The organism is Rhodospirillaceae bacterium, assembly GCA_040219235.1.
Classification (GTDB): domain Bacteria; phylum Pseudomonadota; class Alphaproteobacteria; order Rhodospirillales; family Rhodospirillaceae; genus WLXB01.
Genome location: JAVJSV010000004.1, coordinates 1 through 57,671 on the forward strand (window position 1 = coordinate 1; position 57,671 = coordinate 57,671).

A 57,671-nucleotide genomic window follows, 5' to 3' on the forward strand; every position below is an offset into this window, starting at 1 on the left:
GCTGCTTTTTTCTTAGGAGCTGCTTTTTTCTTAGCGGCTGCTTTACGCTTAGGAGCTGCTTTTTTCTTAGCGGCTGCTTTTTTCTTAGGAGCTGCTTTTTTCTTAGCGGCTGCTTTACGCTTAGGAGCTGCTTTTTTCTTAGCGGCTACTTTACGCTTAGGAGCTGCTTTCTTCTTAGCAGCTGCTTTCTTCTTAGGAGCTGCTTTCTTCTTAGCCGTAGTTTTCTTTGTCGTGGCTGCCATAGTGATTAGATCCCCTGCAGTGGTTTAACAACAATAAGACGCCTCAAGGACAAGTAACATAACATGTTAACGCGTTTTTCGCACGCAACAATAGCTTACTGCTCTCACAACTTACCTACTTGTCTCAAGACACAATGAAAACAAACCGTTTCTTTTTCTTTAACGGTGTCTTTTGAGTCACACTTTATCTAACGACGATTAAGCGCTTTTGGTTCTCATAAACATAAAAGAATGCGTCGGATATCGACCGACGCATTCTTTAATCTCACTCATTCTGTTTGCTATTACGCGAATATTAAAACTACTTTTCGGCAACGCATGCCGGAAACTGAAACCCTTTCGTACCGTAATTCATGACCTTGCCCGGACTGTATGTATCGACCATTTCCAAGCGTGCTTTTTCCGCAGAAAACCCAGCTTTAACGGCTTCACCGGCGATGTCCATCTCACGATACGTTCCACCAAATCGCTCGTTGTTATTGTAGACCTCCCACTCTGCTAAGAAGCTTTCAAGAGGGGGTAATTCTTTAAGTCTCGGGTTGTCCATATGCATCATGACACCACCGTCTTTTAGAAGTCTTCGGCTCTCTGCAAAAATCTTAACAACTGCCGGGGTACTCGTCTCATGCATCATGATGTGAGACAAAACAACGTCAAAACTTCCGTCTTCAAAGTTGGTTTTTTCGGCATTTTGCTGACTGAAATGAATCTTGTATCCGAGGTCTTCAGCACGGGCATGGGCGTACCGAAGTAGCGACTCGCCGACATCGATGGCGTGAATTTCGGCATCCGGGTAGGCTTCAGCCCATGCAATTGTGCTCTGTCCGACCGAGCACCCCATGTCCAAAATGCGTTTTGGTTTCGCGTTGGGATACTTCTTTTTGTAATGCTCTAACAGAGTCCGCCCGAGGAAATCCATGCGCGGTCCGATGTTGCCGAGTGTGTACAAGAAAGTTCCACGGTCATAGAGTGCCCCAGCCGAAACATCATCGTCACTGTGCGAGGTGTGATAGGCACCAGGCTGAAGGTGAATATCGTAATAAGTTAAGTAGTAGGGGACTTCAAAATCAGGATCTAAAGTTAACGTTCCACCGGTTTTACCACTGGCACTCTTTGCGTTTTCGACGAGGCGGGGCAGGTCACGTTCAACTGAGTCGATCACGCTGTCCCAGGTCATTTCCTGTGTATGCCGCTGCATGGCCGAATACATTTGGTAGTAGCCATTTTTTGTCATTACGCCACGGACTTCATGGCGGTCTTTCGGGTCGCGGCCATTCTCTTTAACGAAATTTGGGTGAACGACGTTGTGGTAGACCGTTTTGTTGCCGGGAGAGACCTGACTGGCCAGATATCTGCGCACATCCATATAATAGTCCTGCCGGGACTGTTCATCGTGGATTGGGTCAACGAGGACTGCGTGAGCCATCTGTTTGGGCATTTCTATCTCCTGATAAAGCCTGTTTCTTAAACGGTACAACGTTTTTAACCATTGTGAGCCCTGCCGGGGCTGTTCGCTAAGCTCGGACGCTTTTGAGGCCCACTAAGTGGACGTTAGCTTGTCAGCTATTTAATTTCACCACTTTGAGACATCAATACAGCCAAAGCTTTAGTGCGCGGGAACTGTGCGAGAACGATCATCGCCATCACCATAATTGGCACACTCAAGATCATACCTATTACACCCCATATGGAGCCCCATACTGATAGAGCAAGCACAATAATCACAGGGCTAAGGTTCAGTGATTTCCCTGTTACGCGAGGCTCAATGACGTTTCCGACAACGACCTGTGCGCCCATCAAACCAGTAAGGACCAAGATCGTAAGGCCAGGGGAGGCAAATTGAAGGATGCTGAGCACGACCGGGAATGCAACCGCGACGACAGATCCGATGTACGGAATGTAGTTCAAGATAAAGATTAACAGCGCCCAAAAAGCGGCAAAATCAACATCAGCGACTATTAGAATTCCATAACTCAAGGCGCCAACAAGCAGGCTCATGAGTGTCTTAATGAGAATATATTTCTCAATGTTACGGCCAATGGCTGTGAGCGTTGATTTAATGGCCTGCTCGCGTTCAGTAGTAGAGGCGAACGCCTTGATTTTGAGGTCAAGTGTCCGGCTTTCTAGAAGCAAAAAGGCCACATAAAGAAAAATTTGAAACGTATTGCTGGCAATACTTTGCAAGGCTCCAACCAGTCTGACGACGGCTGATTGAAAGTCTATCCGTTCGTTAAGCTCCGCTATCGTTAATGGAGTGCCGATTAAACGTTCCGCAAGTGCTTGCAAATCCGCAAAGAAGGTTTGCAGTTTTGCTTGATAAGATGGTGCCGCATCGACGATGGCGCTTATGTTTCCGGCAACCAATTGAACAAGCACGACAATAAACAACAAAAAGATCAGTATTGAACCTGTTAACGATAGGCTGCCAGGAAGGCGTTTGCCCTGTATTTTAATGCGTTCAAGGCCGTGGGCCAGGGCTCTCAGTAGGTATGTAATCAATATCGCCAGGATCAGTGGCAGTAAAATACTCTCGCCGACAACCAGCAGATAAAGCGTTAAAGCAGCAACGCCGATAGAGGCAGCAAAAGTAACAGTATCAATGGGCCGCAAGTTCAACGGCGTGCTTACAGGGCTTTGGTCTGACATTGCGCCGATCCTTTTACGTCATCGCTAGAGAAAAAAGCGATAACTTGCTTGCAGAACAGTCTCTTTCGCACGAACCGGAAGGTTTAGAAACGCTCGCTCAGGTCTTTTAGAATCGACGTGAAGCGCTTCCAACGTCAATCTTTGTTTGTTGAACGGGCGTAATACATATGCTGCGGTCCAGGCGTTGCCATTTTCCTGGTTCAGGTCGTCGGCTGTGAAATCGTCATCGGCAACCTGAAAATGGTCGTATCGAAACGAAATCCGGTGATCACCAAACCGTTTGCTGAACAGCGTGAATACAGACCAATAATCATTGTCGACTTTAGATCCCAATACCGGCCGCGTATCCATCGATGTGTTCCCAACCATCGCCTGACTGATGAATTCAATGCCGCCAGGAAGTTCGTTCTCGTAACCTGCACTTAAGAAGTGTGTATCCCAGGCATACTGAAATCCATCGAAAGCGCGATCATAGGATTGATTGTCGTAGTAGAGCACGCTTAAGCGACCGAGCGCGTAATGGTCGATGGTTAAACCGGCATACCCGCCGACTCTGCTATCGATTTGATGAAATGGTTCCACCCATGGAGCCTGCCGTTCAACAGTGCCGCCGGGCTCGATCGTGCGGATCGGGGCGAGGGGAAGCTGATCAAAAAGACCAGCTTCCCGGTCATGCAGGGCCCAGCCGCGCCATGCCAATAATGTTCCTGCTGGGTCATTCGCCATGAAGGCTGCACCAGTAAAAGACAGGTCGAAATCATCAAATTCCCGGCCAACCGTAAACTCAGCCCCGAGTGTCTTTAACTCTTCGCCAACCCACGTATTGATCGCAGACGACGAAATTGTATAAGGGCTCGTCCACGCTATGGCTTTGTTCTCTAAGGAAATAGGAGGGAAAAACGCACCAAGTTTAACTTCATAGCTATATTCAGACTTGGGAACAGGCTTATAGCGCAGAAATGCTTCGATGATGTCGACCGGTTGATGCTGCTGGCTGTCAGTTTTGATATGGACGACGCCAGACCAGTCCCAGTTAAATTTAGGTAAAAAGATGAGGGAGGCTTCCGCAATGCGGCCAACCACCCGACTTTCTCCAGCTGCGTCTCCGCCCCAGCGTGTTTTTCCCAGGCCGCGCTCTTCCCAACTGACTGTGCCGTCGGTCAATACTAGCCGGGCATCCACGAGGCCGATTACATCCATACTCGGCAGGACGCTCTCTTGCGCAAAACTATGAGAGCAAAAGCCTAAAGTTGCTAAGCCAATAAGAAGGATTCGTTTCATGTGGTGGCTCAATGCGTCATTCAGAACAGTTATACGTTGTTTTTGGGTGCCCAGCGTGAGTCTTTGTAGAACGCTACAATTTCGTCGGCAGGGACAGGTTTGCTGATAAAGTAACCCTGCCCGGTATCGCAGCCATATTTATGCAGAATATTTAACGACTCTTCATTTTCGATACCCTCAGCTGTCACTTTGAGGCCGAGGTTATGTCCGAGATCAATGGTTGATCGGACGAGAATCTCATCTTCCTTGTTTGATGCTAGATTAAGCACGAATGATTTATCAATTTTGATTTCCTGAACCGGCAGCGCTTTAAGATAAGCCATCGAAGAATAGCCCGTGCCATAATCATCAATGGAAAGTGTATGGCCCGCGTTGTGCAGCGCTGTAAGCACGGCCATGGCATTGCTGCGATCTTCCATGATGGCGCTTTCCGTAATTTCCAAAACCAGTTTGTTGGCAGCGACGCCATGGTGAAGCAGAAGGTCGTCAATCTGTTGTGGCAGCTTTCGGTTGGTCAGATCACGCGCCGAGAGATTGACAGCAATAATGATATCTAGGCCTTCATCTTGCCATGCTTTAGCTTGGGAGATCGCAGTTTTCAAAGCCCATTCGCTGAGCTTCTGGATGTTCCCTGTTTGCTCGGCCAAAGGAATAAAGTCATCAGGCGACATAAAGCCGCGTTCTGGATGAATCCAACGGACCAATGCTTCGACATGAGTGATCTGTTGCGCCGCGATGTCTACCTTTGGCTGGTAGTAGAATTTGAATTCGCCACGATCTAAGCCCTTTCTCAGCTCACCCATCATCGTTAAGCGCTCAGGCTTGTGTGGGTCTGCTTCTGCGTCATAGGTTGCGAATAGCCTTGACGATGCTTTAGCCTCGTAGATGGCCGTATCAGCACGCTGGAGAAGGGTGCGCGCATCCTGACCATGATCAGGGTAGCACGCTTCACCAATAGCCGCCGTTACGTCTAAATGAATGCCAGCAATAGGGACTGGGTCTTCAAACGAGCGCAGAATACGATCTACAATGGGTTTAACAGCATTTGCAGCTGCGCCAGGCATCAGAATGCTGAACATCGTGCTGGAATGTCTGGCGACCATATCTCCCTGCTTGATCATGGCAGACAGCCTTTCTCCGATGACGCGGATTAAGTCTTCGCCAGTTTCATGACCAAGGGTGTAGTTGATCTCGGAGACACGCCCGATTTCAATCAGCAGAACGGTGAGCGGTGTTGTGCCGCCGTTGGCGATAAGTTCTCCCAATCGCCTTTCGAAATACGCTCTGTTCGGCAAACCTGTTGCTGCATCGTGCAAAGCCTGATGCTCAATACGGGCCTCGCGCTCAGCGATACCATCCATCATTTGGTTGAAGGTTTCGCCCAGCCGACCAATCTCATCGCTATGGTTGACTTCAATCTTATCTGTATAGGTGCCGGCTTGTATTCGCCGCGCGGCATGATCAAGGATGCGAATAGGTTTGGTGACGCCCCGTGCTATGGCAATTGATCCGACCAAAGAAACCAGCAGGGCAGTTGCCGCTAAGCCGGTAAGCACGACAAACAAGGGCTGATAAGGCACCAAGGCCGAGTCTAGAGAATACTGTAAAATAGCATTGACCACAGGACTTTCTTCAGGTGTTTGCAGACGCTCCACCAGGGTGACGTAATCACTATTATCCAAGGTGATTGTTGCAGGCGCTTCGCCCAAATATTCATCTTCTGCCGCGAGTGCGCCCGGAAGTTCTAGCTTCGCCGCTTCGGGAAGTGTGGACGCTGTCACAGCCCAGTCGCCGGCGGCATGCCCGACGGCAAATGTAACGTCAAGAGGAAGCGTGGATTCTCGCCTAAAATCTCTGGCAAACTGCCCATCGATTTCGACACCAATTGCGATCCAGGCAATGGGAACGGGCGCTAGAACGGGTGTCACGACAAACTCGTAAATCACGCCATCAAGAACCGTAAAAGATTCCGCCCGGCCAGCTTCTTCTGCTCTATCTATAAGATCGTAAAAGGGAAAGTCTGAAACTCCCCCATCGGGGTTTCCAGTGTCAGCTATTGTTTCGTAATCCAGGTTAATCAGCATGACCCGATCTGCCTCGATCCGCGCGCCTAGGTTATTGAGTGCGGAGAGGATGGTTGGATTGTCATTCGTTGCGACCGCTGTACGGAAGCCAAAGTCAGAGGCCAGTATTTGAGCGCCTTCCGCAAGAGACTGAACGGTTGCTTGGATGCGGTTTCCAAAGATCAAGTTTGCCGCCACCAACTGATCGCGGCTTTGGTCGAAGATGTTTCGGACAATCGCTTCCTGAACGGTGAAGTAGGCGGCACCCTGCAACAGCAAAAAAAGTGCCGTAAAAAACAGTGTCAACTTTGTTTGGAAACTCTTGAGCACGCTAATAGGCCCCGTCTTCGAAGTCAGAGCCTGATTGACTGCGGCGATCACGCTTTAGGCTAATTTCAAAGCTGGCCGGTTTTCCTACCGTGAGCTTCTGCATCGTTCGCTGTGTTGGCCCTCTTAACCGAGGGTGCCAGACTTGAGCTTCATAGCTCGCACCATCCGCGCCGCCCTCAATTGTTACTTTTCCAGCCCCATCCGTTTTGCCAAACATGTTCGTATCAACAACGTAAATGTAACCAAGCATGTCATCGTGAATGTTGCAGCCCAGAGCAACCTCACCAGGTTTGTCGAATACGGTTTGTTGTATCTCGTCTCCGCCATACAGCTTTAGCTCGAACTGTTTGGCTGGTGAAAAGGAATAGACGTGATGGCGAAACGGGTCTTCATTTGGAAATTCAACCAGCGTTCCGACGGAAACAACCAAGACATCAGGGTTAAAGCTTTGGCTGCTCTGCACCATCTGTTGCGTTGGGCCAGGTTCCGTGGGCATTCCTGAGTCTAAAAATACCACTGCATCTGCAACAGGCTGTCCCGCTGTATCAACGACTGTGATGTCCAAGGTTGCTGCCCTTGCTGATACTGCAAGGCACGCCCCCACCAAGAGAACCATAAACCAAGAACTATATCTCAACATGTGCCGCCGCATTGGTAGCTGTCCCCCACCGGATAGAACCTTCATTTTAAGCATTATTACCCGTGAACCATATCACTGCCAGGACAATTCCAATATGGTGCGAGCCCGAGAAGGCCAGACCTCTTAACATAAAGAAACAGCCTTAAAGCGAAATTGGCCATTGTTATTACAAGGCAGATTGTCTACGCACCACGCCATGTCTTACATAACACGATCTTTTCTGGCTCTTTTTCTGATCTGCTATAGCTCTCACGTTCTGGCTGACAGCCCTGGAGCCTCTGGTTCAGGCGTTAATGTTGCCATGGATGAAATCGTGGTTTCTGCCCAAAGGCTGGTCGATTCAATATCTTCCGGGGTCTACAGCAGGCAGACGATCGATCGAGATGAGCTAAATGGCCCTTCTCTGGGCCTGGATGATGTTCTGCGCCGCGTACCCGGCTTTGGCCTCTTTCGCCGACAAGCGTCTCGCGCTGCTCATCCCACCACCCAGGGCGTGAGTCTCCGGGGGTTGGGCCCCAATGGCGCTGGACGCACTTTGGTGCTCTTAGATGGTGTGCCTCTAAATGATCCGTTTGGAGGGTGGGTTGAGTGGGTCAATCTTCCGCCGTCATACATTGAACAAGCATCAGTTGTCCGTGGGGGTGGCGCTGGGACCTGGGGGAACAGTGCCTTGGCCGGCGTTGTCAGGCTAGATAGCCGGCAACTTATCGGGAACAGCTTGTCTGGTGACATGAGAGTTGGCAGCAAAAGCAGTTTATCAGGAAGCGTACAAGCACAAGGCTTAGTTGCTGATGGTTTAATGATGGCCTCAGCCCACCATGCGCAGACAGATGGCTACTTTCTCCTGTCATCTGAACAACGAGGGGAAGCAGATCGCCGTGCCGCCCGCAATTCAGAAGGGGCGCGTTTGACGTGGCGCACTGAAACTAAAAATGGGACTGTATGGTCAATAGGGGGCAGTGCGTCGTCGGATACCTTCATCAATGGTTCAGATGATGCTGGGTCTAAAACGGATACCTATGGCGTTTTCCTCAGTGCACTTAATGACTCGATAGATGGCGGTCTGTCCTTAGCGACGAACTTTTATGCGACATGGAAAGATTTCGAAAGCGTCTTTGCGTCATTCGACGCAGCACGCGAGACATCTCGCCCGGTACTTGATCAGTTTGATGTGCCCGCGGCAGGAATTGGCGGCAATCTCTTGCTGCGGTGGTCGGAGTCCCCAGATTGGTCGATAGAAGGCGGTGCAGACGTTAGATTTTCTGATGGGGAGACGAATGAACTGTTTCGCAATCTCGGAGCGGGCTTTACCCGAGAACGCCAAGCAGGGGGTCAGCAGGTTATTGCGGGGGCTTTTGTTGAGGCCAACCGTATTTTGTCTCAGGGAACGATCCTCACGGTTGGCGCGCGCAGCGACTACTGGCGGCAAAACAATGGCTCTCGCATCGAGACAGACACGACAAACGGCGACGTACTAATCAATCGCCGTTTTGCTGCACGAGAGGGTGTTTCTGTGAATGGCAGAGCTGGTTTCAAAGTGCCGGTTACCACATCTACATCCATAGGTGGGGCCGTGTACTCTGGTTTTAGAGTCCCAACACTGAACGAACTGTATCGCCCGTTTCGCGTTGGTAATGATATTACCGAAGCCAACGAAAACCTTGTGAATGAAAAGCTGTTGGGGGCTGAAACATCACTCGAATGGTCTTCTCGTACGGCATCACTTTCAGCGACGCTTTTCAGAAATGATTTGCATGACCCCATTTTGAATACGACGATCACGACCACACCTGGGTTTAACAGCGAATTTGGTGTGTTTATTCCCAACGGCGGAAGTTTACGGCAGCGCCAAAATATTGACCGTGTTGAGACCTGGGGCTTGGAGTTTGATGGGACACTGCAGGTGAGTGAGGTTCTCTCTTTCAAAGCGGGCTATCTGTATTCTGATCCGAAGGTCAAAAGCAGTGCAACGTCTCCTGAGCTTGAAGGAAATAGGTTGGCGCAAGTGGCCAAACATCAGGCGACTTTGGGTGTCCAGGTGGCACCAACAGATCGTCTGCGTTTGAGCGCGGATATGATTTATGCCGGGAAGCAATTTGAGGATGATCTAAATTCACGGGAGTTGGATGATGCTCTGACGGTTGATGTGTTTGCTGGCTATCAGGTCACAGATGAAGTTGAATTTTATCTTGCCGCTGAAAACCTATTTGATCATCGTGTTGAAGCGGGTCGCACAGCCGATGGTCTTGTCACCCTCGGCTCACCAGTGTTCTTATGGATGGGTGTCCGACTGACGTATTAGATAGGCAGAGAGTTTTAGGAGCGCTCAGTGATAAGTCCAAAGCTTAAACGCAACACTCAGAAGCCGGCGCGTAAAAAGTCTCTGATCAAGAAAATCGCGGCTAAACCTAAGACCACATCCCCAAGCTCAGATCCTGTTTTCTCAGCAGCAGCGCTTCAACTGGCCACATACAGTCTTGCGCGTTACCCGGACCGGGAAAGCGCACGGGCGAGCATGGCGTCTATGCTTGACTACGTTTCGGAGAAGGTGAGGGGGGTAAAGCGTTGGCTTGGCCCTTCTATGAAGCTGATTGTTTTGCCGGAGTACCTGCTGACCTCCTTCCCGGAGGGCGAACCCGTTCAACAGTGGGCTGATAAAGCAGCGCTGGATGTTGATGGGCCAGAGTACGAGCATTTTGGTAGGATTGCCCAGGATAATAAACTTTTTCTCGCGGGTAATGCTTACGAAACCGACAAGCACTTTCCGGGATACTACTTTCAGACGTCTTTTATCGTTGATCCCAGCGGCGATATTATTTTGCGCTATCGCCGCCTCAATTCTATGTTCTCTCCAACGCCTCATGATGTTTGGGATAAATATCTTGATCTTTATGGCTTAGAAGCGGTCTTCCCTGTTGCCGAGACAGAGATCGGCAGACTGGCACCCATCGCCTCGGAAGAAATTTTGTACCCGGAAGTCGCACGGTGTTTTGCCATGCGTGGCGCAGAAGTTTTTACACATTCTTCAAGCGAGTTTTCCAGCCCGGAACAGACCCAAAAAGATGCCGCAAAAATTTGCCGGGCCGTTGAAAATGTTGCCTACGTGGTTTCTGCGAATACAGGTGGCATACGCGATACAGACATGCCGCCAGATTCCTCTAACGGTGGCTCTCGAATCATAGACTATCGGGGGCGTGTTTTGCGCGTGTCTGGTCCTGGAGAGAGCAGCGGGGCCAGTGCGGAAATTGACTTAGGCGCCTTGCGTCGAGAGCGCCGTAAAACGGGACTTAACAACCCATTGGTCAGGCAACGCTTTGAGGCTTATGCAGAAAGTTATGCCAAGCATGTGTTCCAGCCCGCGAACAGTCTTCTCAAGCAAGATGGCTCGCTGCGGACGCCCAAGCGTGCGCATTTTGAAGCGGCGCAACAGAAAGTCATTGCCAAGCTGAGCAAGAAAGGGCTGATTTAGGCCCATACAGTTATTATTCGAACGCGAAATTTAAGTTGATTGAGGCGTCTCAAGCTAGATTTGAGTCTCTTTGGAGTTGCCGTCGTTCGTGCTAAAAACTTACTTAGGACGCAACCAGCCAAGAAGTGGCTGGCTTTAAATCCGGGGAGGAACTCGGAAAATGATCGACATGGACCGCCAAAGGGCGTTTGCCGTGCTTGGTCTGCCTGATGATGCCAGCAGCGATGAGATCGATGCCCTGGTGAGAGAAAGGCGGCGAAAGCTTCGTCAGCGCATCATTTTTGCTTCGTCTGCAGAGCAGCGGCGTTCCAGTGAACGTGCCCTAGCAGAGCTTGAGAGCGCTCATATTGTCGCGTCAATCGCGCTGGAGGATAGCCAAAGCCTTCCGCCGTCTGGATCAAAGCTAAACTTTGCCGCTGGCGTAACGCTTGGTGATCGATATGTCATAAGAGACCGCGTTGGGTATGGCGAGAGCGGTGCGGTATTCGCCGCGCTTGATCTTTCGTCTGGCAAAGATGTCGCGCTTAAATTTATCCGCTCTGAGCTGTTGCTTGTGCCCGGTACCCGTAAGCGCCTGAACGCTGCAATTGAAACGATATCGGGGCTAATTCACGAGGGTATCGCGCGTGTTTACGGCGTTTCAGACCTTATAGGTCATGCGGTTGTGCAAACGGAGTTGCTTCCTCAGCGCAATTTGCGATCCTTGGTCGAAAGTCATAGGCCCCAGCCTCTCGGTGCCCGCTGCGGTGGTTTGCCAATCAAGCAGGTTGCCGAGATCATTCAGCAGGTCTCTGCTGCCCTCGACGGTGCACGGCAGAAGACGCTTCACTTAAACCTTAAGCCCGAGAATATTATTTTGACGGATGATGGCGGCATAAAGCTGACGGATTTTGGCTTTGAGTCGATCCTTGGGCCGGCGCTGCAAATCACCAATCCGACGGCGCGTGAGCAGCGCAGATATCGCGCCCCTGAAGTGGCGAGGCAATCTGAATCTGGCACAAGCGGCGATGCCCCGGTGGGAGAACAGGCCGATCAGTATTCCTTGGCGGCGATCGCGCATTACTTGCTCTTATCGACCGCACCCTACCCTGATCCATCCGCGTATTCGCTGCAGCACATGGGGTTGAGTGAGCCTATGGCACAGGTTCTTTCACGGGCGCTCAGTGCGTCTCCAGCCAGCAGGTTTCCATCTGTGTCTGATTTTTCGACCGCGTTAGTTCGTGCATCCAAGAGCCGTATTTCTCAGCGTGTTGTTTTAAATTCTGTACTATCCATGACGCTGGCGACCATTATCCTGTTTGGCGGCATTTCTCTTGTCACGGGTGAAGATAATCCACTTTCTAAGCTTGCAAGGCCCTTGATGTCTATGATTCCGGGGCTTGGCACTCTGCCTGCACAACAGACTGAAGTGCTTCTGACCCAGGATAAAGTGCTGACACTCTCAAGAGAATTGACGTCAGCGCAGAATGCGCTGCGCAGAGCTGTATTTGAGGCACGCATTGATCTGCGTGCTAAAGCTCAAGTGATTGATTTAGCGGAGACCGGCGATCAGTTGCAGCAAGCTGAAGCCGAGTACAGTCAGGCTGATGCACATCTGCAACGGCTGACAGCGCTTTGGGATGTCGCAAATCCTGAGATATTTAATAGCCCAGATGCCCTAAATGCCGTCAATCTTATTGGGCTCGCAAATGAGCATATTACCCAAGGCCGGCCAGAAAACGCCGGGATGGTGCTGCGACGCGCAGAGATTGTGTTGCGGGAAAAGTTAAGAGACTACGCGCAGGCTGAAACGCTCATCACGCAACAGTTCTCAAATGTCGAAGGTAACGAGCCTCAAACCGAGAACTTGCGCCGTGCCTGGCAGTCTGCGTCGCAGGACCGACGGCGTGTGGCCATGGAGATGCAGTCAAGAATGGTTACGATTCCGCGCGGATCATTTGACATGGGTGACGTCGCTGGCGTTGGCAATGCAACTGAGCAGCCAATTCGGTCCGTGCTTGTGCCCGCATTCCAATTATCTGCTTATGAAGTCACAGTCCAAGAGTACGGTCTCTGTGTTTTAGATGGTGTCTGCGCAAACATCATAGATGACTCATCCGGTCTCTCTGTAAACACTCCACTCACGGGCGCGAGTTGGTTTGATGCACAAGCGTACCTGACTTGGATCTCCCAAAAAACGGGCGAAGACTATCGTTTACCAACCGAATCTGAATGGGAATATGCCGCACAGGCGAACCTGGGACTGGCTTATCCGTGGGGTGTGCAAGCCGGGCGGGGGATGGCCAACTGCATCAATTGTGGAAGCGCGTGGGAAGGTGTGGGCGTGGCTCCGGTGGCATCGTTCGCGCCAAACGCCTTTGGACTTTACGATATGGCGGGCAATGTCTGGGAATGGACGGCAGACTGCTGGTATCCCAACTATGAAGCGGCGCCTGCGATTGCGATTGCACGCGAAGACAATGCCTTATGCTCGGAACGTGTCATGCGGGGCGGGTCATGGGACAATGAAGCATGGCTTGCGCGAACCACTTACCGCGGGCGTGGCCGCGCAGATATGCGCCAGGACCTTACCGGATTTCGCATTGCTAAATCTTTAAACTAAGGTTGGTTGAATGCAGCCTTATGCGGCGTTTTTTGCGATGTAAATTGTTTGTGTGAAGGTGTTGCCCTGAAGTGGATTCGGGAATGTGACTTCTTCGGCTCGTGCTGAACCGAAGACACCCTCCAGATGCGTCACAAATGTTGCGCTGGGTAAATCGTTAGACCACAACCCAAAGACACCCTCTGGGCGGAGATGGCTTGAGAGCTTGGTTAGCCCCTCGGCGGTGTAAAAAGATGCATTTTGCTGCGCCAGTAGAAACTCGGGTGAGTGATCAATGTCGACCAGGATTGCATCGAATTTCCGCTGTGCAATTTCCGTATCAAATCCGTCAGCGCTGGCAGCCAGTTCAAAAAAGTCAGCCTGTCTGAAACGGCATCGCTTATCCGTTGTTAGTTGTGCGCCGAGAGGCAACAGCCCTGACCTATGCCAGTCAATCACAGCTTCTAGCGCATCAATAACAATCACAGACTTAACGGTTGGATGGTCCAGAGCTGCCGCAGCGGTATATCCGAGGCCAAGGCCACCAATCACAACGTCACCGCCACCACTTGGTAAGTCTGCTAAACCCAAATTCGCAAGGGCGATTTCCGATGCCGTAAAGAGGCTCGACATCAAAAAAGCGTCATCCAATTTGATTTCCAGCACATCAACATCAAGCGCAGGCTCGCGGCGTTGGCGCAGGCTAATCACACCGATAGGTGTGTCACGGCAATCAATTTCTTTAAAGGAGACACTCATGATCTAGGTTCTCAAAGCATTAAGCTTTCAGAGATGTTGGTCAATCAGATGAAATGTCTGGTGTTGCAGGTGTCACGGTATCTGCTGGGGTATCGGCCTGTTCGGGCGACTCTGTGTCACCGCGTTTCTCGGCGGATTTGGCTTGTTTTGCGGCCAGACGTTCTGCCTTCTTGGCAGCCTTTTGCCGATCTCGTTCAAATCGGTCGAACTGATAATTAGGTTTTCTCGCCATCGGCAGTTCTTCCTTTAGATAAAGTTTGTGAACCAAGCCAAGTATTGGCGAAGCCAGAATGCGATGATGCCGTCTCTAAGGTTTTAGAGACGGCATCGCATTTTCGTTAGTCGGCGAGAGATAAATTCTCAGCAGACTGCTTGCCGTTTTGGCCAGCTTGAAGTTCGTAATTAACTTTTTGGCCTTCGTTCAGGCCAGACAATCCAGCGCGTTCAACGGCAGAGATATGCACAAAAGCATCCTTCGAACCGTCTTCAGGCTCAATGAATCCAAAACCTTTAGCGGCATTAAAAAATTTCACGGTACCGATAGTCATTATATTTTTCCTCAAACACAGAGTGTTTTCTTCCTCATGTCACACCACGCGACACGACGGTTGGTGCAACGCTCACACTGTCAGGGGATAAATTAAGTAATCGGCGTACCGGCTATTCAAAGAATACTAAACAAATGTAATACGTATAAGAGACTATTTAGGGGATATCCTCGGGAAGTCAATAACGGTCGAATAATGACGTTATATTCTCAGCGCAGATTCTCAGGTCAACTGCAGTTGTAAGCCTCTACAATCACTACAAAAAAAGCCCCCAGCGTCTGAGCCGGGGGCTGATTTGTCGACAAGTTTTCTGTGTAAAATTTAGAACGGAAACTCGCGTTTCAACGGTTCCGGTCCGCCACGCTCTTCCATGACTTTCTTGAAGTACGTCCAGCTTGTTTCGTTTTCACGCTCATCATCAAGCGGTGGAGGCGAAGTATATTTTGGATAATTCGCTGCGATCTCATCCTTGATCGTCTCTGACATGTCATCCCAGCTTTCTAGCTTTTTGCCAGCTGTGTGCATGTAAATGATGCCGTCGCGTCCGGCCATTTGCATCCACGGAAGCCAGTCGGAGTGACGCACCCAACCGATTTGCACATTGGCTGTTGCTGTGTCCTCATCAAGTAAGGATTCAACATCGCCGAAGAAGTTGAACATCTCGGTCGCGCGATACGTGCCACCGATATACTTCTGGTAATCGCCAGCAAGAACATTGGTGTAGTAAAGCGGAATTGTGGATGTGAACCACCAGCGGTCGTTCAGCATATCGCCGGGGAATTTTGAAACTTTCCCATCCCGCCCTTTGCCAAAAGAGGGTCCAGAATTCACGGGGTCGTTGTCGACATGCAGCACTTCGACTTCCTCGCCGGTATATGGGTTTTCCCACGTGCGAAGAACTTCACCGGTTTTGGCGTCTTTATAGAGCAAGATTTCGCGGGTAATGAGCTTATAGCCATAGTTGCCGTCTGCATCTCGCACAGTGTCGCAATGGCGAATGTTCATGCCTTCCACGTCAAACAACAGTTTGTCAGACATGCCCATGCGTCGGCCAAAAGCGCTGCCATGCCACCAGTAGGTCACAGCCTCGCCATCATTAAGTGAGCATTGGATTTTGCGCATGATTTTGGCCATGCCTTCAGCGGTCTCCAGATCGTGTTGGCCAGCCGTCGCGATGCTCGGTAGAGCCAGCGCAAAGGCGGCAGCTAAGAGTGTTTTCTTAATCATGTATTTCTCCCTGATGAAGGGCAGCGGCGTTGTGATTTGCTGCCCCAGTAGAAGAGGAATCTAATTTTTTGAGGTCAAAGGGGTTAGTCTTCCAACTTCACCACTACTTTCCCAAGATTCTTCCCGCTGAGCAAGTGTTGCACAGCGCCAGGTACATCTTCCAGCCCCACAAAGGAGATGGGGTCTACAAATACTGTTAATTCCTCCCGCTGATACATCCCAATAAGCCGCTCTGCCGCATCGGGATGAAACGCCTCAAAGTGAGGGTTTATAAAGGCTCTGACCGACGCGGAGCGGAAATAAAGCTTCTGATATAGCCTTGGGCCGGTGATTTGTTCCCAAGGTTTTCCAACCTCAGACGTATATCCTGAAATGACCAGGCGTCCTTTGATAGCCAGGTTATCCACAAAAGCGTCGTATATTGCGCCGCCAACCGAGTCATAGGCAATGTCGAGTCCCTTCGGATACTCCCGCTTGAGCACGTCGCTAACATCTTCGCGGCGATAGTTAATGGTTCTGTCACAGCCAATCTGTTTCAGCCGGTCAGCTTTCTCGTCCGAGCCACAGAGGCCAATCACGTGATTGTCAGCTTTTTTGGCCAATTGAACTATGATGTGCCCTAAACCACCTGCGGCGGCGGAAACGGCAACGGTTTCGCCAGATTTCATTTCACCAACTTGTTCAATGCCAACCATGCCAGAAATCCCTGTTGGCATGAGGCATAGAATTTCAGGGGAAGCCGCTGGCACTTTGTATAAGCGTGATGTTTCGGCAATTTGATAATCTCGATAACCGGTGCCCACCTTCCAGGTTGCGACGCAATCGCCAACCTCAAAGTTGCTCACGCCAGGGCCGAGTTTCTCAATCCGCCCAACAACTTCTATGCCCATGTCAGTGGGCGGCGTGTAGCTGATATAACTGACGGCATCGCGAACCATATTGAGGTCGTATACCCCATTAACGCCGGCATAGACATTACGGACCAGGACTTCTCCTGGCCCGGGTTCGCCAATTTCAGCATCGACAATCTGTGTGCAGGCGGCGAAGTCATCACCATACTTCGTCATGATGAGTTTGCGAGATATGCGTTTACCAGACATGCGTTTACCCAACTTAGCTGTGCTTATGCGTCTTCCGTTTCATTACCTGAAATGTGAAACCGCGCCGTTGCAAGAGTGCCAACTGCCATAGCCACGGCGGCAATATCAAAGGTGATCTCCATGCTGGTGGCGTTGGCGATGGCCCCCCAGATGATGCCGCCCCCCGCCATACCCGCTGTGAAGCTCATCATGGTCATCGATAAACCGCGCCCCCGCACCCAAGACGGCAGCACCATTTGCGCCGCCACTTGAAACGACAGCATGCAAATCATCCATGCCCCACCGAAGAAGAACAAGACCACTGCAAAAAGTCTAATGTCTCTCACCACGCCAACACCGTAAAGGGCGATGGCGATGATCAGGCTGGCCCAAAAGACAGTCGCATCCCTTGAAAACCGGGTATTGAGCGCTGGGGCTATAAACAGCGCCGTGACGATGGCCCCGACACCGATTGCTCCCATCAGTGTGCCAAACGCTTCCGGACCGACGCCCAGCTCTGAACGGGCGAGGAGCGGGAGCAATGCCATCAGTGCACTGGCGCAGAAGAAGTGGACAGAGCCGCGAATGAGCACAGATTGAAAGCGTTTTGCCCGGCGCGCATACCTGACACCGGCGGACATGTTGGACCACAAGCTTTGCTTTTGGGCTGGTCGCATTGGCGGGCCTTCCCAGCGATAGACCACCCACATGAAGATCAAGTAACTCAGCGCATTAACCAAAAATGCGGGGGCGACACCAGCCCACCCGATTAACAGTCCAGCAAGCGCCGGGCCGATCAGTCGTGATATGTTCATGGACAGAGAATTGAGCGTTACCGCGTTCACGACTTCTGAACGCGGCACGATGTCTTGCAACGTCGCCGACATGGCTGGCATTTGGCAAGCGCCGCCAACGCCCAGGAGAAGCGTGAAGAAAATTAATAATCCGGGGGTTGTCAGTCCCAGGTGCGTCATTCCGGCCAGAGTTACGGTCACCAGAATCATCCACCACATCACAGCGATCATATAGCGCCGACGGTCGATCATATCCGCCAGGGATCCAGCGATAAAGGCCAGGAAGAGCATCGGTAACATTTGCGAGGCTTGGACCATGGCGACCAGCAGTGGAGAATCGGAAAGATCTGTCATCAGCCAGGCCGAGCCGATGTTTTGCATCCAGGTGCCAATCAGTGAGAACAGCCCGGCAATCCAGAAGGAACGAAATGTCGCGAGACGCAGTGTGCCCCATACCGAGAATATAGAGCTGGGTTTTTCAATGGGGGGCGCTGCGTTACCAGTCGCCTTAGCCTCATCAGCCGACACTGTGCCAGTTTTGTTATTTTCGCCATCTGATTGGTTATGAAGAGACATGACCGCTCTTAATCGGCAGCGGCTTAAGCTGTCAATGTGCCGACTCCAGTTATTCGTCAGATGACAGTGCGAAGCAGAATCGTTTATGGTTTGACCCACTAAAAATTCCACCGCTATACGCCAGTTCACATAGGAACATCTCGCATGAAACTCGTCTTTACGCCGAACCCTGAATATATCCACAAAGTCCTGGTGGTTGCCCATGAAGGTGGCATCGTTGACCGCCTGGAGTTTCAGCGCACCCGGCCTTTTGATGGCGAAACGATCTGGGATTTCCACCCGATGGGTAAGGTGCCAGCCTTGGTGCTCGATAATGGTGATCCGTTATATGGCGGTCTGGTCATTTGTGAATATTTGGATTCCCTCTCGACCACTGGGAAGCACGTCTTTCCAACGGGTGCCGCGCGCTGGCCAGCGCTCCGTCAAATGATGTTGGGGGATGGCATGTTTGATGCCACCACCCTGTTAAGGGTCGAGGGGTGGCGAGATAAGAAAGACTGGAATCTAGATTATATGCTCCGGGAGCGCCGCAAAATGATCGGCTGCCTGGATCGTATGGAGGTGGAAGTCCCGCAGTTTAAAAACGCTGATTTCCACATTGGCCATATCTGTATGGCCGGGGGGCTCAGCTATCTTGATCTTCGCAATCCGATTCAGGAGTATGTCATTGTAGATGGTGATGACGCCTTTAACTGGCGAGAGGGTCGCCCCCAACTCTCAGCTTGGTACGATAAAATTGTAAAACGACCCTCACTTGAGTGGCGCTTTACAATGGATGAATAAGGTAGACCTGTAACGCCTAACAGTTAGAAAGGCGGCGAGATATCCCGCCGCCCTCTCGTATTTTCTAAGTGGTCAAAGAGGCCGGGTTTTTTTGCTGCGCTTCCGGCAGGCGTCCCATAATCTGTTCCCAGTTATTCAGCGACGCCACGTGGAAGTACATGGCGGCGAGCCAGCCTTTTTTGCGCCATTCCAAGAAAGTTTCATCCGGGACTTCGCGCAGTTTTTGCTCGTTGATCGACGCAAAGGCACCGATATCAATTTTCTCGCCATCGGCGATGTCGACTTCGAGTGTGCGTTCTTCCATCAAGCCGGACTCTTTCAGCATGTTGGAGAACTCGGCTGTCGCTTGATAGGCACCATGAAACTGCTGGCACATATCCAATGCTTCAGTGACGGTCTCTGTCTCTTTTTCTCCGTTGAACAGCGCCCGCGCATCAGAGGCCGATGATTTGGCTTCGTGGTCAATGCCCAACTGAAGTCTCTCATCGCCAGGGCGGCCCAATAGGATGAAGGGATAGCGGCGGACATAAGCTGGCACGTAGCAGAATTTCTCCCAGGTCCCATTGTCATCGACGAAGACGTTTTGGTCAGGTCTGAAACCAAGGGCTGCCGTTGGCACAAGGTCCTTGCCGACAAAGACGATGGGGTAGTGGCGGGCTGACAGAACAAATTCAGGCAGGGTAAGGGGGACGGCATTTGTTTGATTGGCGTGGGCAAAATCAAATGTCGGTCTGATTTTAAAATCACCATGTGCGTCAGCGGTGACTGGCCGTGGCTCTTTGTAGAACAAAGGTGGCGGCATCCGATTTTGCTCGGCGTCGTTCGCGGGCGGTGTATTCTCTGCGGGCGGTGTGGTGTTCTGATCTGACAACGAATTCGTCCTTTCTCGCCTGGTCTTTGCTGGCCTGGTCTTGTGGGACTGGGCTTCAGCCTTCCAGATGTTGGAGGGGTATCCCCAGCGGTCTGAGGCGCAAAATAACGCCTTCCACGGCTGGGTCAACGTCAACACAGGCTTCCAGCGCACAATTTGAAGAAATCTTCCAGGGTGTATCGCCCGCTGTGGCGCATGTATGCTGCCCTCAAGGCTCGTAAATCAGGAGGCACAAGGTCATGGCATCAGGCATGTTGTCAGGAAAGACAGCCATTGTAACCAATACGCATCAGTTCGTCGGCCTTGCAGCTGCTAAAGTCCTGCAGGCCCACGGTGCCGCCGTGTACTGTCATGACGAACGCTTTTTTGATGCGTCACATAAAGCGGCTTTTGCTGAAAACCACCCTGATCTGTATGCGCTTTCAGCGTCACGAGGGGCAGAGGCCGTTGATGAGGTCTTTAATCTTTGCGGAAAAATCGATATTGCGGTCGTAAATGACTTCTTTCCGGCTTTACGTGCGCCGATGGGTGAGGCAACGGCTGATGACTTCCGGCGCGGCTTAGAAGCGCTGATGGTTGCGCCCTTTGAAACGGCGTCTGCGGCAGCGCTTCACATGAAGCCACGTCGTCAGGGTAAGATTGTATTTGTAACCTCAGCGGCCCCTTTTCATGGCTTACCCAATTACTGCATGTATGCCGCTGGGCGAGGGGGCGCAAACGCTTTAGCCCTCTCGGTTGCCAAGGAGCTTGCGCGGGACAATATCCAGGTCAATGCCGTCGCGCCAAATTATGTCGAAAGCGAGAGTTACTTTCCCAAGACGTTGCTTGAGGACAAAAACGCGCTTGCCAAAATGACAAGCAAGGTGCCCCTTGGTCGTTTGGGTAAACCTGAAGAGGTGGGCGAATTGATTGCGTTTTTGGCGTCTGAACGCGCTGACTTTATCACTGGTCATATCATGCCGATTGCTGGGGGGTGGGCGTAGTCGTCGCTTTAATTACTTACGGCCAATGTCCTGATAATCGATCTTGGTATTGGTTTTGTCAGGAATCGGTTGCCATTCAACGATAAACAGCCGTTCAGGTTTTTTTGCACCCTGTAGTGTGTAGTCGCCGCAATAAGTGAAAAGATCCGTATCTTCGTTGCAGGCTTCATAGATGTCGTTGCTGACCCAGATTTCTTCAGGGTCTGCTTCGGCACAGATGGCAGCGGTTTTTTGGACGGCCGCACCAAAGTACTGCTTCCCGTCGAGTATGGCTTCGCCAACATGAAGGCCAATGCGGACGACGAAGGCGAGGTCAGGTTCTTGGCGGTTGAAAAGATCGACTTCCTGCTGGATTTGGATGGCAGCGTTCACGGCAGACCGGCCCGTATTGAATTTGGCCATGAGGCCGTCGCCCGTGTGTTGAAGTTCTCGCCCATCAAAACGTTCCAGCGCTAAGCGGGCTGTTTTATTATGGGTCCTGACAACATTCTGCATGGTCATGTTTCCCAGTTGTGTCGTGAGCTCTGCTGAGTCAACTATGTCTGTGAACATAAAAGTATGCGTCGTCGGTATTTCAGTCTCTTCTTCAGCAGCACTCCAGTCATCCAGAAGCGTTCTCAGGTCTGGTCCTGTTTCATCGCTCTCGTCTAACTTGATGGATATGGTTTTGTTGCCGGCATCAATCATGGTCCGGTACGTTGGGTGCTCACCATACGCATTGACACTTTTTGCAAACGCATGAGCAGCGGATTTATTTGCGCCGGTCATCTCCATAAGCCGTGCGAGCAGCGCTCTTCCTTCGTCTGCAGTCAATGCAAAATGACGGCTCAACTTCGAACACGCACCAGCGAAGTAGAGGTTCAGTCCAAATTTACCGTGTCTGTCTATTTTACCGCCGCGCGATTGCAGCACGTGCGATACAGCGACAATGATATCTTTAAGTTGCTCTAAGACCTTGGTCATTTTCTCAGGGTCACTGTCGGCTTTCGAGGGTGCGCTTTCTGTTCCCGTTTCTTCGTTGGTTATTTGATCTGTAAGAGGCTCAGCATCCTCCAATCCAGAATCATCGGCAGGGGATGTTGCGTTAATGTCTTGTTCAAGACCGGCTGGTCCAGCATTCGGCATAGTCATGTCACTGCTAAACCCATCGCCATCCTCCAGAGACGCGGGGGCTGCCGCACGCGATACCCGCTGATCATCAAACACTTTTTCAAAACGTTGTGGACGATCAGCCAAAGCGCCACCCCATTTTTGTTTCGGCGGTTTGAAGCCTTTCGTCTGTCTTGTGAGCCTTTGTTCTTGTGATTCTAACCAGCCACGCGGCATGTATTTGTTCATCAATATGACCAAAGACCCAAGGAACAGAACAAGGAACCCAATCATAACCACCAAGCTTTGCAGTTCTTGGTTAACCGCAACGCCCATAGCGATCGCGGAGCGGAAGAGCAACACACAGAGCATGGTTCCGACGAGTGCGATGCCAGAGGCGTTTATGATAATAAACGTTAAGCTGCGGCTTTGTTTGAGCGGCTTCGTCCGGCGTGCCTCGCGTTGTGCGCGCCGGGCTTTGTTTTTTGCCGCCCGTCGTTGTTCCTGTACGGATTTGCCGCGGCTCGTCTCGCCCGTGTTCGCCATGTCATATGCTCTACCGCTCAACGCTGAAGTCTGCGGCTGTAATGTTAAGTTCTATGACGCGCAGTGCCGATGTTGTCCCGGTTCACTGCAGTCACCCCCATCGGTTTTTAGAGTTCAAAAACGGTGGATCTATTGCAAGGGCAATTTTAGGCCGTGTCCAATTTAGAGGCCGCAGCTAATTTATATAGGCCGCCTATGACCAATGATGAGTTCAAATGCTGGCTTTCTTATCGCGACTCGCGCCAACGGCATGCCAGAGCAAAACCGCTGCGGCTGCTCGATGTGGGCGCCAATGCTCCGCAAGATTTGCGAGGTCTTCAGCACTGATTCGGTCTGGGCTGTCTGATATCACCTGCCACCCTGTGCGCAGCGCGAGATCACCAGCCGGCCAAATGTCAGGTCGTCCCATCCCGAACATCAAATAAATCTCTGCGGTCCAGGGGCCAATGCCCCAGATGGTGGTTAGCCGATCCAGAACCTGGTGATCCGGTTTCCGGCTGAGGCTTCTGAAGTTCAACCTGTTGCTTAAGATGTCAGCGGAGAGGGCGCGCAGGGTTTTAATTTTACTGCCACTTAACCCCGCCTCTTTCAGTGTTAGGTCGCGCGCATCCCAAATATTTTGAGCCGTGACGCCTCCAAGCGAATTGTGAAGTCGAAGCCAAATGGCGGCGGCAGCCTTGGTTGAGATTTGTTGATCAACGATAATGCGGGCGAGCGTTGCAAAGCCTGGCTTTAAGCGTCGCGTTTGAGGCATGCCATACGTCTTGATGGCGCGCCGAAGCGTCTTGTCTGTCTTGGACAGCAGGTTCAAGGCGATGACCAGATCGTCTTGTGCCGACATTATGATTTACATCTGTGTTGCATATAAGCAGTGCTGCATTTTCCAGGCTTTCAGTCCGGGGGGGCCAGGGTTACAGTATATCCCAGTTCACTCAAGACTGGTTAGGTTCATAGCATCATGACACTCGTCAATTGGCAAAAGCAGATGCAGTCTATCGCGCTCGTGATGGTTGCGTTGATCATCGCGCTGCCCGCTGCTGCGAACGGGGTATTTCATCGCGGCAATATTGGGGAGCCGGACTCTCTTGATCCGCATCTGACCACCAGCGGATATGCGATGAACATCATCTTCGAGATGTTTGTCGGCCTAACAACGGTCGATGCGGATACCAACGTTGTGCCGGGGGCGGCGGAAAGCTGGACGATCTCTGAGGATGGCAAAACATATGTCTTCACCTTGCGTGAAGACATGGTGTGGTCGGATGGCACGCCGGTCACGGCGTCTGATTTTGAGTATGCTTTTAAACGCATGTTGAACCCGGCAACCGCATCGCGTGGTGCGCCGATGCTTTATATGATCGAGAACGCCAGGCCCGTGAATGGTGGCCAGCTGCCCGTTGAGGATCTGGCGGTGATCGCCGTTGATGACCGCACACTCGAGATTAGACTTGAAGCGCCAACACCGTTCTTTTTGGAACTCATTGTCCATAGATGTTTCCCTGTGCCGCGCTGGGCTGTGGAAGCGCATGGCCGCGAATGGACCCGGCCTGAAAACATTGTGGTCAACGGCGCCTTCAAGCTGAAAGAGTGGGTGCCCCAAACCTCGGTCACAGTTGTGCGCAATCCCAGTTTCTTTGCCGCAGACACAGTGGCCCTTGAGTCTGTTGTTTATTACACGACAGAAGATCTCTCAGCGGCCTTCAATCGCTACCGGGCCGGCGAGCTGGATATGATCATTTCTTTTCCCCCGTCTCAATTCGACTGGATCAAAGAAAATCTGCAAGACGATCTGCGCACCTCTCAGAATCTTGGGCTGGAATACATCACCTTCAACACCACCAAGCCGCCGTTTGATGACTATCGTGTCAGGCTCGCTCTCAGTATGGCGCTGGATCGTGAAACGCTGACCGAGCGCGTGATGCGTGGCGGCGAGACCGCAGCTTACAGTTTAATTCCCGAAGGTTCCCGTAAAGGTTATGAGCCCGCCTTTGCAGAGTACCGCGACTGGTCACAAGATCAGCGAAACGCGCGTGCCAAAGCACTCTTGGCCGAGGCCGGTTATGGGCCGGACAATCCGTTGGCGTTCAGTTTTCGCTACAACACGCAGGAAGTTCTGCGCCGGGTGGCCGCTGCGGCTGCCGCCATGTGGGAGCGGGCTTTGGATGTCGAAGTCAGCCTGCTGAACAGCGATCTGAATGTTCTGAACGCTGATCTTCGCAACGGTGATTATGAAGTCGCCCGTTACCAATGGTTTGGTGAACATCGCGATCCCTCGACATTTCTCTATCTGCTTGAGTCAGAGGCCATTGGGGACAACCACTCCAAGTACAGTAACCCGGAATACGATGCGTTGATGCAACGTGCTTACGCATCCCCCGATATCGACGAGCGCATGCGGTTAATGAGCGCCGCTGAGCGTATTGCCATGGATACCGCGCCCATCGCACCGCTCAATTTTTATGTCAGTAAGCGATTGGTCAAACCCTATGTGAAGGGGATCAATGATAACGTCCGGGGCATAAACCTTGGACGTTACGTCTCGATTGACCGGCCTTAGCGCTGCTGTGATACCGGAATAAATTTCCGGGTAAACACCCATTGCTTGTCCGTTGAGGCTTTTGCATCAAATTTGTAGCGGTCGACGGCGAACGCCTTTAAGGCGTCTGGTTCATTGATGCGGTTCTCAATGATATGCCGGGCCATCAGGCCGCGCGCTTTTTTTGCCAGGAAGCTGATGACCTTTGCCTTACCGTCTTTGATTTCCTTGAACACGGGTTGCACAACTGGGAAGTCGAGGTTTTTCGCCTGAACTGCCGAGAAGTATTCATTCGAGGCCAGATTGACCAAAGTTTTGGTCTTGGATTTGGCCACCATTTTGGCCACCATATCCGTCACAATGCCATCCCAGAACTGATACAGGGTCTCTCCGCGTTCCGTGTCCACCCGTGTTCCCATTTCCAATCGGTAAGGTTGCATGCCGTCTAAGGGTCGCAACAGGCCGTAAAGTCCTGACAGGATACCGACGTGTGATTGCGCGAACGCGAGGTCTTCTTTATCCAGGGTGCTTGCCTCCAAGCCCACATACACATCTCCGGCGAAGGTCAGAGCTGCCTGTTTTGTTTCACCCTTGCCGCTGACATCGAAGGCATGAAACCGTTCAACGTTGAGGGTCGCGAGGTCTTCGCTGATTCCCATCAGACGTCTGAGGTCTTGGGGTTTGTACTTTTGAGCCCGGCCAATCAGTTCCGCCGTATCATCGGGAAAAAGAGGTTTGGTCTTAGACAGGCCCTTAACAGGCGTGAAGTCTAATTTCTTTGCAGGAGAGAGGACGGTATACATAGTTCAACTCGCGAGGTTCAGAGCGTTTGTACAATTTCATAAAGGTATATCATGATCACCGTTGTTGGCATCAAGTCCTGTGACACCTGCCGTAAAGCCTTGGCATGGCTCAAGGCAGAAGAACTGAAGCATCATTTTCACGATCTGAGAACGGATGGGTTAGAACCGACCCGGGTCGCAGGCTGGATTGATGCCTGCGGGTGGGAGGCTGTCTTGAACCGGCGCAGCACCACATGGCGCGGTCTTTCCGACGCCGAAAAATCAGATTTGGATGCCAACAAAACAATGGCCCTGATTATGGAGCATCCGACACTCGCTAAAAGGCCGGTTTTTGAGCATAAAGGCCGCACACATGTTGGCTTCACAGAGGCCGTTAAAACGTTATTAAAGTCCTGATTTCGGGTGATTACGGGCTGAAACAAGCCCTTTCCATCCGTTGACAAGACTTGGTCTTTGCCGCAAACCGGTAACACCGCTAATCTATTGCCGGTGCAAAGGAAAACATTATGGCTGCGCCCGGATACCTCCTTGTTCTCGGTCATTCTCTCGTGCCGGAGAAAATGGCCAAATACTCAGCTGCCCTGCCGCCCATTTACGATAAATTTGGCGGCTTTTACCTTGGTATAGGTGGGCCCGGGCGGGGGGTAGAGCATCTTGAAGGGCCATGGTTCGATCACTCCATTGTGCTCGGCCGATTTGAGGCTCCGGAGGACGTTCGTAAGTTTTGGTATTCGCAGGAATATGAGCAAGCCAAGAAACTCCGCAAAGATGGTGGAGAGTTCAACGTTTTCAAGATTGAAGGGAACGAGCATGAAGCGCCCCATGGGGAGCCTGCGTTCCTGATATCCATTTACCGTGTTTTAGATCAAGAGGCTTTTGAACCTTTTGCCAAGGCCGAGGAAGAAAAGCTCTTACATCGCAGTGTGCCTTACATTCTGCAGGCGAAGGATCAAGAGACGGAGCGCCTCGAAGGTGATCTGATCGGGCATGATTTTTCAGTCGCCGCTTTTCCAACCCAGGCGTCGGCAACCAGTTTCTGGAACGATCCTGGTCATAAAGAAATACGTGAGGGCAGGGCGAAGTCAGCGGCGTTTAATACGTTCCTGGTTCGCGGTTTGCGCCGCTAAGTCTTGTCGGCGTAGATTTTTTAACGCAGCGATAAGCGATACCTGATGATACTTCCGCCTGTGATAGTTGGCCCATGATAGTAGGCATGACCCCAGACCAAATCTCCGCGTTTGCCATTTTGGCTGGTGTTTTGGTGTTTTTCATCGGTGGATGGCTGCGCTACGATTTCGTCGCCTTCGGCGCGCTATTCGCGGCGGTTGCGACAGGGATTGTGCAGGCTGAGACCGCGTTCTCTGGTTTTGGCAATCCCGCAGTCATCACGGTGGCCTTGGTCCTTATGCTGAGTGAGGGATTACGGCAATCCGGTGTGGTTGATCTGATCGCAGAATATGCGGTGCCAAAGACTCAAAGCCCGACGCTTCTGATTTTTGTACTTGCGGGTCTCGCTGCTGCGTTATCTGGTGTCATGAACAACGTGGGTGCTTTAGCGCTTCTCATGCCGGTGGCGTTGCAGGCCGCGCGTACGAGCAACATGTCTCCGGCCCTGTTGCTGATGCCGTTGTCATTCGGATCAATTTTAGGCGGCATGACAACGCTGATCGGCACACCGCCTAATATTCTGGTGTCCAATTTCAGAGCGGCTGGGACAGGTGAAACATTTGGGATGTTTGACTATTCCTGGGTCGGTGTTCCGGTGACGGCTATTGGTGTTGTTTTTATTGCCTTGATTGGCTGGCGCCTCATCCCAACAGACCGTAAATCGTCGTCTTCCGGTGATGCTGAATTCGACATCCAACCCTACATGACGGAAGTCCGGCTCAATGAAGATACGTCGCTCGTTGGGCGATTTGTTTTGGAAGCGATGAATGAGCTTTCGGAGCGAGATGTCACAGTTGCAAGTCTGATCCGTGGCGATCAACTGATGCCATATCCGGGGATGACAGAACGGTTACGCGAGGAAGATATCCTGGCCGTGAGCGGTGATGCTGAAGCCCTCGAAAAAGCGATTGCAGATTTCAAACTCGAACTGGTGGGTGATAAAGACCTTCACAAGGACGCCATCAAGTCTGATCGCATCGGGTTGATTGAAGCCGTGGTCACGCCCGGCGCGCGCATAGCCGGGATGAGCTTGAAAGAGATCAGGCTGCGCCAGCGCTATCAGATGAATCTCTTGGCAGTGTCACGCCAGGGCAAGCGTGCCATGACTCGCATGAATGAGCTTCGCTTCCGGGCTGGCGATGTTCTTCTATTGCAAGGGGATGTAGATGAGATTTCTGATTCGCTAAGGCGTTTGGGGTGCTTGCCCTTGGCGAAGCGGTCTTTGGGTGTTGGGCGGCACCGCCGGGCGCTTTTCGCAAGTTCTGTTTTTGCGCTGGCAATCGCGGCTGCCGTGTTCAATCTGGTGCCGATCACGATTGCTTTTGGCGTGGCAATTTCTGTCATGATTCTCGGTCGTATTGTGTCGCCCAGCAGAGCCTATGGCAGTATTGAATGGCCGGTCCTGATCTTGCTGGCCTGCATGATTCCTGTTGGCGATGCGTTAGATCGCACCGGGGCCGCCGACTTAATTGCCCAGGGCATTGTTGCCTTGACCGATCAATTCCCGGCTGTTGTTGCCCTTGTTCTGGTCTTGGTCGTCACCATGACCTTATCTGACATTATGAACAATGCGGCGACAGCGGTGGTCATGGCCCCAATCTCGATCCAGATTGCGGAGCGGTTAAATGCGAACCCAGATTCCTTTTTGATGGCCGTGGCCATTGGCGCGTCTTGCGCTTTTCTGACTCCCATCGGCCACCAGAACAATACGCTAATCATGGGCCCAGGTGGCTATAAATTCGGCGATTATTGGCGCATGGGATTGCCGCTGGAAATCCTGGTGGTTGTCACGTCGGTACCCTTTCTGCTTTATGCTTGGCCGCTATGACCATCAGATTGGACGCGGTCACCGTCCGGTTTCAAGAACGGATGATCCTCGAAAATTTAAGCCTGTCGCTCTCAGAAAAACGCGTCGGCCTGATTGGCGACAACGGGTCTGGCAAAAGTACATTTGCGCGCCTCCTCAATGGTTTGATTCTCCCGGATCACGGGACGGTTACGGTTGCAGGCTTAGACACAAAAAAAGACGGAGCAAAGGTTCGCTCACGTGTTGGATTCTTATTTCAAAATCCCGACAATCAGATCGTCATGCCAACTGTTGCCGAGGATCTGGCGCTTGGTTTAAAACCACTCAAACTTCAAGCTGCAGCACAGCAGGAGAAGGTTAAAGACGCCCTTGCGCGCTTTGGAATTTCACACCTCGCAGATAGATCGGCCCATCTTTTGTCGGGCGGCGAAAAGCAATTGGTGGCTCTGGCAGGCGTTATGATCTGCAATCCAGACGTGCTGATTTGTGATGAGCCGACCACGCTGCTTGATCGGCGTAATGCAGCATCTGTTCTTGAAAAAATTAATGCCTTGGAATGCCAAGTGATTTTTGTGACTCACCACCTGGAGCATCTAAAAAACTTCGACCGGGTTCTCTGGATCGGGGGAGGTCACATCCAAGAAGATGGAGTGCCGCAAGACGTTATCAAAGCGTATGGTGCGAGTTTTCAATGATTGTCGGTCTTTTCGTTCCTGGTGAAAGTCTAATTCACCGCCTGTCTGCCAGACGTAAACTATTAGCCCTGGCCTTACTCGGCGCGAGCCTTGTGATGCTCGGGGGCGTTGGTAGTTTAAGTGCTGCTGCGTTCCTCGTCGGGGCACTCTTTATTTGGGGCGCGGGTTTAGGGGTGACACGACTGTGGAGCACGACCAGGCCGTTGTTGATCTGGCTATTGCTGATTGTCGCGGCCCAGCTTTGGTTGGGGAGTGTTGAAACGGCAATGAAGGTGAGTTTAAGACTGATTGCACTCGTCTGGGCCGCCTCCCTTGTGACTTTAACAACAAAACTGTCAGATATGAGTGACGCCATTGTTGGTCTGGTCCAACCGCTGGAACGGTTTGGCGTGTCTCCAGAGCGCGTTGCGTTTCTCATCGCGCTCACCATTCGCCTGATCCCGGCCATGCTGGAGATCGTAAAAGAGGTCCGGGACGCGCAACGCGCACGTGGCATTGAGCGTTCAATCATCGCGGCTATTGTGCCTGTCATAACCCGCGTTCTCAAGCAGGCGGATGAGTTGTCTGCGGCCCTCACGGCACGCGGTTTTGAACGCTGGGATGTGCCGGGATGACAGCCAAAGACACGGTGCTGATTGCGGTCTTTGCGGCTTTGACGGCGGCGTTAGGATTGCTTCCTCCTTTACCGGTGCCGCTTATTCCTGTTCCCGTCACGGCCCAAACCTTCGGGCTTATGTTGGCTGGCTGTTTGATTGGTGCGCGGCGGGCGGCCCTGTCAATGCTTCTGCTGTTGGTGCTGGTGGCCATCGGGTTACCGCTGCTCTCTGGCGGTCGTGGCGGGCTTGGGGTCTTCGTTGGTCCCAGCGCAGGATTCCTGTTTGGCTGGCCACTTGCAGCGCTTGCCATCGGCTTTTTGACATCACACTTTCGAAAATCCTGGGTTGGTTTGTTCGCGGCGAATTTACTGGGGGGAATTGTTGTTTTGTATTGTTGTGGCATTCCCGTTATCGCTGTCGTGTCAGAGGTTCCCATCAGTACGGCAGCACTGGGGGCGCTTGCGTTTATCCCGGGGGATATCGTTAAAGCGGCCCTGGCAGCGTTCGCCGCATCTGCTGTGCGCCGGGCGTATCCTGAGTCAAAACAAACGCTCTGATATGACAGACTCTCATTCAGGTTCCGCTTCAGATCTCATTCAAGATGGATTTCTCAGAGCCGCTGACCAGACGCCGGACAAAACGGCATTGGTGTGCGCCGATGAACGATACACATTCGCGCAACTTGCAGAGCGCGCGCAAAACTTAGCTGGTACAATCAAAACCCAACTAGGCTCCGACCAAGCCCAGCCCCGCATTGCGATGGCTCTGCAAAACAGCCCTGTGGTTATTGATGTGTTTTTCGCAACGCTGTTGGCCGGGGGGCATGTCTGTCTCTGTGATCCCGCATGGCCTGAGTCTCTACTGAAGCGCATCCTCGATGATCATGACCCAGACCTCTTGATTTGCAATGAAGAAATTGCTGCAAAACATCAAGATAAAGCAAAGCGCTTAGAAATTCTTACGCCTCGCATTCTGATCGATCTCGTGTCTTCTCCGGCGTCTACGGAAAGTCCTTTCGACTCGCGTGTGCCTATCATAAGTCCCGATACTCCGTTTCTGTTGGGGTTCACCTCTGGGTCAAGCGGACACCCGAAAGGGTTTATCCGTAATCATCGCACCTGGACTGAGAGTTTTCATCACAGTGCGATTGAATTTAATACAGCGCAGACGGATTGCGTTCTGGCCCCAGGTCCTTTGAGTCATGGATTGTCACTCTACGCTATCATTGAAGCGTTGTGTGCCGGGGCGACGGCTATTCTTCAGCCGCGTTTTGATCCGGCAGCATTGATATCCATTATCAATACAGAGTCGGTGTCTACAATTGTGATGGTTCCGACCATGCTAGACGTCCTGCTGGAGCATGCCAAAGAGCGCACATTTTCAAACATAAACAACATCGTTACAGCGGGTGCCAAGCTGTCGCCAAATTTGCGAACCAGGGCAAAGGCTGTGTGTCCCATGTCGGATATTATCGAGTATTACGGCGCGTCTGAACTCAGTTTTGTCACGTTGGCGAAAGGGTCAGAGTCCGTTCCCGCTGCGTCAGTCGGTCGTCCGTTTCATGGCGTGAATATCGAAATTCGCGACGCTTCCGGCGTTAGGGTGCAAGTGGGGCAGGTTGGGACTGTTTGGGTGCGCAGCCATATGCTCTGTTCTGGCTATGTCGGGCCGACGGACGGCAGCGGTTTTAGAACAGACGGTGACTGGGCCACGGTTGGCGATCTCGGTCATTGTGATGCTGACGGCTATTTGTTTCTCGACGGACGGGAAGGGGCGGCAATAACGTCCGGTGGTTATACGGTCTATCCTTCTGCCATCGAAGCGACGTTGCTCTCTCATGCATTTGTTATGGATGCCGCGGTGATTGGCGTGCCCCATCCCAGATGGGGCGAGGTGATTGCGGCAGCGGTTGTTCCGGCCTCAAATGCTGCATTAACCGAGGGCGATTTGCTGAGTCATTGTCAAAAGGTTCTAGAGCCCTATGCCTGTCCCCGGCAGTGGCTCATTACCGAAACCTTGGCGCGCACACCAAGCGGTAAAATCAAACGGGATGTGCTCGTTAGGTTGTTTGATACCAAGTGAGCAGTCCGAATGCTCAGTAGTTCGCGCGGGCCCATTGTCCATTGCCGCGCGCACAGGCGTTGCCTGTGGCAGTCTCGGTGACATCGTTAAGCGTCATCGTCTGCTTAAATTCGCGGCACAGCATCGTGCCAAGCGTGTGTTCTGATATCACCTGAACAGCGCCATAGACGCCTTCGTAAGTCCATTCAATGATCTCACCGATCTCTGCCTCAAGCGCGACATTTTGGGCCGCGTTTTGCAGTCCTATTTGGTCGGCGTTCAATTGTGCGAGCAAAGCCGGGGGCAAAATACCAAACGCCGCCTGGCTGTTCGCTGTTGCTTCTTGTGAGTCTCTGAGAGCCTCAAGTTGCGCCTCATTGATTTCGACAGATCCCATTTGGGGTGTCGCAGGCGGCAGCGTCGGTTGTATCGATTGCGGTGCATAGTAGGACGAACGCGGCATGGTTGAGCGGTTTGCAAGGCTGCTTGGCGGATAGGTTGAGCCGCTAGGATACCGAACGCGAGGACCAGAAGTGTAGCGGTTCATCGTGTTCAGGCTGCGATTAACCGACCGGTTGATTTGACCCACACTGCGGGTCGCCTGGTTGCTAAATTGCGTCACACTTCGAGAGACTTGCCGGTTCAGAGTATTGAGGCTGCGATTGAGCGGTGCTGTGATCGGGGCCGGATTAACACGCAGGCCGACCTGTGCCTGGGCAGGCTGAGCGGTCATAACCTCGACGCCGATGAGGGTCACAACAGCCAGACCAAAAACTGACCCGGCTGACGTGATCACTTGTGTCCAATGTAATCTCATAAAGCCACTATATCGCATTCCTGAGCATCGCTCGACTCTGGCTTGGCGTCGTGCCGCATTTCGCAAACGCCGATCATAATCGCAATGAAAACAACACATTGCGTGATTCAACGATCCATAAACCCCGGCGTGACATTGGCCACATAGGTGGCTTTCAGGTAAGGAAAAGCACCTAGTGGAGATTCCACATAGTGGCAAAACCGCCAGCCCTGGTCGGTTTTGCGCACAATGGCGGAGACCCGGACGTCGAGACCCAAGGGCGCATCCTCCATCCCCTTGATCAACCCATCCCAATGCATCACAAAATTTAACGCTGCATGGGTCTCTCCCAGCGGTTTACACTTCATATCGAAGGTGCGAATGGCGAACTTCAGCAGAATTTTCTCTGCTTTCTGCCAGTACGGTTCAATCATACCCCAGCCATACATTGTGCCGGGCACTTCCTCGGCAATGTAAAACGGGTTGTCTTCTTCCGGGTCCCAGAGTTCGCGCAGTTCTGTTGGCTTGAGACGGCACCAGCGGTCTCTAAAACCAACCAGAAGGTCTTCCAATTCGGCGTGTAAATCGCTCATATGTTGTCCAATCTATTGCGTGTGGAGGGGGCTATTGCGCGTGAAGGGGGGGGCGTTTTGCGTTTGTGTCCACCCCCATCAAAACCCTAAAATCGCAACATGAAAACTATATAATGTCCTGATTGCTTACACTGTGGTCTTATATGGTCGCAATTGGGCGGTTTGACCCGTCCAGAGACGACACTTCGAGAGGTTTGGCAGCAATGCGTGTTCTGGTCATTGAAGACGATGTTAAGGCGGCAGGCTTCATCACCAAGGGGCTGCGCGAATCCGGCTATGTTGTTGACCATGCGGAAGACGGCCACCAAGCGCTGGAGCGTGCGCTGTCTGAAACTTACGATGTCATGATCGTTGATCGCATGTTGCCCGGCCCGAACGGAATCAAAGTCGTTGAGACAGTCAGGTCAGAAGGCATCGCCACACCTGTTCTTTTCCTGAGCGCTCTGGGCGATGTTGAAGATCGCGTCGAGGGTTTAAAGGCCGGCGGAGATGACTACCTCGTTAAACCCTTCGCACTTTCTGAGTTGCTGGCCCGCATCGAGGCGTTAACGCGACGGGGTAAAGCCCAGGGCGAGATCACCCATCTTTCAGTTGGCGATTTGGAACTGGATATCCTCTCGCGCAAAGTGACGCGGCAAGGTCAGCGTGTTTACCTCCACCCACGAGAATTTAAACTGCTCGAATATTTTATGCGGCATGCCGGGCATGTGGTGACGCGGACCATGTTGCTGGAAAATGTATGGGAATATCATTTTGACCCCCAGACCAACGTCATCGACGTTCATATCAGCCGTCTGCGCCAAAAAATAGATAAGCCCTTCGACTCCCCCATTCTGCAAACCGTGCGCGGCGCGGGATATAAGCTAGAGGCCGCGACCTAACCCGTGGCGCGCGTTGCACGTTTGCTGAGCACAACAACCTTTCGGTTGTCTTTGCTTTATACGGCTGTGTTTGCCAGCTCCGTGGGGGCACTATTTGTTTTCGTGTTCATCAATACCAGCGTCTTCGCCGAGCGCCAGACAGAAGCTGCCATTGAAGCTGAGGTGCAGGGCTTTCGGGAGACCTACCAACGCGAAGGCGTGTCTGGTCTCATCAGTGCCATCAATCGCCGCATTGACCCTAATTTCCGCACCGATGGCATTTACCTGCTCACCGGCCCAAATCTGCAGCCGATGGCGGGCAATCTGACCTCCTGGCCGCGCAACACCACGGCCGATGACCTGTGGGTCAGTTTTTCCATTGTTGATATGCAAACCGCAGACTCAGCGGCAGCGGATGTGCGGGCGCTACAATTTCTGATTCCGGGCGGCTTTCGGCTTATGGTCGGGCGCGATATTCGAGAAGCCAGAGACTTCCGCACCCAATTGCTCCGTTCTCTCAACATTGGTCTTGCCATCACCGTGGCCTTGGGGGTGTTGGGCGGGTTCTTGTTCAGCCGCTCGATCATGGGGCGGGTCGAGCGTATTACCCAGACCTGTCAACGGATTGTGCGCGGCGACCTGAGCCAGCGCATCAGTCGAACGGGGCAAACGGACGAGTTGTCGCGCTTGTCTGAATCCATCAATGAAATGCTGGATCAGATCGAAAGTCTGATGGTCGGACTGAGAGAAGTCTCGGACAACGTCGCCCACGACCTCAGAACACCGCTCAACCGGCTTCGTGTCCGTTTGGAAGTCGCGGCCGGCAAGACGACCAGTCCGGAGGAGCGCAACGAGCTGGAAGAGGCGATCGCAGAAGCAGATAGTCTGCTGTCTACTTTTTCGTCATTACTTCGGATTTCCCGTGCTGAAGCGTCTTTGCGTAAGACCTTCGGCGTTCTAGACCTTGGGGCCATCGCTGAAGACGTGGTTGATCTTTATGCGCCGCTGGCGGAAGACAAGGGGGTCCGGTTCGAGAGCAACATTGATCTATCCGCCGCCGGGTGGGGGGATCCCAGTCTGGTTGCGCAAGTGTTGGCAAACGTGCTTGATAATGCGGTGAAATATACGCCGGAGGGCGGTACTGTGGCTCTTGCGCTCACGCGCCAAGGGGATCAGGCGACGTTAGAAGTGTCTGATACTGGACCTGGAATTCCACCGGAATATCGCGACAAGGTGTTTGAAAGGCTGTTTCGGCTTGATCATAGCCGCTCTACACCTGGGTCTGGCTTAGGGCTCAGTTTGGTCAATGCCGTGGTCAAGTCGCACGGCCTGAAATTGGAACTCGCAGACAATGCTCCGGGATTGCGCGTTATCATTGAATTTCCGCCCCCACCGTCACATCCGCCACCGTTTGATCGGTCGGTGAAGATCAAAGATACAACTGCTTCTTGAAAAATTCCGTGCAACACAGTTGCCGTTAAGCGCGTTGATGGCGTAAGCCGTGCTGTAAGAGGGGATTTTGAGCTGTGATTAAATCCGTTTTGACTCAAAACGACAGGGCATCGTTTTTGTTATTCAAAATCAATGGCTGTGCTAGCTTAACAGTATGACTATTAATGAAAAACCGACGGGTTTAATCCGCGATGACGCGACGGCGTCTCAATCTGCCACGCAACTCGTAACAGTAGAGAATGGCTCTGCTGTTGTTCCAGATGCAGCGGCCCTTCTGACCGGCACTTTTGTGAAGGTCGGGAATGATCTGCTTATTCTGAGTCCGACGGGTGAGAGATATCTCGTTCAGGATTTTTTCACCCAAGAACCGCTGCCGTATTTGGCCGACGGCGAAGGTCTTATGGTTTCTGGCCGGATTGTGGGACGGCTGGCGGAAGGGCCGCAGCCCATCCAAGTCGCACAGGAAGGAGTCTCAGACGGCACCGACCCCATTGGCATTGCGCAGACCGTTGAAGGTGAAGTCACCGTCGAGCGTGCTGACGGCAGCATTGTTGTGCTGGCCGAGGGTGATCCGATCTACATGGGTGACCTTATCATGACCGGAGAGGGTGCGGCGGTCGGTTTGGTCTTTCTCGATGAAACAACGTTCGCGCTTGGCGAAGACGGCGAGTTGATTCTTGATGAGCTGATTTACGATCCGTCAACCGATACGGGCAGTGCTAGGTTTACGCTGCTCGCAGGGGCGGCGTCCGTCATCAGTGGATCCATCGCCAAAACCGGCGCGGATGCCATGAAGTTGGACACCCCGGTGGCCACCATCGGGATTCGTGGAACCAAAATTATCGCGACCTATGATCCTGTCACAGGGCAGATTTCTATTGTTAACCGTCCTGAGACTCTTGGCAGTGGCCAAACACAGGTTGGGGAAATCACGCTGACCCTGCCGAACGGCCAGGTGATTGGAACGATTAACAACACCAACGGTGGCTGGCAGTTTTCCGCCGGCGAAACACCAACAGCCACAACCTTTAGCGAAGCCGACGTTCAGGCCATTGGCGGCAGGGTCGATGCTCTTGTTCAGACCATTGCCTCAACGAATCAGCAAAACAACGGTCAAGACAATGGCGGTGAAAATAATGGCGGTGAGAATAATGGCGGTAACAACAATGGCGGTGACAACAATGGCGGCGGCGATGGCGATGCTGGCACCGCTGATGCTGAAGTGGTCACAGAAACCACTACGGCTGATGATGGTACGGTAACCACGACCACCACGATCACAACCACAACGACAACGACGAACACCAACACTGGGACGACGGGCACAACCACAACCACGTCTGGCAATCAGCAGACCACAACGACTGTTACACCAACCACCACGACGGTCACGACGACCACCACAACCAATAACAACACGAATGCCAATAACAACGTCGCGGATATCTTGCCAGCAAACATCAGCGTAAGTGGTCCATCCGCCTCAGTATCAGATAGTTCAGGCGGTGCAGGAACGGCTGTTTTTGTTATTACCCGCGGCGGGAACACGCAAATCTCTGTTAACGTGGCCTTTACTACGGCGTCCTCTGGTGCGGTTGCTGGACAAGACTACGTGGCTCAGAGCGGCGTTGTTACCTTTGCTGCCGGCGAAACAAGCAAAACCGTTGAAGTTGCGATTATTGCAGATTCCGCCAATGCGACTATCGCCGAACCTGCGGAATCTTTCTTTTTACAAATCTCTGCGTCCGGGCCAAACACGAACTTTATCAACACCTCTGCCTCGGCCACCATTGCCGCCGACCCGCCCCTGCCGGAACTGTCAATCAGCACGGTGAGTGTGGTCGATACGGTGGCCGGTGTTGCCGAGTTTACGGTCACCCGCTCGGGCGATTTAACCAAGGCCGCGACGGTTGAGTATACAACGCAAAGTGGCACCGCTGTTGCCGGAGAAGACTTTACGTCAAAGACGGGCACAGTTTCGTTTGCCGCTGGACAGGCCACAGCAACCATCACCGTCAACATTCTGGCCGATCCTAATGTTTTGGGGGTGCCGCCGAACGAGCCAGACGAGTCTTTCTCGGTTGTTTTGTCCAACGCGGTCGGTGCAACCATTAGCACCGGCAGTGGGATCGGTCTTATAAGCGCCGATCCACCTGCACAGCTCAGCACATTCAGCATCAATAACGTCACGATTAACGAGGGCGCGACCGCCACGCTGACCATCACACGCGGCGGCGGAACGAATTTTTCAGCCACCGTGAATTACACGGTTGCGCCTGGCACAGCCACGGCTGCTGATTTCAGCCAGTCAAATTTAAGCGGCACTATAACCTTTGCCAAAGGCGAAACCACAAAGACGATCAGCATCGGCACAGTCAATGATACGATAGACGAACAAGCGGAAAACTTTTTTGTAACGCTATCAAATCCTGTTGGTGGCACGATTGCTGCCGGTACGGGCACGGTCAGTATTAATCCCTCCGATAACGTTGTGCCAAACGTTTTCATTTCGGGTGTTGGTGCGGCTGAAGGCGGGACCGCGAGTTTTACGATCACGTTGTCACAACCCTCTTCTGTCCCAATCACAATTTCTTACGCGACATCTGACGGCTCAGCCATTTCGGGTCTGGATTTTGTATCGACGTCCAATACGATCACGATTCCGGCGGGACAAACGTCGGTATCTTTTAATGTTGGACTGTTGACAGATTCAGAGACGGAAGGCCCGGAGGTGTTCTCCGCGACCATCACCCAGGCCACGGGGGCCATCATCACAAATGGGTCGGCAACCGTAACAATTACTGACGTGCCGCCGCCAGTTGTGACACAAAACCAAGACCCGGAAATCCTCGGCACAAGCCACAATAATAAATACGCGCAGTTTGATGGTCTGAGCGACGGTCTAGCCACAAGTAGCGATGTCACCATCACCTCGCATACCTTAGAGTCATGGTTCCGGTCTGGCGAAACCACTGGCATACATCCGATTATTGGCGTCGATGGCACAACCAATTCAACCGGGTTCACACGCGCTTATATCGATAATGGAACCCTGACGGTTGTTGTCGAGGACAGCGTTGGAAATCAAAAGCAGATTGAATCCTCCATCACGGTCACCGACCAGGACTGGCATCACATCAGCTATTCTTATGATGCGGCCTCGGATGAACTGCGCCTGTTCATTGATGGCGTTGAAGACACTGCCGCAAACGTCGCTCAAGATGATACGCTCGTCTCCTTTTCCGCAAATGGACCTTTTCAGGTTGGTACGGGCGATATTCCATCTGCTGAATATTTCCGCGGCGGCATTGACGAGGTACGCCTGTGGACCACGGCCCGCGACCCGGACGATATCATCGCCACCGCGCAGGCCACGGAGCTAGACGCGGACCCAGACCTGCTGATCGTTTATGAATTCTCGAACTTTGATGGAAGTAGTGTTGCTAACCTCGGCGCAGGTAGTTCCGCGTATGATGCCACTGGGTCTGGCGACTCCATCGGTGATGCCGATAACGTCTCGCTCAACCTGACGGGCGGTCAGACTGTTAACACCAACATCGACGAACTGTCCGGCGATTTCACCATTGAAGCCTGGGTGTTCGTGCCCGGCCCCGGCACAGATAGCATTATCGTCAGTAAGCACACCAATACGTTCGGCAGTTTTGACAATGGCGAGTTTGCTCTGCTGATCTCCACTGGTGGTTTTCCAACATTCAGAATGGGCAACGGCAGTGGTGTCACTGAACTGCAAAGCAGTGGCATACTTTCGCCTAACACTTGGGTCCATCTTGCGGCCTCGTATGACGATAGCTCTGGGGCAATGGAGTTATACGTCAACGGAACCAATGTTACGAGCACCACCTTTAGCGGTACCCGTCAAACCGGAAATGAAAGCATTGTGATTGGGGGCTTGGCGACCGATCAGGGCATCGACAGTTTCGGCGGCAGCATCGGCAGCATCGCCCTTTGGTCAGACGTTCGTACAACTGGTGAAATCTCAGGCACGTACGCCAATGGTTTTAGCTCATCAAGCCAGGATGAGTTGGTTGGCTATTTTCCGTTTAGCGACGGGACGGGCAGCATTGTCACCAATGCGACCGGTGGACCGGATGGTATGATCACAGGCATGCCAGTCTGGAGCATTGACGCACCCCAATTAGGATTTACTAACTCCACAGGGACTTACGAAGATACTCCCATTACCATAGATGTGGCGGCCTACGACCCCGATGGCGATGCCCTCACGGTCACTGCCGGTAATGGGTCGAACGGCTCCACAACCGTTGTCAACGAAACAGTTTTCTATACCCCAAATGCTAATTATTTTGGCACGGATTCCTTTGTTGTCACAGTGGATGACGGCAATGGCGGAACCGACACACAAACCGTTTCAGTGTTCGTCAATGGGGTCGATGATGCCGCGACTCTGGCCCTCACCAATACCGGCTTCGGTTATTTTGATAGCGACGGGCCAGTGATCATTGATGGATCGGCGGCGCTCACAGATGTGGACACCTCAGACTTTGACCTTACGAAAGGTGGCTCGTTAACGGTCTCGGTTACCAGCAACAGCACCAGCGCCGACAATCTAACAATTAAAAACAATGGCACATCCCCAGGCCAGATCGGTTTTTCATCAACCAATGTCACCTATGGCGGAGTCACGGTTGGCACTTTCTCAGGCGGGGCGATGGGAACCCCACTGGTCATCGTCTTAAACAGCTCTGCAACACTGGCCGCAGTTCAAGAGTTAACCCGCAACATTGAGTTTGAGAATACGGGCTCGGGTGAAAGCGGCACCAAAACAATAGAATTTTCACTCCTAGAGTTTGGTGGAGGAACAAACGAGGCTGTTGACTCCGTGTCGGTTAACATGAACGCATCCGGCCCAGTGACATGGGATGACGGCGGCGGCGACGGCCTGTGGTTCACGGCCACTAACTGGGATGGCGATACGGTGCCGACTTCCGGCGACGATGTTGTTATTTCCGGATCTGGCAGTGACGTCACATTCACCACATCTGGTGAGGGGACGTTCATCTCTGGCCTGGTACTCTCGGCCTCCGGAACCCTGAGCGTCGATCAAGATTCTCTTGGCGTAAATGGAACCACCACCATCAACTCTGGCTCGATCCTCACGGTCAACACCTCAAACGGTTTCGAAGTCGGCGGGACGCTAACGAATGCTGGAGAAATCCGCATTGGTGATGGCGGCTCAGGTGATGGCGCTCTGAACGGCTCAGGTATCGTTGATAACACTGGAGTGGTGAAAGGCTTTGGCGGTTCTATTGATGTTGATACTTTCAACAATAACTCTGGCGGTTTGATTGAGGTGACTGGAACGGCCTATGGCTCGTTTGCCATTAATTCAAACACCTTCATTAACAATTCCGGCGCGACCTTGCGGGTGTCTGGCAACTCAAGCTTTAACGCCGATTTGTTTTTCGGGGTCGACTTCATCAACGATGGCACGATTGAACTGACCGATAGCGGTACAGCGGGCAGTGCCAGCATCGAAATTATATCGGGCATAACAACCAACAACGGCACCATCCATAGCATGGCGGGCGTCGGCGGCGGAACGCGTCAGCTTGTTGGCGGATGGGATAACACCGCCAGCGGCACCATCACCATTGATGCCTTCACAGACATCGATGGCCTTATTCAGAATGCTGGGACCTTTGATATCAACGAGGACCTGACGCTCACAGGGTCTTCAACACTCAGCAACGACAGCGGTGGCGAAATTGATATTGCGGCGGGTAAATTCCTCACCATCGAAGGCTCCTCTTTGCTGTCGCTGAACAGCGGCAATTCCTTCACCGCGGGCGCAGGCGCGACCATCGACGTAGTGAATGGGTCGATCCAAGTGAATGCGGCGACCAATCTTGGACCAAACATTGAATTGTTGCTCGGCACATCTGGCGGCAATAATGGCAACATCACAGGCTCTGCCGCACTGACGGTTCAAAACTCTGTTGAGTTTATCCGCGGCACCATTTCGGCCCCGTTGGTCATCGATACCGCAAACGGCGATTTTGTTAAAACCGGCTTTGACACGGCGACGATCACTGGCGATGTGACGATCAACAGTTTGAGCGCATTTACCATTCGCAGCACCAGTGGCTCAGTGGAGTTAGACAATTCCGGCACCATCACCAATGCGGGAACGATTACCCTTGTAAACACAACAGATGCAAACCCCGTCACGCTTGATCTTACTGGCGGCGGTCTCATCGAAAATACAGGCGATGTTAATTTTGCCTCTGGCCCCAGTGGAAGCCGAATCCTAAAGGGCGGAAACATCAATAACAACTCGGGTGGCACCGTCCTTGTAGATGCCAACACCGATCTGCAAAGCGCCATTATCACCAACAACACTGGCGGCACCATTAACGTGACGTCTGGCAACACCCTGACTCTGACCGGCAGTTCCATCGTTCATGAGTCTGGCGCGACCACCGGCGGGGCAGGCACGCTGTCATTGACAGGTTCGGGCACGAACACGCTCACGCTGAATGCGGCGCTGACCCTGTCAACGCTTGATGTCGTGCTCGGCGCGGGGTCGGCAGGTATCATCGGTAATATCGATGGCGCGGGTGCGTTGACGGTCGACAGCGATGTGACGCTCGTGCGCGGCACCATTTCGGTTCCGATGATAATCGGCACTGGAACGGTCACCTCAACCGGTAACAACACCGGAGCCATTACCGGCAATATGACCATTAACAGCGGCGGAACGCTCCATATTGGTGCCACCGGCGGCACGACTGAACTCGACTATGGCAACGGCACCCTCACCAACGCGGGTCTGATTTTGTTGGCCGAGTCCTCCGGCTCCAACGGTATTACCCTTGAGTTGGATGTTGGTGGCACAGGCGATATTGACAACACGGGCACCATACAAACCACGGCCATCTCAACCGGCACGCGCACCATTCAAGATGGCAATATTGCCAACAGTGCTGGTGGCACCATCGATATTGATGCCGACACCACCTATGCCAACGGCACCATTACCAACGCGTCTGGCGGTGGCATCGAGGTGGCGGCCGGGAAAACGCTGACCCTGAACGGCGCGACGATTGATCACCAGGCTGGGGCGAGTATGTCCGGTCCAGGAACACTTGCGCTCACAACTGGCACGTCGAGCTTGGTGTTGAATGATGATCTGACCCTCACCAATCTCTCTGTCGTGTTGGGCACGGGTTCCGCAGGCAATGTCGGTAACATCAGTGGGTCCAGCACGTTAACGGTGAACAACGATATAACGTTGGTACGCGGTACCATTTCGGCCCCAATGATAATCGGCACAGGCACGCTGACCTCGACCGGTAACAACACCGGCGTGATTACCGGTAACCTTGCCATTAACAGCGGCGGTACGCTCCACGTTGGTGGCACCGGCGGCACCGCTGAGCTTGACTATGGCAACGGCACCATCACCAACGCGGGTCTGATCCTGTTGGCTGAGTCGTCTGGTGGCAATGCCATTACTCTTGAATTAGATGTCGGTGGCGCAGGCGATATCGTCAACACCGGCACCATCCAAACCACGGCCGGGTCAACCGGTGTCCGCACCATTCAAGATGGCAATATCACCAACAGCGGCACCATCGATATTGATGCCGATACCACCTATGCCAACGGCACCATCACCAATACGGGTGACATTGAAGTGGCAACCGGCGAAACGCTCACGCTCAACGCTGCGGTCATCGATCACCAAACCGGGGCGAGCATGTCCGGGCCGGGAACCCTTGGCCTCACGTCTGGCACATCGAGCTTGGTGTTGACCGAGAACCTGTCCCTTTCAACACTGAACCTCGTGCTGGGTACGGGATCCGCAGGCAACGTCGGCAACGTCAGCGGGGCCGGCACGTTCACGGTCAACAACGATACCACGCTGGTGCGCGGCACCATTTCAGCTCCCCTTGTCATCAATACTGGTACAGTCACCTCGACCGGCAACAACAGCGGCGCGATTACCGGCAACGTGACAATTAACAGCGGCGGCACGCTCCACGTTGGTGATACGGGCGGCACCGCTGAGCTTGACTATGGCAACGGCACCATCACCAACGATGGTTTGATTTTGCTGGCTGAGTCGTCTGGTGGCAATGCCATTACCCTTGAACTGGATGTCGGTGGCGCAGGCGATATCGTCAACACCGGCACCATCCGCACCACCGCCACAACAACCGGTGCCCGCACCATTCAAGACGGCGATATCACCAACAGTGGCACCCTCGATATTGATACCGATACTACCTATGCCAACGGCACCATCACCAACACGGGTAGTATCGACGTGGCATCCGGGGAAACCTTAACACTCAACACCGCGACCCTGGTTCACCAATCCGGCGGAAGCTACAGCAGCGGCTCAGGCACGCTTGCCCTCACAACTGGCGCGTCGACCTTGCTGTTAGCGGATAACCTCACCCTCACCAACCTTTCTGTCGTGCTGGGCACTGGCTCTGGCGGTCAAATCGGCGACATCGCCACTATGAACAGCAGCATCTTGACGGTGGATAACGTGATCACCCTGGTGCGCGGCGAGATTTCGGCCGCGCTGGTCATCGACAGTGGCTTGGTTGTCGGAACTGGTAACGACACCGGTCTCATCTCGGGCGGCGTCACCGTAAACAGCGGCGGCACGCTTGAAGTGCGCAGCACCGGCGGCACCGCAGAGCTCAATGTTACAGGCGCGATCTCCAACGATGGAATCGTCCTTATCGATAGCACCAGCGGTGCCAACACGGTGACACTTGACCTGACCGGCGGCTCACTTACCAATAACAGCGGCGGCATATTCAGCGTCACTGCAGGCGCAGGTGGAAACCGCGCGCTTATCGGAACGGTCAACAACAACAGCGGCGGCATCTTCAACGTTGACGGTATTCTGAATTACTCGGGCGGAACGCTCACCAACGCAGCCGGCGGAATCGTAAATATTGGTGCCGGTGCGAAGCTCAATATTGCCAGTGGCGCGACTCTAAGCAACAGCGCGACCGTTAATGTTTCTGGTGGCGAGCTGGAAATAGACGGCACGCTCACCAGTTCTGACACCCTGAACTTTGAGGGCATATCCGGTAATAATGCGGTGTTTGACCTGGATGTTGATTACACCAACTCAAGCACTATCGTTTTGACGTCTACAGATAGTGGCAACACGGCAGGGCTTGAAATTGAGGCCGGCGACACCCTCACCAACAGCGGCATCTTCCAAACCGATGGCACGGCAGGCACCGCCCGCACCATTGACGGCGACTTCACAAACACATCATCCGGAACACTGGATATCAACGTCGATACCACCTACTCAGGCGGGACGTTGACCATCGCCAGCAGTTCAACGTTCGATGTCGCCAGCGGAGCCGACTTCACGGTCAGCAGTGGGGGGACGGTGGACATTGACGGAAACCTCTCCGGGTCCGGTAATCTCATCAACAGCGGCACGGTGAATTTCAATGCGTTTAGCACCTCTAACGCGCTGAACAGTTTCACCAACAATTCCGGTGGCCTGATCCTGATGGACAGCGCGGGGTCAGGAGATGTTCTCACCCTCACGGTTGCAAACAACAGTTCCAATGCTGGCACAATCCGGTTTGATAGCAGCTTGGTCGCCTTTACAAACACACTGGCGGTAGGCGCAGGTACGGGCACCTTGACCAATACCGGCACGATTGAAACACTATCAGACGGCAGCGGTGAGCCGTATCTCATCAATGCCATCGTCGATAACAGCGGCACACTCGATGTGGATGGAGATTTGAGCATTGATTGGGGGGGGGCGAACAAGTTCATCAGCAGCGGTACCATCACTGTTGGGTCGACGTCTACGCTGACGTTCAACAGTTCTAACACAGCGGCTGATGCGATTGATCTTCAGTCTGGTGGGTCGGTTACCATTGACTCGGGCTCAACCTTCTTCACCGATGCAACAGACGTAACAAATGCTGGCACTATTGTCATTAATGGTACCTTCAACACTGGTGGCGGTGACCTGACTAACAATACAGGAGGTTCCATCAGTGGCAGTGGTTCATTGAATCTTAGCGGTGGCTCCTACTTCGATGGCGGTGGATCGAATACGTTTGGGCTTTCCCCAGGGAGTTTTACATTTGAAAATGGCTCTGTCTCTTATAGCGCCGGGACCTATTCTGAATTTGAGCTGGGCGGCGTCATCGCTGGCAGCGAATATGATGAACTGAATGTCAGAGGCGGCCTGTTCACTTTAGGCGGTACGCTGGATGTTGTCTCTTACGACGGTTTTGCCGCTCAAGAGGGCGATAGCTTCGCGATCATGAATTGGGATACTCAGTCCGGCATGTTCCACGAGGCCAACGGTCTTGACAGTTGGGGCAGTGTCGCGCTTGATCCTATCTTCACCAACACCGGTCTCACCCTTGTCGCCCGCACGGTCACCGATCAGGGCGATGACACAGCCAACGTCTTTACGGGTTCTGCCAATGATGACGTTATCGTCGCCCTCGGCGGCAACGATACGCTCTCAGGCGCAGGCGGCAACGACCTCCTGCTCGGCGGCGACGGAGATGATGTGCTGTCCGGCGGCGCAGGCGATGACCGCCTCATTGGTGGCCTCGGCACCGATACGGCGGATTACTCAAATGACATCGCGGGTGTGGTGGTCGATCTTGCCAACGGCACGGCCACAGACGGCAGCGGTGGTATGGATACCCTGATCTCCATTGAAAATGTCATCGGGTCTGACTTTGATGATGTGTTCACCGGTAACAGCCGCGACAACGTGTTTGTTGGTGGTGCGGGCGCTGATACGTTTGTGCTCAACGCGCCTGATGATGGCAATGATCTCATCCAAGACTTCACCTCTGGCGAAGACAGCCTGTTGTTCACAGCGGCCTTTGGCTTCGCTCAAGGCACGGCAGTTCAGGGCGAGAATTTCTCGGTCATCGGCGGCACCTACGATGGCTCCAACGCCGGGGCCAATACAGCACACGCCGCAGGGCAAGCCAGCATCATCTACTCCCAGGCCGACAGCGCAATTTACTACGATGCCAATGGCAAGGACGCCGATGGTTATACGGTTGTCGCCAGCCTCAACCCTGGCACCACCATCGTGGCTGATGATATTCACTTCGCGGCGTAAATCGTCTCCATGACGCGCTTCGCCAATCAGGTTGTCTGGGTCACGGGGGCGTCCTCGGGCATTGGCGAAGCATTGGTCTATGCTTTCGCTCGGGAGGGGGCGCATGTGGTGTTGTCGGGCCGACGTGAGGTCGAGCTTCAGCGTGTCGCCTCCACCTGCACAAACCGCACAGGCCAGGTGTTTTGTGTCCCCTTCGATATGCTCGACGAAAACGGTCGTAAGGCTGCGGTCGAGCGCGTTCTCAGCCGGTTTGGCCATATCGATATGCTGGTCAACAATGCAGGCGTGTCGCAGCGCTCTCTTGGTAAAGACACCGCCCTCAGCGTCGACCGCGCCATTATGGAACTGGACTATATGTCCGTCATCGCGTTGACCAAATTGGTGCTGCCGCACATGCTGGAACGCGGTTCTGGTTATCTGGTCGCAACGTCCAGCGTTGCCGGAAAATACGGCGTGCCTATGCGCACGGCCTATTCAGCGGCCAAGCATGCGTTGCATGGGTTCTTTGATGCCCTGCGCGCAGAGCTGGCGGGCGACAACATCAACATTTCCCTGCTGGTGATTGCCGGTGTTCAAAGCCAGGTTTCGGTGAATGCGCTCACCGGGGATGGTTCCACCTGGGGCAAGATGGACAGCGTTCAAAGCCGGGGCTTAACGGCCGAAGACTGCGCAGACATCGTTTTAGACGGTCTCGCGAAAGGTGAGCCTGAAATCAACGTCGGGCGCGGGGCCGCGATGAAAGCCCTGTGGTTGAAACGCTTTTTCCCCAAGCGGCTTCACAAAATGATGACCAAAGCCCGCACGACTTGATCAAGCTTTTCTTACCACGCATTCACCGCAAGTACGTCGCAGGGTGGGCGCTCAAGCAGGTCTTCCGCAACACTGCCCAATACAGCGTGAGGAACGCCGGTACGTCCATGGGTTCCAATCACCAGAACGTCTGGTGCGATTTTAGAAATTTGATCATGAATCACCTGCCATACCGTACCTTGTTGCAAGACCCGCTCGAGCTGGGGCGCATTCGGTTCCAGGCTGGTCAGAAACGTTGCCATCTCATGCTCAATCATTTTCTGAAACTGAGCCTGATGCTGCTTGAGGATGTCTTTCTGGGTGTCATCGCCAGATAGAAACCCTCTGAACGGCACATCATAGGCATGGATCAGATGAAACTGGCTCTTCGGTGCAAATCTGATCGCAAATTCTATGGCGCGCCGCGAGTAAACCGAGAAATCAATGCCCACCATAATTTTTCGATAAGGGGCGTTGTAGCGTTCCTTGACCAACAGCACGGGGGCTTCTGCGGCCCGGATCACCCGTTCAGCGGTGGTGCCACGGAACATGTCCTTCAGCGTGTCTTCCCGATGCGTGCCGAGCACAATCAAATCCGCTTCCGTCTTATCTGACAGGTCAAGAATATCGACAAAGGCCCGCCCAAAGTCGACCTGGACCTGGATAGAGCTTGGTGCGGACTCCTCTGCCGTCAGCGTTTTGAGATGGCCATGAAGGATCTGCTCGGCCGCCTTTTTTTGTGCCTCAGCCAGATATTCAGGAAGGTCCGAATCAATGATGTGCGCAACCAGTAACGAGGCGCCATGTTCACGCGCTAAATTTACAGCGCGCTCTAGCGCTCTATCGGACCTGGCGGAGAGGTCCGTCGCCATTAAAATATTTTTCATGCTGTAGGCTCAGTGGCACGCCTTGGACTGTACATGTCCTCAGCACTCCGGTTCACGTTGTTAAATTCATAATAAAGACGTGGTTACTGGCGATCCTACAATCAAGAGTCCGTGATGAAAAATTTTTCAAAAGGCGTTTTCACGTGCCCAGCCGCATATCTGGCTATATCCGGTTCCAGGCATCCAGGGCAGCGATTTTGTAAGCTTCGGCCAGCGTCGGATAGTTGAAGGTGCTCTCGACAAAGTAATCAATCGTGCCTTCAAAATGCATCACGGCCTGGCCGATATGAATGAGTTCGGTCGCGCCTTCACCGATGATGTGCACACCTAACAATTTCCGGTCCACCAGGGAAAAAATCATCTTCAACATACCAGATTTGAGGCCCATGATTTGCCCGCGCGAGGTTTCCCGGAAGCGCGCAATGCCGCATTCGTATTGAATTTTTTGGGCCCGCACCTCTTGCTCAGATTGCCCAACGGTCGACATTTCCGGCACCGCATAAATGCCGTAAGGGAAAAACTTTGGCGGGTCCGTGACCTTATGATCAAACGCATTGCATGCTGCCAAACGCCCTTGCTCCATAGACGTTGATGCCAACGCCGGAAACCCAATCACATCGCCCACCGCGTAAATGTGCGGTGTCTTCGTTTGAAAGCAGTTGGCGTCAACTGCAATGCGGCCCCGGTTATCGACGTCAAGGCCGCAGGCGTCCAACCCAATGGTGTCCGTGGCCCCCACACGGCCTGCGGCATACAACACCATGTCTGTTTTCACGACACGGCCTGAGTCCAAAGTCACAACGCATTTACCGCTCTCGTTTTTCGCGATGCTGTCCACCTTAGAGCCAAGATGGAAGATGACCTTGCGCTCTTTCAACTCATGAATCAGTTCTGCGGTCAGGTCATGGTCCAGAAACTCCAAGATCGGTTCGCGCGGGTCAATCACCGTCACCGGAATATCCAGCGCACTGAAAATCGTGGCGTATTCCATGCCAATCACGCCCGCCCCAACCACGGTCAAGCTACGTGGTAAATTTTTCAGGCTCAGAATATCATCACTGTCGATGATCTGTTTGCCATCAAAGGGCACGTCATCGGGACGGTAGGGTTTGGTGCCGACACAGAGTAAAAATTTATCCGCCGTATACCTTAGTTCAGCGCCAGCCTGGTCGATGACTTTGACGGTTTTATCATCCGTAAAAGACGCATGGCCCTGAACCGTTCTTACCGCGTTGCGAATAAACTGGTTTTCCAGCACGTCAATTTCGTGGTTCAGCGTCAGGTGCAGTCGGGTTTTAAGATCCTCCGCTGATATGTTTTTTTTGACCCGGTAATTTGGTCCATAAAACCCGCGCTCGCGCCAGCCCGTCAGGTTAATGACGGTTTCACGGAGCGTCTTACTGGGAATCGTTCCGGTGTGCACAGACACGCCGCCGATGCGGAAGTTCTTTTCGACCACCAGCACGCGCTTGCCGAGCTTGGCGGCTTGAATGGCACCGCGTTTGCCGGATGGTCCGCTGCCAATAACAATCAAATCAAAATGGTTGGCGGTCTGTCCCAAGGTCTTTCCCCATACGTGCCATCAATTTTACGATCCGAGGCTTATACTACGTGATGAGTCCCGTGAGCATGCTCGAATAATAACAATAAAAGTTGTTATTCGCAAGGGTTTTCCCAGAAAGTGTGGAAAATCATGGTGCATGGGCTCGTTCCAAGGGGGGATCGCCAGGGCCTACCATAGGCTCGTTCCTCCACTCATACGTTCATGGGCTCGTTTAATCGGAACCAGTCGTGCATGGGCTTGTCCCACGGACAAGCCCACCAACAATAATTCTCGAACCAAGGGGAGAGCCCTAACAGAATCTCTTGTTCCAAGCGCGAGGCACGCGACGTTATTCACTAAGTCGCGCCCAAGAAGCGTGCTAGGATCAGATGTTATGCGGAGCTAACAAAGTGGCCGCATCAAATACGCCTTGCTAGGAGCCATACAATGGCCACCTCTATTCAGTCAATTCTGCGAGTCCTGACCCTCATCGTCTCCGTTGCTCTCATTTCACTGAGCTTTTCTGGGTGCAACACGATCGGCGGCGTTGGCAAAGATATCGAAAGTGCCGGTGGTGCTATTGAGGATGCTGCAGACTAAGGTCGAGCGTTCTTATTCAGCGGCCTGTTTGCCCGGAATAAAGGGGCAATAGTCTTCCTTCTCGACCAGGTCATAGGCAAAGATAAACTTCGCCATACCGCACAGCACGGCCATGATCATGCCTAGCTCCAGCATTTCGCTATCGCTGAAATGCTGGCGGCAGCGTTCATGCAAGCTTTTGGTCACACTGCCGTTGGGGTTGGTCAGCACCATGACATCTGCCAGGGCGAGGGCAGCGCGCTCTTTCTCAGAGAAGGGCCCTGTTTCGTAGTCATCAAGGCCATCAATCTGTTCTTCTGACACATTGGCCGCGCGGGCTGCGGCTTTGTCAGAGCGGTTGCAGTGTGCACAGCCATGGATGTTTGCCAGTCTCAGGCGCACCAGTTCAATCAAGCTGCGCTCGATGCGGCCCGAATAAAAAACTTTTTTGTAAAAGTCATTCATGTACCAGTCGTACATATGCGGGGCGTTGCCAAACACCTCGGTGAAGGTGGCGTCGCCATGCATCTCCATGGCGTTGTCCCACGCTGGTTGCATGCGCTCTGGCAGGTCATCTCTGGCAACGCGTTTAAAATGTGGCTCCGGTTTCATAAGGCCCTCCGTTAATCTGATCCTGGGGTCGAATGCCGTCTTCTCATCCCATGATCTGATCTTGCCATATCCGGCGGGCTTGCCATAGTGGGGTTAAATGCATTGAAAACCCTATGTTTCGAAGGATCTCAGACGATGTCTGATACGTTAAATAGCCTCCTGCCGGAATATCAGTTCTCCGAACATCACACGACGGTTGTGCTGGGAAAACCGGATCAGGTGTTTGACGCGGTTGAGGCCATGGACCTGAGTGATTCCCGCATTGCTCGGGTACTCATGCGGTTATGGCGCATCCCGGCCAAGATGGTGTCAAACAAGGTGTCAGACCGGAACATGTCTGTGGCGGATTTTTTGCCTCTCGTGCGTACCCCGCCGACTGACCTGGCGCGCGGATTGATCGGTGGCCGCAATGCGCCCGCTGATAAAAGCACCATCGATGCTGATGTGTTTCGCGCTTTTGATGAACCAGGATGCATCAAGCTGGTCTGGGCTTTCTGGCTGACCGATCTGGGCGATGACCGGGTGAGGGTTGATACCGCAACCCGGGTGTTGTGCACCGACAACAAAACCTTGCGCGCCTTTAGAATTTACTGGCTCATCATCCGGCCCTGGTCGGGGCTGATCCGCATGCGTCTGCTGGCGTCGATTAAACGCAATACGGAAGCTGCTCACAGCCAAGCTGCGCCTAAAGCTTAATGACGACCTTGCCGATATGCGCGCCGCTATCCAGATATTTGTAGGCTTCTAACGCATCATCAAAGGCAAACACCTTGTCGATCACAGGGTCAATGCCATTCACTTCAATCGCCGCAATGCACTCTTCCAGCATGGTGCGGCTGCCCGAGGTGATGCCTTTGAGCGTCAGATTGTTGAGCAACAGCGTCCCCAGGTTTGGCTCGCCACGACCGCCCAAAGCGCCAATCAGACCAATCCGTGCATTAGGGGCGCATGCGGCCATTGATTTTCCAAGAGTCGCTGTGCCGCCGGTTTCCACCACAATATCTACGCCGCCGGTTTTGTCCTTCACTTCCTGTTCCCAGTCTGGGTTGGAGCGGTAATTGACGGTGATATCTGCGCCGAGCGCTTTCATCCGCTCCAGTTTCTCATCGCTGGACGATGTAATGACGGCCCGACAGCCAAACATTTTAGCCACTTGCAGGGCAAACACAGACACGCCACCGGTGCCCAGCATCAGGACGGTTTCGCCGGCTTTGATTTGGGAAAAGGCGTGCATGGAAGACCACACAGTGGCCCCGGTAATCGGCAGGGTCGCGCATTCTTCCGCGGTCATGTTTGAGGGGGTCTTGGCCAAGCAATGTGCTGGCACAACAATACGTTCCGCCAGCGTGCCATCCGCCGTGCTGCCCAGATCGTTGCCGAAATAGGAGGGTTTGAACGCGCCGTCGACCCAGCCCGTAAAATGCGTGGCGCAGACCTTGTCACCCAATTTGACGTTGGTGACCCCTTCACCGACCGCGATGACTTCACCCGCGCCGTCTCCAAGCGGAATGCGTGTTTCCGGCTTTGGGCCGCCATATCCGCCGCGCATGACCATCAGATCACGGTGGTTCAGGGCGCAGGCCTCAACGGCAACAACAGCCTCCCCATAACCCGCAACTGGATTTGGCCGCTCGACCATGCGCAGTGAGTCCAAACCCTTTTGATCGCCAATTTCCCAAGCTTTCATTGTGTCGTCCTTCGATTATCTGGAGTTTTAAGCGTGTGTGGTGACGATCTTACCTAAATGCGCCTGACTTTCCAGGTGGGGAGACGCATCTGCCGCATTTTCTTGGCATTGTGTGGGGCACTCTGACGAGAACGTCCGCCGCTCGGTCAACCACAGACTCCCGATCTTTGTTTGCCCGGCGTACACTCATGGCCGGCGTACACTCATGGTTGGTTCGCAAGGAGTAAATTCATGCCCGTCAGCTTATCTGGTTTTGTCGCTGTTTTGTGCAGTGCAGTCATGCTCAATATCGCAATACCAGGACGAGGACATGCAGAGCCTTTAGCTTGCATGTCTCTCGTTGCGGAAGATTTCTCGCGTGTCCCTGATGCGCCGACCCAGATTACTGCAGCCCGCGAGATTGGGGCCACAGACGCGATGCCATCCTATTGCAAAATTGAGGGGTATATCGCGCCGACCATTGGCTTTGAAATCCGAGTCCCGACGGACATCTGGAACAGCAAACTTTTGATGCAGGGCTGCGGCGGTTTTTGCGGTACCACGGCGATGATCGCCCAATGTGATGATGCTTTGGCGCGCGGGTATGCCTGCGTCTCAACCGATTTGGGGCATAAGAGCACGCCGATTGACGCCAAATGGGCGTACAACAATCCGCAGGGTGAAATCGATTTTTACTACCGCGCGACTCATGCAACTGCTCAGGCGTCTAAAGCCATTGTCACGCGGTTACGGGGTGAGCAGATTGAGCGCTCGTACTTCCGGGGATGTTCCACCGGTGGGCGCCAAGGATTGGTGTCAGCCCAGCGGTTTCCAGCTGATTTTGACGGCATTATTGCGGGAGCTCCGGCCGGAGTCAGTGCTGGGGGTGGCCTGCATCTCATTTGGAGCGCGTTGGCCAATCTGGATGCACATGGCGCGCAAATTCTGCCCGCCAGCAAAATCCCGATGCTTCATGAGGCTGTCCTCAAAGCCTGCGATGCAGATGACGGATTAAAAGATGGTTTGATTGACGATCCACGCACCTGCGGCTTTGATCCGGCATCCTTAAGGTGCAGTGGTGCAGATCGCGACAGTTGCTTAACAGCTCCTCAAGTTGAGGCTGTTCGCCGTATTTACAAAGGGGCGACCGACCCCGGCGGCACACCGCTTTACCGCGCGGTTCCAATGCCGGGCTCCGAGTTAAACTGGGTCCCCGCTTATGTGGGCGTCAACGGCCAGCCTTCAATTTACTATCACTTTGGCGGCGACTTCTTCCGTTATGTGGCCTTTGCCGAGGACCCCGGTCCTGATTGGCGGCCTGAAGACTTTGATTTTGCAATTGATCCGCCGCGTATGGGTTACAACCGCCATCTCAACAATGCCGCCAGCCCTGATCTTAGGGCTTACGTTGCGCGCGGTGGAAAACTCATCTCTTACCAAGGCTGGTCTGATCAGTCCGTGCCACCGCTAGGCGTGATCGACTACCTTGGTGACGTAGAACGCTTTATGGGTGGGCAGGAGTCTGTCTCTGAGTTCTTTAGAGTGTTCATGTTGCCAGGCGTGGCCCATTGCGTCGGCGGAGAGGGGCCAAGCCGCGTTGATGCCTTGAGCGCTTTAGAAGCCTGGGTGGAAACGGGCGAGGCTCCCGATCAGTTGATTGCCTATAAGCTGAAGGCTGACTCTGGCACCTTTGCTGCTGCGGCCCTGCCGCCATCACCCGATAATATTGAAATGTCCCGACCTGTATATCCGTATCCGGATGTCGCACGCCATGTCACCGGCAACCCAGACGAGTGGACTAACTTTAAGCGTCTCTCGTTACCTGCAGAGTAGTCTTAACTAGGGGGCAATTTGCAACCTAATTCAGCTATTACGCGTTTATGAAGTATGCAAACTTGGAACACATCTGAGCGAAAAGATACTTTTCTATATGTGGGACTTTTATTGCTGGCGCTGTCGGTTGTGTTTGGCCTATTGGCAGAAAATCCCGAAGTTTCAGTGACCTTAGGTGTATTGCTGGACCTAGGGGCTATTTTTCTATCGACCCTCGGATTTTTTAGTGTAGCCGTAAATCCGGTGTGGCGGGCCTACAAGTCCCGGTCTCCCTCTTAAGCGCACCCGAATAGGCTCTCAATTTTTATATAATTTTTATGGTGCCTTACAGTCGCGCGAGTGACTGCCGAAGATGGCATCTGGCGTTGAAACCCTATAGAAAACAACGCTTTAAAAGACCATCAGAAAGCTATGAAGGTTTCTTATGAGGACGTTCGGCCACATTTTTGCCGCGCCGATGCTTACGCCTTTTTTATGTAAATAGGCCGTAATCCACATAGCGTTTTTACGGCCATTCGATGGAATCTCTTACTCGGAAAAAGACGCGGAGCAGGGAAGTGCTCAAGGATCGTACCCGGTACTTTCCGCTCCGTGTCACCACCCGATGAGGAGGCTGAGATGGCCGCATTTGATACGGATCTTGAGACGTTGTTGCCCGATTTAACCAGGTTTGCCCGATCACTCACGCGCTCGGAAGATGACGCATTCGATCTTGTCCAAGACTGTGTCGAGCGGGCTCTTCTTAAGAAAGAGTACTATGAGCAGGGCACCAACTTGAAATCCTGGTTGTTTACCATGATGCGCAACATCTTTATCAGTCAAAAGCGTCGTGAAACGGTAGCGCACAAATACGTTAAGCATGTCGGCAACAGTGGAGACCGTGTACAGCGCGCCTCTCAGATGCACCATATTTTCTTATTGGAAACGATGTCTGCGATCGGCGACTTATCAGCTGCAGAGCGCGATGCCGTCGTCATGATGGGTGTTGAAGAAAATTCGCATCGTGAAGCCTCTGTCAGTGCAAGGCTCCCTGTCGGAACGATTAAATCGCGTTTGTCTCGTGGCAGAACGAACTTGAGAGCGGCGCTTGGACTTGAGGGTGCGCTGTTGGTTGCGGTCTAGACATTTAATTTAGTTACCCACTGCCGGCGTCTCCCATCCCCCCCATTAGCCGCCAGTGGAACCTTCTCCCCGCAGGGCTTACCCTGCGGGGAGTTTCTTTTTTTGATCTTTGTTATGAGTCAGATTTGAACCGATACCCAACACCAGGCTCAGTGATAAAGACCTTTGGGTTTGCTGGATCGGCTTCTAATTTCTGCCGTAAGTGCCCAATGTAAACGCGAAGATATTGCGTTTCTTCCACATACCCCGGTCCCCAGACTTCAGTTAAAATTTGCTGATGCGAAATGACTTTATTGGGATGCGAGATGAGTATCCGCAACAGGTTGTATTCTTTTCGCGAGAGTCGCACGGGGCTTCCGCTGAGCAAGACAAGCCGCTTACTAAGATCAACCTCTAAATTAGCGGCGCGAATTATTGGATCGTCTGCAGACTCTGATCCACCAGCTTGGCGCAGTACGACTCGCATGCGTGCCATCAATTCGGCCATGCCAAATGGTTTCGTCACATAGTCATTGGCGCCGCGATCAAGAGCATCGACTTTATCGCTCTCGTCGGAGCGAATAGACAACACGATGATGGGAACCTGAGACCATTCTCTGATTTGAGAGATGACCTCTAAACCGTCGATATCTGGCAAGCCGAGATCAAGGATCACCAAATCTGGGCTTTCTACTGTGCAGGTCTTTAGGGCTGATTTACCGTCGCCCGCTTCCACGACGTCGTAGTCGTGCGCCCCAAGGCTCGCTTTCAGGAATCTGCGAATTTGAGGCTCGTCATCAATGATGAGGATTTTTGCGCCGGTGTTCGCAGAGTCCAGACCAACGGTCATCATCAAATACTCTCTGTTAAGTTAGCCGTATCGGCTGGCAGATGAATACGTATCGTTGTGCCCTTGTCCGGCCCATCGCTCAAGGCTTCAATAGTGCCGCCTTGGCCTTCAATAATACCTTTACAGATGGCCAATCCTAAACCCGTGCCAGCAACTTTCCGATCACGGGCTTTGACTCGGAAAAACTTATCAAAAACAGCTCCTAAGTCGCTACTGGGGATCCCTTGACCCTCATCTTTAACATCGATCAACACATGCTCGTTTTGGGCATAGGCTGTTACTGTGATTGTTGTATCTGGCTTGGAATATTTACAGGCGTTCTCAATCAGGTTCATCAAAACCGTTTCCATCAATACAAAATCAATATTTATGAGAGGGAGCCGCTCCGCCACATCAACATAAAGAATGTGTTTTTCCAGGCGCCGTTGGGCGCTGTCTAACACGGTGCCAATCAGATCGTCGACATCCGCCAAACGGAAAACAGGCACCAGAGCACCAGATTCTACTCGGGTCATCTGCAGCAGATTGTTGACAAACTTATTAAGACGCTCCGCTTCTTCGAGAATGGTGGAGAGCAATTCTTGGGTGACCTCTGGCGTGTAATTCGATCCATAGGTAATGAGACTTGAAGCAGATCCAATCACTGATGCGAGAGGGGTGCCGAAGTCATGGGAAATAGATGATAGAAGCGCAGAGCGAAGACTCTCGGTTTGGGAGATAACGCGCGCCGCTTCGAGGTCTTGGGTTTGAAGGGCCCGTTCGACCGCGACAGCTGATAGTCTGCAGACGGAATCAAACATGCGA

At 52.9% G+C, this 57,671-nt stretch carries 46 protein-coding genes (1 of these 46 running past the window's edge); 22 read left to right on the plus strand and 24 right to left on the minus strand.

All coding sequences use genetic code 11. The features are described 5' to 3' along the window. The 6 genes from RIC29_00890 to RIC29_00915 form a co-directional block, all read right to left on the minus strand. The coding region (locus RIC29_00890; GenBank protein ID MEQ8733451.1) for a hypothetical protein at nucleotides 1–242 on the minus strand (242 nt) is incomplete at its 3' end. A 301-nt stretch (nucleotides 243–543) separates the two neighbouring features. Beyond that, nucleotides 544–1,680: a methyltransferase domain-containing protein gene (locus RIC29_00895; protein MEQ8733452.1), complete on the minus strand. Its 1,137-nt coding sequence runs from the start codon at nucleotides 1,678–1,680 to the stop codon at nucleotides 544–546. A gap of 125 nt (nucleotides 1,681–1,805) precedes the next feature. Continuing rightward, nucleotides 1,806–2,888, minus strand: coding sequence for an AI-2E family transporter (locus RIC29_00900; protein ID MEQ8733453.1), 1,083 nt, complete (start codon nucleotides 2,886–2,888; stop codon nucleotides 1,806–1,808). A gap of 24 nt (nucleotides 2,889–2,912) precedes the next feature. Then, nucleotides 2,913–4,169 (minus strand): hypothetical protein, encoded by a 1,257-nt coding sequence (locus tag RIC29_00905; GenBank protein ID MEQ8733454.1) that lies wholly within the window; start codon nucleotides 4,167–4,169, stop codon nucleotides 2,913–2,915. A gap of 29 nt (nucleotides 4,170–4,198) precedes the next feature. After that, entirely contained in the window at nucleotides 4,199–6,538 is a 2,340-nt protein-coding gene (locus tag RIC29_00910; GenBank protein MEQ8733455.1) for an EAL domain-containing protein, read from the minus strand. A gap of 25 nt (nucleotides 6,539–6,563) precedes the next feature. Beyond that, nucleotides 6,564–7,127 (minus strand): methylamine utilization protein, encoded by a 564-nt coding sequence (locus RIC29_00915; protein ID MEQ8733456.1) that lies wholly within the window; start codon nucleotides 7,125–7,127, stop codon nucleotides 6,564–6,566. A gap of 271 nt (nucleotides 7,128–7,398) precedes the next feature. On the opposite strand from RIC29_00915, the gene RIC29_00920 reads away from it, so the two are divergent. The 3 genes from RIC29_00920 to RIC29_00930 all read left to right on the plus strand — a co-directional run bounded on the left by RIC29_00920 (nucleotide 7,399) and on the right by RIC29_00930 (nucleotide 13,273). Then, nucleotides 7,399–9,504 carry a TonB-dependent receptor gene (locus tag RIC29_00920; protein MEQ8733457.1) on the plus strand — a complete coding sequence of 702 codons (2,106 nt, stop codon included), beginning with the start codon at nucleotides 7,399–7,401 and terminating at the stop codon, nucleotides 9,502–9,504. A 27-nt stretch (nucleotides 9,505–9,531) separates the two neighbouring features. Next, nucleotides 9,532–10,671: a nitrilase-related carbon-nitrogen hydrolase gene (locus RIC29_00925; protein ID MEQ8733458.1), complete on the plus strand. Its 1,140-nt coding sequence runs from the start codon at nucleotides 9,532–9,534 to the stop codon at nucleotides 10,669–10,671. 160 nt (nucleotides 10,672–10,831) lie between these two features. Next, nucleotides 10,832–13,273: a bifunctional serine/threonine-protein kinase/formylglycine-generating enzyme family protein gene (locus tag RIC29_00930; protein ID MEQ8733459.1), complete on the plus strand. Its 2,442-nt coding sequence runs from the start codon at nucleotides 10,832–10,834 to the stop codon at nucleotides 13,271–13,273. Nucleotides 13,274–13,291: 18 nt separating this feature from the next. Here the strand turns inward: RIC29_00930 and RIC29_00935 are convergent, their stop codons facing one another. The 6 genes from RIC29_00935 to RIC29_00960 all read right to left on the minus strand — a co-directional run bounded on the left by RIC29_00935 (nucleotide 13,292) and on the right by RIC29_00960 (nucleotide 18,235). Continuing rightward, the gene (locus RIC29_00935) at nucleotides 13,292–14,011 is read right to left on the minus strand and encodes a spermidine synthase (protein MEQ8733460.1); all 720 of its coding nucleotides are present in this window, start codon (nucleotides 14,009–14,011) and stop codon (nucleotides 13,292–13,294) included. A 40-nt stretch (nucleotides 14,012–14,051) separates the two neighbouring features. After that, the gene (locus RIC29_00940) at nucleotides 14,052–14,243 is read right to left on the minus strand and encodes a hypothetical protein (protein ID MEQ8733461.1); all 192 of its coding nucleotides are present in this window, start codon (nucleotides 14,241–14,243) and stop codon (nucleotides 14,052–14,054) included. Between the two features lie 106 nt (nucleotides 14,244–14,349). Next, nucleotides 14,350–14,559 (minus strand): cold-shock protein, encoded by a 210-nt coding sequence (locus RIC29_00945; protein ID MEQ8733462.1) that lies wholly within the window; start codon nucleotides 14,557–14,559, stop codon nucleotides 14,350–14,352. A 321-nt stretch (nucleotides 14,560–14,880) separates the two neighbouring features. Next, entirely contained in the window at nucleotides 14,881–15,786 is a 906-nt protein-coding gene (locus RIC29_00950) for a DUF1838 family protein (GenBank protein MEQ8733463.1), read from the minus strand. Nucleotides 15,787–15,869: 83 nt separating this feature from the next. Next, nucleotides 15,870–16,886: a zinc-binding dehydrogenase gene (locus RIC29_00955; protein MEQ8733464.1), complete on the minus strand. Its 1,017-nt coding sequence runs from the start codon at nucleotides 16,884–16,886 to the stop codon at nucleotides 15,870–15,872. 23 nt (nucleotides 16,887–16,909) lie between these two features. Continuing rightward, entirely contained in the window at nucleotides 16,910–18,235 is a 1,326-nt protein-coding gene (locus RIC29_00960) for an MFS transporter (GenBank protein MEQ8733465.1), read from the minus strand. A gap of 144 nt (nucleotides 18,236–18,379) precedes the next feature. On the opposite strand from RIC29_00960, the gene RIC29_00965 reads away from it, so the two are divergent. Further along, the gene (locus RIC29_00965; GenBank protein ID MEQ8733466.1) at nucleotides 18,380–19,018 is read left to right on the plus strand and encodes a glutathione S-transferase N-terminal domain-containing protein; all 639 of its coding nucleotides are present in this window, start codon (nucleotides 18,380–18,382) and stop codon (nucleotides 19,016–19,018) included. Between the two features lie 64 nt (nucleotides 19,019–19,082). Here the strand turns inward: RIC29_00965 and RIC29_00970 are convergent, their stop codons facing one another. Further along, nucleotides 19,083–19,889, minus strand: a complete 807-nt coding sequence (locus tag RIC29_00970; protein MEQ8733467.1) for a SapC family protein — start codon at nucleotides 19,887–19,889, stop codon at nucleotides 19,083–19,085. Nucleotides 19,890–20,128: 239 nt separating this feature from the next. On the opposite strand from RIC29_00970, the gene RIC29_00975 reads away from it, so the two are divergent. Next, a complete protein-coding gene (locus RIC29_00975; protein ID MEQ8733468.1) occupies nucleotides 20,129–20,872 on the plus strand; it encodes an SDR family oxidoreductase in 744 nt (247 codons plus the stop codon). Nucleotides 20,873–20,884: 12 nt separating this feature from the next. On the opposite strand, the gene RIC29_00980 is transcribed toward RIC29_00975, so the two are convergent. Both RIC29_00980 and RIC29_00985 read right to left on the minus strand, forming a co-directional pair. Beyond that, complete coding sequence (locus tag RIC29_00980; GenBank protein MEQ8733469.1) at nucleotides 20,885–22,507, minus strand: adenylate/guanylate cyclase domain-containing protein; 1,623 nt, start codon at nucleotides 22,505–22,507, stop codon at nucleotides 20,885–20,887. Between the two features lie 211 nt (nucleotides 22,508–22,718). Beyond that, entirely contained in the window at nucleotides 22,719–23,348 is a 630-nt protein-coding gene (locus RIC29_00985) for a DNA-3-methyladenine glycosylase 2 family protein (GenBank protein ID MEQ8733470.1), read from the minus strand. A gap of 117 nt (nucleotides 23,349–23,465) precedes the next feature. On the opposite strand from RIC29_00985, the gene RIC29_00990 reads away from it, so the two are divergent. After that, nucleotides 23,466–25,064: a peptide ABC transporter substrate-binding protein gene (locus RIC29_00990; protein ID MEQ8733471.1), complete on the plus strand. Its 1,599-nt coding sequence runs from the start codon at nucleotides 23,466–23,468 to the stop codon at nucleotides 25,062–25,064. Here RIC29_00990 and yaaA read toward each other — a convergent pair. After that, nucleotides 25,061–25,846: a peroxide stress protein YaaA gene (gene yaaA / locus RIC29_00995; GenBank protein MEQ8733472.1), complete on the minus strand. Its 786-nt coding sequence runs from the start codon at nucleotides 25,844–25,846 to the stop codon at nucleotides 25,061–25,063. The genes RIC29_00990 and yaaA overlap by 4 nt on opposite strands. Nucleotides 25,847–25,897: 51 nt before the next feature. On the opposite strand from yaaA, the gene RIC29_01000 reads away from it, so the two are divergent. From RIC29_01000 to RIC29_01030, 7 genes are all read left to right on the plus strand, one after another. Beyond that, nucleotides 25,898–26,242, plus strand: a complete 345-nt coding sequence (locus RIC29_01000; protein MEQ8733473.1) for an arsenate reductase — start codon at nucleotides 25,898–25,900, stop codon at nucleotides 26,240–26,242. A gap of 110 nt (nucleotides 26,243–26,352) precedes the next feature. Then, nucleotides 26,353–26,973, plus strand: a complete 621-nt coding sequence (locus tag RIC29_01005) for a DUF1330 domain-containing protein (GenBank protein MEQ8733474.1) — start codon at nucleotides 26,353–26,355, stop codon at nucleotides 26,971–26,973. Between the two features lie 86 nt (nucleotides 26,974–27,059). Next, on the plus strand, nucleotides 27,060–28,841 hold the full coding sequence (locus RIC29_01010; protein ID MEQ8733475.1) for an SLC13 family permease: 1,782 nt from the start codon (nucleotides 27,060–27,062) through the stop codon (nucleotides 28,839–28,841). Continuing rightward, a complete protein-coding gene (locus RIC29_01015) occupies nucleotides 28,838–29,515 on the plus strand; it encodes an ABC transporter ATP-binding protein (GenBank protein ID MEQ8733476.1) in 678 nt (225 codons plus the stop codon). The genes RIC29_01010 and RIC29_01015 overlap by 4 nt, the downstream gene beginning before the upstream one ends. After that, entirely contained in the window at nucleotides 29,512–30,129 is a 618-nt protein-coding gene (locus RIC29_01020; GenBank protein ID MEQ8733477.1) for an energy-coupling factor transporter transmembrane protein EcfT, read from the plus strand. Before RIC29_01015 ends, RIC29_01020 begins: the two co-directional genes overlap by 4 nt. Then, a complete protein-coding gene (locus RIC29_01025) occupies nucleotides 30,126–30,668 on the plus strand; it encodes a biotin transporter BioY (protein MEQ8733478.1) in 543 nt (180 codons plus the stop codon). Before RIC29_01020 ends, RIC29_01025 begins: the two co-directional genes overlap by 4 nt. 1 nt (nucleotide 30,669) lies before the next feature. After that, nucleotides 30,670–32,193 (plus strand): AMP-binding protein, encoded by a 1,524-nt coding sequence (locus tag RIC29_01030; GenBank protein MEQ8733479.1) that lies wholly within the window; start codon nucleotides 30,670–30,672, stop codon nucleotides 32,191–32,193. 13 nt (nucleotides 32,194–32,206) lie between these two features. Here the strand turns inward: RIC29_01030 and RIC29_01035 are convergent, their stop codons facing one another. Continuing rightward, nucleotides 32,207–32,989, minus strand: a complete 783-nt coding sequence (locus tag RIC29_01035; GenBank protein MEQ8733480.1) for an RT0821/Lpp0805 family surface protein — start codon at nucleotides 32,987–32,989, stop codon at nucleotides 32,207–32,209. 107 nt (nucleotides 32,990–33,096) lie between these two features. Next, nucleotides 33,097–33,561, minus strand: coding sequence for a hypothetical protein (locus tag RIC29_01040; GenBank protein MEQ8733481.1), 465 nt, complete (start codon nucleotides 33,559–33,561; stop codon nucleotides 33,097–33,099). Between the two features lie 203 nt (nucleotides 33,562–33,764). Here RIC29_01040 and RIC29_01045 point away from each other — a divergent pair, with 203 nt between their 5' ends. The 4 genes from RIC29_01045 to RIC29_01060 all read left to right on the plus strand — a co-directional run bounded on the left by RIC29_01045 (nucleotide 33,765) and on the right by RIC29_01060 (nucleotide 47,817). Then, on the plus strand, nucleotides 33,765–34,442 hold the full coding sequence (locus RIC29_01045) for a response regulator transcription factor (protein MEQ8733482.1): 678 nt from the start codon (nucleotides 33,765–33,767) through the stop codon (nucleotides 34,440–34,442). 3 nt (nucleotides 34,443–34,445) lie between these two features. Continuing rightward, nucleotides 34,446–35,873: a HAMP domain-containing sensor histidine kinase gene (locus tag RIC29_01050; protein ID MEQ8733483.1), complete on the plus strand. Its 1,428-nt coding sequence runs from the start codon at nucleotides 34,446–34,448 to the stop codon at nucleotides 35,871–35,873. Between the two features lie 154 nt (nucleotides 35,874–36,027). Then, entirely contained in the window at nucleotides 36,028–47,007 is a 10,980-nt protein-coding gene (locus RIC29_01055; protein ID MEQ8733484.1) for a Calx-beta domain-containing protein, read from the plus strand. Nucleotides 47,008–47,016: 9 nt separating this feature from the next. Beyond that, on the plus strand, nucleotides 47,017–47,817 hold the full coding sequence (locus RIC29_01060; protein MEQ8733485.1) for an SDR family oxidoreductase: 801 nt from the start codon (nucleotides 47,017–47,019) through the stop codon (nucleotides 47,815–47,817). Between the two features lie 11 nt (nucleotides 47,818–47,828). Here the strand turns inward: RIC29_01060 and RIC29_01065 are convergent, their stop codons facing one another. Continuing rightward, nucleotides 47,829–48,683, minus strand: a complete 855-nt coding sequence (locus RIC29_01065; protein ID MEQ8733486.1) for a universal stress protein — start codon at nucleotides 48,681–48,683, stop codon at nucleotides 47,829–47,831. A 163-nt stretch (nucleotides 48,684–48,846) separates the two neighbouring features. After that, nucleotides 48,847–50,244 carry a Si-specific NAD(P)(+) transhydrogenase gene (sthA, locus tag RIC29_01070; GenBank protein MEQ8733487.1) on the minus strand — a complete coding sequence of 466 codons (1,398 nt, stop codon included), beginning with the start codon at nucleotides 50,242–50,244 and terminating at the stop codon, nucleotides 48,847–48,849. Between the two features lie 429 nt (nucleotides 50,245–50,673). On the opposite strand from sthA, the gene RIC29_01075 reads away from it, so the two are divergent. Continuing rightward, nucleotides 50,674–50,826 (plus strand): entericidin A/B family lipoprotein, encoded by a 153-nt coding sequence (locus tag RIC29_01075; protein ID MEQ8733488.1) that lies wholly within the window; start codon nucleotides 50,674–50,676, stop codon nucleotides 50,824–50,826. 12 nt (nucleotides 50,827–50,838) lie between these two features. On the opposite strand, the gene RIC29_01080 is transcribed toward RIC29_01075, so the two are convergent. Next, nucleotides 50,839–51,417 (minus strand): carboxymuconolactone decarboxylase family protein, encoded by a 579-nt coding sequence (locus RIC29_01080; protein ID MEQ8733489.1) that lies wholly within the window; start codon nucleotides 51,415–51,417, stop codon nucleotides 50,839–50,841. Nucleotides 51,418–51,552: 135 nt separating this feature from the next. On the opposite strand from RIC29_01080, the gene RIC29_01085 reads away from it, so the two are divergent. Then, nucleotides 51,553–52,113 (plus strand): hypothetical protein, encoded by a 561-nt coding sequence (locus RIC29_01085; protein ID MEQ8733490.1) that lies wholly within the window; start codon nucleotides 51,553–51,555, stop codon nucleotides 52,111–52,113. On the opposite strand, the gene RIC29_01090 is transcribed toward RIC29_01085, so the two are convergent. After that, on the minus strand, nucleotides 52,103–53,104 hold the full coding sequence (locus RIC29_01090; GenBank protein MEQ8733491.1) for an NAD(P)-dependent alcohol dehydrogenase: 1,002 nt from the start codon (nucleotides 53,102–53,104) through the stop codon (nucleotides 52,103–52,105). The two genes, RIC29_01085 and RIC29_01090, sit on opposite strands and share 11 nt — an antisense overlap. Before the next feature lie 231 nt (nucleotides 53,105–53,335). Here RIC29_01090 and RIC29_01095 point away from each other — a divergent pair, with 231 nt between their 5' ends. The 3 genes from RIC29_01095 to RIC29_01105 all read left to right on the plus strand — a co-directional run bounded on the left by RIC29_01095 (nucleotide 53,336) and on the right by RIC29_01105 (nucleotide 56,038). Continuing rightward, entirely contained in the window at nucleotides 53,336–54,916 is a 1,581-nt protein-coding gene (locus RIC29_01095) for a tannase/feruloyl esterase family alpha/beta hydrolase (GenBank protein MEQ8733492.1), read from the plus strand. A 99-nt stretch (nucleotides 54,917–55,015) separates the two neighbouring features. After that, the gene (locus tag RIC29_01100; GenBank protein ID MEQ8733493.1) at nucleotides 55,016–55,195 is read left to right on the plus strand and encodes a hypothetical protein; all 180 of its coding nucleotides are present in this window, start codon (nucleotides 55,016–55,018) and stop codon (nucleotides 55,193–55,195) included. Nucleotides 55,196–55,534: 339 nt separating this feature from the next. Next, entirely contained in the window at nucleotides 55,535–56,038 is a 504-nt protein-coding gene (locus RIC29_01105; protein ID MEQ8733494.1) for an RNA polymerase sigma factor, read from the plus strand. 112 nt (nucleotides 56,039–56,150) lie between these two features. Here RIC29_01105 and RIC29_01110 read toward each other — a convergent pair whose 3' ends face one another. Beyond that, the gene (locus tag RIC29_01110; GenBank protein ID MEQ8733495.1) at nucleotides 56,151–56,870 is read right to left on the minus strand and encodes a response regulator; all 720 of its coding nucleotides are present in this window, start codon (nucleotides 56,868–56,870) and stop codon (nucleotides 56,151–56,153) included. Then, nucleotides 56,870–57,671 carry the end of a DUF4118 domain-containing protein gene (locus RIC29_01115; GenBank protein ID MEQ8733496.1) on the minus strand. 1,292 nt of this gene lie beyond the right edge of the window, so only the last 802 of its 2,094 coding nucleotides appear in the window; the start codon falls outside the window, past its right edge — the gene reads right to left on this strand; it ends in the stop codon at nucleotides 56,870–56,872. Before RIC29_01115 ends, RIC29_01110 begins: the two co-directional genes overlap by 1 nt.

What these genes read in the sequence shown, in the direction of transcription:
- RIC29_00975 (MEQ8733468.1), top strand. Translation starts at nt 20,129, where the DNA reads ATGGCATCAGGCATGTTGTCAGGAAAGACAGCCATTGTAACCAATACG.
- RIC29_00920 (MEQ8733457.1), top strand. Translation starts at nt 7,399, where the DNA reads ATGTCTTACATAACACGATCTTTTCTGGCTCTTTTTCTGATCTGCTAT.
- RIC29_01110 (MEQ8733495.1), bottom strand. Translation starts at nt 56,870, where the DNA reads ATGATGACCGTTGGTCTGGACTCTGCGAACACCGGCGCAAAAATCCTC.
- RIC29_00960 (MEQ8733465.1), bottom strand. Translation starts at nt 18,235, where the DNA reads ATGTCTCTTCATAACCAATCAGATGGCGAAAATAACAAAACTGGCACA.
- RIC29_01085 (MEQ8733490.1), top strand. Translation starts at nt 51,553, where the DNA reads ATGTCTGATACGTTAAATAGCCTCCTGCCGGAATATCAGTTCTCCGAA.
- RIC29_01075 (MEQ8733488.1), top strand. Translation starts at nt 50,674, where the DNA reads ATGGCCACCTCTATTCAGTCAATTCTGCGAGTCCTGACCCTCATCGTC.
- RIC29_00950 (MEQ8733463.1), bottom strand. Translation starts at nt 15,786, where the DNA reads ATGATTAAGAAAACACTCTTAGCTGCCGCCTTTGCGCTGGCTCTACCG.
- RIC29_01010 (MEQ8733475.1), top strand. Translation starts at nt 27,060, where the DNA reads ATGACCCCAGACCAAATCTCCGCGTTTGCCATTTTGGCTGGTGTTTTG.
- RIC29_01035 (MEQ8733480.1), bottom strand. Translation starts at nt 32,989, where the DNA reads ATGAGATTACATTGGACACAAGTGATCACGTCAGCCGGGTCAGTTTTT.
- RIC29_00900 (MEQ8733453.1), bottom strand. Translation starts at nt 2,888, where the DNA reads ATGTCAGACCAAAGCCCTGTAAGCACGCCGTTGAACTTGCGGCCCATT.
- RIC29_01000 (MEQ8733473.1), top strand. Translation starts at nt 25,898, where the DNA reads ATGATCACCGTTGTTGGCATCAAGTCCTGTGACACCTGCCGTAAAGCC.
- RIC29_01015 (MEQ8733476.1), top strand. Translation starts at nt 28,838, where the DNA reads ATGACCATCAGATTGGACGCGGTCACCGTCCGGTTTCAAGAACGGATG.
- RIC29_01065 (MEQ8733486.1), bottom strand. Translation starts at nt 48,683, where the DNA reads ATGAAAAATATTTTAATGGCGACGGACCTCTCCGCCAGGTCCGATAGA.
- RIC29_00945 (MEQ8733462.1), bottom strand. Translation starts at nt 14,559, where the DNA reads ATGACTATCGGTACCGTGAAATTTTTTAATGCCGCTAAAGGTTTTGGA.
- RIC29_00955 (MEQ8733464.1), bottom strand. Translation starts at nt 16,886, where the DNA reads ATGTCTGGTAAACGCATATCTCGCAAACTCATCATGACGAAGTATGGT.
- RIC29_01060 (MEQ8733485.1), top strand. Translation starts at nt 47,017, where the DNA reads ATGACGCGCTTCGCCAATCAGGTTGTCTGGGTCACGGGGGCGTCCTCG.
- RIC29_00930 (MEQ8733459.1), top strand. Translation starts at nt 10,832, where the DNA reads ATGATCGACATGGACCGCCAAAGGGCGTTTGCCGTGCTTGGTCTGCCT.
- RIC29_00895 (MEQ8733452.1), bottom strand. Translation starts at nt 1,680, where the DNA reads ATGCCCAAACAGATGGCTCACGCAGTCCTCGTTGACCCAATCCACGAT.
- RIC29_01055 (MEQ8733484.1), top strand. Translation starts at nt 36,028, where the DNA reads ATGACTATTAATGAAAAACCGACGGGTTTAATCCGCGATGACGCGACG.
- RIC29_00965 (MEQ8733466.1), top strand. Translation starts at nt 18,380, where the DNA reads ATGAAACTCGTCTTTACGCCGAACCCTGAATATATCCACAAAGTCCTG.
- RIC29_01030 (MEQ8733479.1), top strand. Translation starts at nt 30,670, where the DNA reads ATGACAGACTCTCATTCAGGTTCCGCTTCAGATCTCATTCAAGATGGA.
- RIC29_00990 (MEQ8733471.1), top strand. Translation starts at nt 23,466, where the DNA reads ATGACACTCGTCAATTGGCAAAAGCAGATGCAGTCTATCGCGCTCGTG.
- RIC29_00985 (MEQ8733470.1), bottom strand. Translation starts at nt 23,348, where the DNA reads ATGTCGGCACAAGACGATCTGGTCATCGCCTTGAACCTGCTGTCCAAG.
- RIC29_01095 (MEQ8733492.1), top strand. Translation starts at nt 53,336, where the DNA reads ATGCCCGTCAGCTTATCTGGTTTTGTCGCTGTTTTGTGCAGTGCAGTC.
- RIC29_01005 (MEQ8733474.1), top strand. Translation starts at nt 26,353, where the DNA reads ATGGCTGCGCCCGGATACCTCCTTGTTCTCGGTCATTCTCTCGTGCCG.
- RIC29_01040 (MEQ8733481.1), bottom strand. Translation starts at nt 33,561, where the DNA reads ATGAGCGATTTACACGCCGAATTGGAAGACCTTCTGGTTGGTTTTAGA.
- RIC29_01045 (MEQ8733482.1), top strand. Translation starts at nt 33,765, where the DNA reads ATGCGTGTTCTGGTCATTGAAGACGATGTTAAGGCGGCAGGCTTCATC.
- yaaA (MEQ8733472.1), bottom strand. Translation starts at nt 25,846, where the DNA reads ATGTATACCGTCCTCTCTCCTGCAAAGAAATTAGACTTCACGCCTGTT.
- RIC29_01105 (MEQ8733494.1), top strand. Translation starts at nt 55,535, where the DNA reads ATGGCCGCATTTGATACGGATCTTGAGACGTTGTTGCCCGATTTAACC.
- RIC29_00905 (MEQ8733454.1), bottom strand. Translation starts at nt 4,169, where the DNA reads ATGAAACGAATCCTTCTTATTGGCTTAGCAACTTTAGGCTTTTGCTCT.
- RIC29_00940 (MEQ8733461.1), bottom strand. Translation starts at nt 14,243, where the DNA reads ATGGCGAGAAAACCTAATTATCAGTTCGACCGATTTGAACGAGATCGG.
- RIC29_00980 (MEQ8733469.1), bottom strand. Translation starts at nt 22,507, where the DNA reads ATGGCGAACACGGGCGAGACGAGCCGCGGCAAATCCGTACAGGAACAA.
- RIC29_01025 (MEQ8733478.1), top strand. Translation starts at nt 30,126, where the DNA reads ATGACAGCCAAAGACACGGTGCTGATTGCGGTCTTTGCGGCTTTGACG.
- RIC29_01090 (MEQ8733491.1), bottom strand. Translation starts at nt 53,104, where the DNA reads ATGAAAGCTTGGGAAATTGGCGATCAAAAGGGTTTGGACTCACTGCGC.
- RIC29_01020 (MEQ8733477.1), top strand. Translation starts at nt 29,512, where the DNA reads ATGATTGTCGGTCTTTTCGTTCCTGGTGAAAGTCTAATTCACCGCCTG.
- RIC29_01080 (MEQ8733489.1), bottom strand. Translation starts at nt 51,417, where the DNA reads ATGAAACCGGAGCCACATTTTAAACGCGTTGCCAGAGATGACCTGCCA.
- RIC29_00935 (MEQ8733460.1), bottom strand. Translation starts at nt 14,011, where the DNA reads ATGAGTGTCTCCTTTAAAGAAATTGATTGCCGTGACACACCTATCGGT.